The sequence below is a fragment of the Bradyrhizobium rifense genome, from assembly GCF_008123425.1.
In the GTDB taxonomy this organism is placed as follows: domain Bacteria; phylum Pseudomonadota; class Alphaproteobacteria; order Rhizobiales; family Xanthobacteraceae; genus Bradyrhizobium; species Bradyrhizobium rifense.
Window position 1 is genome coordinate 1 of record NZ_VSSS01000077.1, and the last position, 53,901, is coordinate 53,901.

Consider the following 53,901-nt stretch of genomic DNA (forward strand, 5'->3'; position numbering starts at 1 on the left):
AGATGTGTATAAGAGACAGGGACCACAGCCTGTCAAAAATATTCGCTCAAATCCCAGTGCACGACAGGTCCGGAGCGACGGATTCCAAGATGGGAGCATGAGCATCTGCTCGAAGCTGTGCAGCAGCGCCTTGATGCAAACGCACAAGCTATGCGCGTGCGTCGCGAGACGGTCGAGCATCCGTTTGGCACCATGAAGGCCCGCATGGGCGCGACACACTTCCTCACCAAAACCCTTCCAAAAGTAGCCGCCGAGATGGCTCTCTCGGTCCTGGCCTATAACCTGACACGGGCCATGAACATCGTCGGGATCAAGCCGCTGATCGCTGCGATCGCGGCCTGAGACCGAACCGTCCTCGCTTCTCACCGCCCTCCCGCGGAAGGTGTTTTTACACGACCAAGACCCGGAACGGACATTCTGAGTGTTGAAAGTCGCGCTCCAAAGGTTTCACTAACTCGACGGTTGCTGGTATCAGCGCTGACGATGGCAATCGGTCACAGTGTCTTCGTTCCATTAAATGGAACCATCGGCATTCTTCGAAGGTACGCGAAACATTTTCGCATCCCTGAAGCTTAAGTTAATCGTGGGGCCTAATCGAAAGGCCGCGATATGGAACCGACCAATCGAATATCGGACCACATCGATCATAAGACTGCCCGCTCGATTTGTGACGAGGTGGGTGACAGATTGCAACAGAACTTATCTCGCGAAGCCTCGCCTCTGCCGCCCTACCTCGAACGTCTAGTCGATGAATTGCGCAAACAGGAGCGTCATCCAATTGATGGCGTCGCAGCGCCCGCTAACCGTTTCCTTCATGCGACGCGGCGAGTAGTCGCGTCCGTCTGAGCGCGTAAAGAAGAAGCCGTCGCCGTTCCAAACCGGCAGCGGCTTTCCGCTAATCTTGTCGCTTGAGGCATTGCCGCCGCCGGACGCCATGAGGACGTGCTTGTTCAAGCCGCCCTGTTTCCCCGTTGGCCCGTGTGAGACATGCCGGGGCGGTCCGACGATGTCCGTTCACAGGGGCAGACCGGAAGTTTGCATCCGAGCGCCAAACCGACGCAATTGACCCATCTGCGACATGGGCAGGTTCAGCCGACCAGCTGGCAGTGCCCGCTGATGAAAGTACCGTCGCGTTTATGCGCCTTAAACGTGCCGTCGACGCGGTTGATGAAACCTTGCCAGACAGCGGTCGGGTCGAACAGATGTTGCCAAATGTTGCCGAGCGTAAGCGCCGTCTCAAAGAACAAGTGCGTATCCGTGACGTGGACGGCCAAATTGCTTCCGAATGTCCGAGATTGCATCGTCCCCTCGTCCAGATTAACGGTGACCTGTTCCCCGTTTATGTAGACCGAGTTGCGCTCGCTACCCGTAAGGCCCCGCGCCCAGCATTTCAGATCGATCGTCTCGGCATGTGCAGCCGTTGCAGCTAGCAGCGCTGCGACGATGATGGTTGCTTTCAGCTTCACAGTTATCTCGTCGCTTTGTGACGGCCCTGCCGGGGGTTCGGACAAGGCAGGACATTCGATGACTTTGCCGAAATTTCGGTGTCGACTTCGAGGGAAGTGCAGAGGACTCAGTCGTTCAGAGATTAGCACGCGGCAATAGCCATCCCATGATCTTCTGATACGGATCGAGACGACTGCGGACGAATGCGTCCTCGTTCTGCTGAGCGGCGCTCCTGGCGAATTCAGAAATCCCCTGCACAGACTGCCGTTTATCCTTCGGAAGCTTCGCCCATTGGCGGATGATCTTCCGGCGGGCTTCGCGTTGCTTTTCCCTTACATCAGGCATCGGGACGCTCCTTGAAGAGGATTATTCCGGTCGACCTAGTATTGTTTGGGCTCGCTAGAACTTCAACGTTCAATCAAGAACTTTTAGCCCCTCTGATCGTGCAGCGCTATACACGAGTCTCATATTGGCTTTGCAGGCCGGCCGCCCTAGAATTGCGGCGATCGCAGGACTGGCGAAATGCAGTATGTTTGCGACGCGCCGAAGGGCAAGACCTGGTTCCGTATCGAGACGGAAGGTGAAGCGATGCATGAGTCGCGCCTGATGGGCCACACAGTTGAGAAATATTTCCGCCGCGAGCGGGAGAAGGCAGTCCAGTCCTGGCGTCCCGAGCGGCCCAACGCGATCGAGCGCGACATCGGCCTCGAGGCCCATGTACAGCGAGAGATGCCGCTTTTCCTCACGCTGCGCGACAGGGAGGGCAATGCACTAACTACAGCGATGCTGCCACCGGGTGGCAAGGATCGCGGCGGGTTCCGGATCATCATCGTTGCCGCATCCAATGCCGATCCTTATCCTCAGCAGGACGCGGCCATCGCTGCACTGGGAGCGCATTTCGGTCTCACACTCGATCGCAACCGCTGCTTCCCCTACGGCCGCTAAGGAGCCGGACAAGTTTCGCCGCTTGATTGGAGCGATGTCGGCTCATGGCCCTTCGGCGAAGTGGCAGCATCGCTCCACGAGGTCCGTTTATTGAGGCATGGCGGACAAGATTTGCTCAGGTTGAGTTCTTCGCATTTTGATCCCAACCGGACATTTGCATCACACCGAGCGCTCGCTATCGCAACGGCTTCGCAGGCATTGGCTTCTTGGCATACCGGGAGTCCGGCAGTCAGGTTAGCGGCAGCGGAAAGTCAATATCAGTTGACTTGGTTCACCTTTGGCACAGGATGATACTTCACCAAAAAAGGAGGTAATCATGCCCCGCCGATTGATCGCTTTGGCTTTCGTCTTGGCAGGTGCGAGCGCGGCCATTGCCGATGATATGAAAATGCCAGTCAACTCTGGTGACCTCAAATGGGGACCAGCACCTCCCACGTTGCCGAAGGGAGCGGAAATCGCGGTTCTTTCAGGAGACCCCTCCAAAGATGGTCCCTTCGTTATTCGCCTAAAAATGCCGAGCGGTTATAAATTTCCCGCGCATAATCATCCAACGGATGAATACGTTACGGTCATATCAGGCAACTTTCACGTCGGAATGGGCGACAAACTCGATGAGAAAAAAGCAATCGAGCTGACGGCGGGCGGATACGTCGAAGCACCTGCCAAAATGAACCACTACGGTTGGGTAAGCAGTCCCTCCGTCGTTCAAATTCAGGCGCAAGGGCCATTCGGGATAACTTACGTTAATCCAGCCGATGACCCAAGCAAGATGTAGCATTCTTGAATAGCACAAAAAGTGAAACCCGAGTCGGCTTCGGCCGGCTCGGGTTCACCAGCCCGTAGGGCGGAATAGCGAGGCGTATTCCGCCAATTCACGTACGCGGTAGGGCATCAACCTCAAAACCGTTAAGGCGATGGATCTCACCATTGCGCCGACCCTTCTCGCCCGTGCCGACGAGGTGATCGAATAGAGGTACTGTTCGCGGCGGTGCATGAGTCCGTTTGTGGCCCAAAGCAGTCATCGGCGGTGCTTCTCGCGATGTCCGCTAGTGACCCTGGCTGTGTAAAAACTCGAAAATCGAAACGCGACGAAGAATGATATTTTTCAGTTCGATCCCTAAGTTGAATTCGCTTGCGCGTTGAGCGACTAAAACAGTCTTGAACGAATAACTTCTTCTATCACGATTGAGCGTCTTCACGTTTTCACACAGCCAAGACTCAAAGCCGACGTAGGGCAGGAACGCGCTGAAGTCGGCCTCTGACCGGAAGCGCCCATCACCCTTCCGGCACGCCAGCGAGGCGAAAGCCTTCACACGTGCGCTTGAGCCCGGCAAGAAAAGCCGGGTTGTCACTTTGTTGAGCAGCGACAAAACGACGGATGGTGAAACCTGAGTTGAGCGCAAGTCCCGTTCTCGCAGCAGTTCGCGCCTCATCGAGCGCGCCGGTCAGGCCCAACGCTGCGGCGAGCGACAAATGAGCGATAGGAAAGTTGCGGTTCGCCTCAGTGCTTTGTCGTAGCCAATTGACGGCTTCGACGTCCAAACCAAGCTGTAGCTTCGCCACGCCCACAAAACACGTCCACTGGTAAGCTTCAACGTCGCGAGGGGAGAGACGTAAAGCCTCGCGTATATGGCCTTCGGTCTCGGCAGCGCGACCCAAATAGAATTTGGCAAAACCAAGGGCGGCATGAGAGTTGGCCCTATTCGAATCCAGCGCCAACGCATGCTCGAATTCACGGATGCCTTGGGCGGCCCGGTTCGTAAAGATCTGGACCCAACCCCGAGCCGAGTGGGCTGAAGTATAGTTCGGCCTGATCGACAATGCCTTATTCACCATCGCCTCAGCCGCTGCAAACCGCGCAGGCCCATCATCCGTGGTAAAGCTGGACCCAATTGCCGTATCAACAGTTGCCAGGCCAATCATTGCTTCGACGTTGCCGGGGTCGAACTCCAGAGCGCGTTCGAAGAAGCTCCGCGCCTGCGTTACGTCTTCAGGGCTAAACCCCTTCATCAACCAGGCCCGGCCCTGGAAGTACAAGTCCATCGCATCGGGATGCAGCGTACGCTCGGCTCGTCGCGCCTCAGCCACGATGAGCTGCGCACCTAATGTATTGGCGAGCCTCGATACGATTTCGTCCTGCATGTCGAACAGGTCGACGACAGGCTTCTCGAAGCGCTCGGCCCAAAGATGCTGGCCGCTCCTGGCATCGATCAACTGCACGTTCATCCGAAGCCGCTTGCCGCTGCGTTGCACTGAGCCTTCGAGCACGTAGCGAACGTTTAATTCGCGGCCGACTTGCCGTAGATCGACTGCTCTGCCCTTGTATGAGACGGCGCTGTTCCCTGCGATGACAAATGAACCAGCGATGCGCGACAAGTCCGTGGTCAAACTCTCGGTTACACCATCCACGAAATAGTCCTGCTCGCGATCCCCGCTCAGGTTCGCGAAGGGTAGCACGACGATGGATAGGCGCGGCGTTGAAAGCCGGGCCCGACTTGCGCGTTCAACCTGTGTCTCGGAGCTAGGCCCATCCCGGACCGCTGCATAGGTCCGGACCGGAAGGGCGATGTTCTTGAGGTTCTGCTCGCCCAGATCAGCGAACTCGATGCCCACTTTACCTCTGACGTGGTCATACGCGGAAGACGAGATGCAGATACCGCCTGGTTCTGCGATGCTTTCGAGCCGCGCCGCAATGTTTACGCCGTCCCCAAAAATGTCATGCGGTTCGACAATCACGTCGCCTATATTGATGCCCACCCGAAAGGCAATGTGATTGTCTTCCGGCTCATCGATCGTAAGTTCGTGAGTCCGGGTCTGGAACTGCATCGCGGCCCGAACCGCCTCTACCGCGCTGGCAAACTCCGCCAAAAACCCATCGCCTGTGTTTTTCACGACGCGGCCACCGTGCTCGGCGATCGCGGGGTAGACGGCCTCCATGAGGAGCGTCGTCAGTTTGGCATGCGTAGCCTCCTCGTCATGGTGCATCAGCCGCGAATAGCCCGCCACGTCGGCGGCCAATATCGCCGACAATCTGCGTTCGATCCGGGACGGCCGCTCTTGCGCCATGACCTGCAGACCTTTTTGACCTGCACATTCTACGATAAATCCGGCTGCCGTGCCACGACCACTCAAGCGGGACGGCAAAGTGGGCGTAATCGCCCGAAGATGACCATGGTGACGGCTGCATCAATCGGAATGGCCTCCAATCGGTTCCCCGTTCAACCCCAAAAATCAGGCGCTCGCCTGGGAAAGCTTCGTCCATTGCTCGGCCGTCGCAGATGAGATGATGTCGCCTTCTGGCCCAATTCGGACCTAGGGTGAACGCGCCAATGCGCCGCTATCAGAGGCACAGCGGACCTCATACGAAGTGCAGCGCGGGTTTATGAGTACACGTCCTACTCGCCCGAGCGATCCGACAGCCGCGCGCGGATGTCCGGCTTCAGCACCTTGCCGACCTTGGAGCGCGGCAGATCGTCCCAGACTTCGATCTGCTTCGGTGTCTTGACGCTGCCGATCCGCTGCTTGACGAAGGCAGCCAGCGCCGTCGCATCGACGCTCTGGCCGGCGCGGGCCTGGACCACGGCGACGATCCGCTCACCCCATTTCTCGTCCGGAAGCCCGATCACGGCGCAATCCTGCACCGCTTCATGCGCCCGCAGCGCGTTCTCGACCTCGATCGAGTAGACGTTGAACCCGCCGGTGATGATGATGTCCTTGGCGCGATCGACGATATAGAGGTAGCCGCAATCGTCGATGTAGCCGACGTCGCCGGTGTGGTGCCAGCCATGCGCGGAGGCCTCCGCCGTGGCCTCGGGATTTTTGTAGTAGCCCTCCATCACCAGCGAGCCGCGGACCACGATCTCACCGCGTGCGCCGGTCGGCAGCAGATTGCCGTCGCCATCCATGATGCCGGCCTGCACCAGCGGACTGATCCGCCCGGCCGAGGCCAGGCGCTCCATCGCGATCGTGCCGTCGGCATTGTAATGCTGGTCCGGCGCCATCATCGAGATCATCATCGGCGCTTCGGTCTGACCGAACAACTGCGCCATCGGCCCGATACGCTGGAGCGCCTCCGCAAGCCGCGCGGCCGAGATCGGCGCCGCGCCATACCAGAAGCATTGCAGAGACCCGAGCTTCGCGGAGTCGAGTCTGGGATGATCGAGCAGCATGTAGATCACGGTCGGCGGCAGGAAGGTGTGCGTGACGCGATAGCGCTCGATCAGATCGAGGAATTCGGCGATGTCGGGATGATGCATGATCACGATGCGGCCGCCGAGCGCCATGATCGGGAAACACAGCACGCCGGCCGCGTGGGTCAGCGGCGCGAGCGCGAGATAGATCGGGCGGCCCTTGAAGGGATAGCCCATCAGCGTCAGTGCCGTCATCGCCTCGATGTTGCGGCCCGACAGCATGACCCCCTTCGGCTTGCCCGTGGTGCCGCCGGTGCCGGGAATCATCGCGAGATCGTCGATCGTCTCGCATTGATAGTGGTCGTCGGCGAGGCCGGCGAGCCAGCTGTCGAACGAGGGCGCGAAGGGTAACTCGGCATCGAGGCAGACGACGGCACGCAGCTTTGGCAGCTCTGCACGCACCGCCTCGACCATGGGCGCGAAGCTCGAATGAAACAGCAGCAGGCTGCAGTCGAATTGGTCGAGGATGAGCCGATTTTCGGCCGCCTCGTTGCGCGGATTGATCGGACACCAGACCGCACCGCCGCGGGAAATGCCGAACACGCAAGCAAACGCGACAGGATCGTTGCCGGAGAGGATTGCGACCTTCTCGCCGGCAGCAATACCCGATCGCGCGAGCCCGCGCGCGACACGGTAGCTCAGCCGCTGCACCTCGCCATAGCTGAGGTCGCGTCCATCCATGGTGAGGCACGGCGCGTCGGCGCCGAGCGAGGCACCTTTGTCCAGGTAATCGATGAAGCGCATGATCAACACCCGAAGCGGCAGCGGGTGACGCGGAGGTCCGCGCCACCCGCGATTGACCTAATCGTGCACGGTCAGAACAGGCTTGCTGACGAGCCCGAAGCTGCGCAATTGCCCGAGCAACTCGTGATGGCCGAACGCCTGGCAGCCGGAGGCGAACCCTACGCGCTTCGGTGGCTGCTGCAACAGGTGCGCCGCGGCATAGGCCTGCAACATGCCGGTCTGCTTGTAGTTGCTGTTGCCATTGATGACGCAGTGCGCGCGCCCCAACGGGCCGGAGGCATGCACCGAATCCAGCGACTTGTTGACGCGCGGGTTCTCGCGCGGCGGCATGGTGTTCATCACGCCGGCGGCGGTCTGCGCCAACGCGGCGTAACGGTCGTCGGGCTTCATGTCCTTGGTCGCGTCCAGCGCGGCTTTGACGATCTGCGGCACAGCCAGCATCAGCCCGCGGTTGAACACGCCGCCCAGCACCTTCACGTTGGCCACGCGCGGATCGCGCTTGAACCACACCGGGTGCGAAGTACCGCCCCAGGGCAGCGCCAGCGCCAGCTCGTGCTGGCCGGGGATGGCGAGGTTGTAGAGGCCGGCATCGGGCTGGTGCTCGACGTACTTGTTCTGCTCCAAATAGTAGGCCTTGGCCATCGCGGCGTTGACCAGGATGGTCTGTGTCGATGCGATGGTCGGGCTGCCACCCCAGAACACGGCGATATCAAGCGTGTCGAGGCCGGGCGTCTCCAGGCACAGCTGCGCGGCGATCTCGCCGGTGGTGTACATCTGCGCGATGCCCGGCGCCAGCAGCAGCCCGGCATTGGCGAACTTCGTGCCCCACTCCTGCTCGAGCGTGATCAGCCAGTCCTGCTCACCGGTCGTGTCGGTGTAGTGACACTTGGAAGCGAGGCAAGCCTGCACCACTTCGCCGCCGAACTTGGCGAAGGGCCCCACGGTGTTGAGCACCACCGAGGCGCCCTTGAACAATTCAGTCAGCGCGGCCACGCTGTGCGGCACCTTGACCACCTCGTAGTCGGCGGTCTCGATGCCCGCCACGTTCGACTTCATCGCGGCGTTGAGCTTCTCATTGCTGCGGCCGGCGGCGATGAAGGGGATGTTGTATTCGCGTAAGTATTCACAGACCAGCCGGCCGGTATAGCCGGAAGCGCCATAGACGATGACGGGCTTCTTCTCGCTCATTGCGTTCCTCCGAAATACTTGTTGTCGGCTTTGTTGTTACATGCCCATGCCGCCATCGACCGGCAGTCCGATGCCGGTGATGAAGCGCGCCTCGTTCGAGCACAGGAATACCGCGGCATCGCCGATGTCCGTGACCTCGGCGAGGCGGCCGAGCGGGGTTTGCTCCACCACCGAGCCGACTGCGGCGTTGACGTCAGCCGCGAGTCCTACCTTGACGATGTCGTTGGCGAGCTGCATGCCCATGTCGGTCGGGATCAGGCCCGGATAGATGCAGTTCACGCGCACGCCGAAGCCGAGCTTGCCGGCTTCCATCGCTCCGACCCGCGTCATGCGGTCGACCGCGGATTTGGTGCCCGAATAGACCGCGATGCCGGGAAAGGCGATCGTCGCCGCAACCGAGGCGATGTTGACGACGGCGCCGCCCTTGCCGGCCGGCCCGCCCGGGCGCATGGCACGGAAGGCGTGCTTCATGCCGAGCACGGTGCCGACGATATTGACGTCGCACATCCGCCGCGCGTCCTCGGCCTTGACCTCGGAGATCAGCGACGTGATCTCGATGCCGGCATTGTTGATCAGGATGTCGTAGCCGCCGAGGGTTGAGACCGTCGCGGCAACCGCCCGCTCCCATTGAGCGTCGTCGATGACGTCGAGTTGGACGAAGCCCGTCGCGACGTCTTCCTTCGCGATCGCGGCTGCGCTGGCGCGGCCGGTCTCTTCCAGGATGTCGGCGATCATGATCGAGGCGCCGGCCCGCGCCAACGCCTGCGCGATGGCCGCGCCGATTCCGCGGGCACCGCCGGTGACCAGGGCTTTCCTGCCTGCAAGGCTCTTCCCACTCATGACGCACTCCTCCGTTGCTGGTGATTGATTCGTGCTGCGCCAATCGGCGCGCACCAGGTCGATGGGCGCAGGCCTTTTGGGCTGCACCCAGCGAAGCGTTCCTCCATGGTCGGACGTCTTGACGACTGTCCAAATTCTTGGTGCGAACCTCCGCCAGAATCTTGACACTTGTCAAGAACGAATTTGACAGTTGTCAAAGGAAGTGGTTGTGAGGGGATGGAGCATTCCGCGGTCGACGCGGTATAAGTCCTTGAAAGAACGGGACTGAGGATAAGGACAAGATGGCGCGGCAGGTGACGGGAGCGGCCCGGCGTGTGGCTGATGCGGCCGAGGTGCTGCGCGACGAGAAGTTCAACGCGCGGCGCGTCGAATTGGCCGAGGCCGCGCTCGAAACGCTTGGAGAGCTCGGCTTCGCACGCACCAGCCTGCGCGAAATCGCGCAGAACTCGGCATTCACGCACGGCGTGTTCCACTATTATTTCAGCGACAAGCTCGACCTGATTTGCTGCTGCGTCCGCCACTACAAGGCGAAGTGCGTGACGCGATATGACGAGGTCGTCGCGACAGCAACGAGCCGCGACGAATTGACGGAAGGTTTCCTCGCCAAGCTCGCGGCAACGCTGCAGAACGAAGCCCGCATGCACCGGCTTTGGTACGATTTGCGCTCGCAGGCGATGTTCGAGGCGGCGTTTCGCAAGGATGTGCTCGAGATCGACAAGAGCCTGGAAGCGATGATCTGGCGCATCGCCTCCCGCTATGCCGAGTTCGGCGGCAAGCGGCCGGCGTCGTCGCCGGCTGCGCTCTATGCGCTGTTCGACGGTCTATTCCAGAGTGCGCTGCTCAAGCACCTCGCGGGTGACAAGACGGCGATTCCCGAACTGCTCGACGAAGTGCGGCGCCTGCTGCCGACGGTCTGCTGAAGCGCACGCGCGGCGCAGCGGAGGTCATAGAGTTTTGAGCGGGCATGCTTTCGCACGAAGGCATGCCCGTTTTTATTTCGAGGGATGATGTTTCCGCGTCGTCATGGCGAGCGAAGCGAAGCAATGACGATCAGGCCGCAGTCGAAACATCTTCAACGTTCGGCCCTCGCCGACAAATATTCAATCATCCACTGTCCGGCGGGACCTAGCTGCTGATCGGCGCGATAGGCGCCACCCATGACGAGTCGGGTGGCACGGGCATCGAACGCAACCGGACGAATCATTTTCAACCGTCCTCGCGCGATATCGTCCTCGACCAGATGCGCGGGCATGTTGCCCCATCCGAGGCCGGCCAACAGCATCGAATGTTTGGCGCCGAGATCGGCGAGCCGCCAGGTCTGACCGGACAGGACGCCGTAATCGCGGCCAGCGGTCATGGCCGATCGATCCGTCAATACGAGCTGAACATGTCGTTGCAGGACATGCGTCTCGATAGGACCATCGAGCGCAGCCAGCGGATGATGCGGGGCGACCACCGGGATCAGGTCGACGGTCAGCAAGTGGAAGCGCCTCAGGACGGGAAGGTCGGTGAAAATGAATTGCAGAAGCCCGATCATGCAGGTCCCGTCGAGCAGCAGCTCCGTCGCAGCCCCGAGCGGCTGCACGTAGACGCGGGGAGGAACGGTCGGAAACCTCTCCGTAAATGCCTTCAGCGCATCGACGACCGCTTGCATCGGAAACATCGAATCCAGCACGATGGTCAATTCGGCTTCGAGCCCGCTGGCGAGACTTTTCGCGGAATCGCGGAAGGCGTTTGTCTCTTCGGCGATCCGCCGCGCCCGGAGCAGGAGCGTGCGCCCCGCCTCGGTGAGAGTTGGGCGGTAAGCGGTGCGATCGAACAGCGGCATGTCGATCTGCGCTTCCAGCTTTTGAATTCCGTAGGTCACCGCCGATTGCGCGCGGTTCAACTTCCTTGCTGCCTTCGAGAAACTGCCCTCATCAACGACAGCGAGGAAGATCTGGATCTGATCGAGGGTGAGCGCGTCCATATTCTGATTTATAGATCAAGATGAACTAAACTTCATCAATTTCTTCGAAGGCGGCAATCATCTACCGAGTCCTCGACGCGACCGATGGCGCGCCGTGAAGTCCAACCCATACATCGAGGATCGACCAGATGACCCATGTCTTGACGACCCATGTCTTGAAGTTGCTATCCAGCCCGCGCGGCGCAGCCTCGCTTTCGGCGCGGCTCGCGACCGCACTCGTTCTCATGCTCGTCGCGGCGACATCCCCAGCCCGTTCCGACGACATCATCACGACGCACAGGCTATCGGCGGCTCTGGCAGCGGAGGCCGCAACCGAGGCGGTCGCGAGTTGCGCAAAGCAGGGTTTTCGCGTGAGCGCGGCCATTGTCGATGTCGATGGCTTGACGCAAGCGATGTTGCGCGGTGACGGGGCTCACGCGGCCTCGTTCGATCTGGCCAGCGACAAGGCGTATACCGTGGTCACCATCGGCGCGACGCACAATGACGATAGCATCAGCGCCATGGTGAAGCGGATGGGCGCCAATCCGACGGCCTTTTGGGGCCTGGCCAATGCCGGGGGCCTGGGCAAGCTGCCGCGCGTCTCGCTCATTGTCGGCGGTCTTCGCATCAAGATCGGCAATGAGGTTGTTGGCGGCATCGGCGTCTCGGGCGGGCCCGGCATCGATGACGACGAAGCTTGCGCCAAAGCCGGCATCGACAAGATCAGCGCGCACCTCAAGTAAGTCGGCAGCATGTTTCAGCGTCGTCATTGCGAGGAGCTCGCGACAAAATTGCAAAGCAATTTTGCGCTGATGCGACGAAGCAATCCAGAATCCTTCCGCGGAGGGACTCTCGATTGCTTCGCTGCGCTCGCAATGACGGCGTTGAGAGAGCTACGCTCGAACTAACGATTACGCCGCAGTCGCTGGCGGCAGCGCGAGCACCGAATAGATCGCCTGGGCATCGCGCGAGGCGCGGAGCTTCTTGGCGATGTCCTGGTCGCGCAGCAGGCGGGCGATGCGGGCCAGCGCCTTCAGATGATCGGCACCGGCGCCTTCGGGGGCGAGCAGCAGGAAGACCAGATCGACCGGCTGGCCGTCCATCGCCTCGAAATCGATCGGGCGATCGAGCCGGGCGAACAGGCCGAAGATCTTCTCAAGCTTGGGCAGCTTGCCGTGGGGAATGGCGACGCCGTAGCCGACCGCGGTGGTGCCGAGCTTCTCGCGCTGGAGCAGCACCTCGAACACCGCGCGCTCGTTCTGGCCGGTCAGCTCGGCGGCCTTGGCCGCGAGTTCCTGGAGCGCCTGCTTCTTGCTGTTGACCTTCAATGCCGGAAGAATCGCCTCCGGGGCGACCAGATCGGTAATCGGCATGGAAGTGTTCCGAGGTGAATTAAACCGTCAGGTTCCGAATTGGCCGGCTCGATCAGATCGAACCCGGCCGGCGTCAAGAAGGTGAAGCAGGAGGCGGACTTAGCCCCGATCCTGATGTGGGGCGCTTCTACTCCAACGCAATCCCGGTGCCAACTCCCGCGTGCGGCTTTGCCCCGGTCATTGTTAAGACCTGTGGTTGATACGGGCTCCCGGACACGAGCCTAGCCACCCGATTTGGCGCCCGGGGGGTCGATCCAGCCGACATTGCCGTCGGCGCGGCGGTAGATGATGTTCACCCGGCCCGAGGAACCGTGCTGGAATACCAGGCAGGGTGCTCCGCTGAGGTCGAGTTCCATGACGGCCTCGCTGACCGACATCTGTTTCAGCGACGTCGTGGCCTCGGCGATGATCACCGGACTGTAGCCGGTGACCTCGTCCTCGTCGTCGCCCTCGCCGGGGGCCTCGAGCACGTAAGCAGTGGCGTCCATGGCGGCCAGCGCCGCAGAGGCGACGTGGGCCTTGCGGGCCGAACGGTCCTTGAGCCGGCTCTTGTATCGCTTGAGCCGCTTCTCGATCATCACGAGCGCCTGGTCGGCGCTGGCATAAGCGTCATGCGCATTCGAATCGGCTTCGAGCGTAATGCCGGAATCAAGATGCAGCGAACAGTCGGTGCGGAAACCGAGGCCGTCCTTGCTCAGCGTGATGTGGCCGGAGTAGTTGCCGTCGAAATATTTACGGAGGACCTCTTCGGTCCGGTCGGTCACGCGACCGCGAAGGGCCTCGCCAACGCTAACGCTCTTGCCCGAAATCCGAAGAGTCATGTGATGCCTCGCTTGGTTTGCACCCAGTGACGATGACGCGTCATCGCAGCTGGGATTATTCCCTGCGCATGATCTTCCCGGAAAACCGCTACGCACTTTTCCGGATCATGCGCGTGCTTGGATCGGTCGCGATAGGGGGGACGAGAGTAGCGCGATTTCGCGCCAGCGCAATCAGGCCGGTTCGACGTTGCGCGAGCGATCGGACATTGCAGTGGAAAGGACGTTACCAAGAGCGCTCTGCTTGTCACGACGGCGTTGCACCGAGGACGGAATGCGCATGGCTTCGCGGTACTTCGCGACCGTGCGGCGGGCAATATCAATGCCCGAAGCGCGCAAGCGTTCCACGATGGTATCATCCGACAGGATCGCGGCCGGTGCTTCCGAATCGATCAGCTGCTTGATGTGGTGACGCACGGCTTCGGCCGAGTGCGCCTCGCCGCCGTCGGCCGAGGCGATCGACGCGGTGAAGAAATATTTCAACTCGAATGTGCCGCGATTTGTCGCCATGTATTTGTTGGCGGTGACGCGCGACACCGTGGATTCATGCATCTGGATGGCGTCGGCGACCGCCTTCAGATTCAGCGGCCGCAGATGCGCGACGCCATGGGTGAAGAAGCCGTCCTGTTGCCGCACGATCTCGGTCGCAACTTTCAGGATGGTACGGGCGCGCTGGTCGAGCGCGCGCACCAGCCAGGTCGCGTTCTGCAGCGCGTCGGTAAAATACGACTTGTCGCCGTCCTTGCCCTTCTTCTTCGAGAGCTCGGAATAGTAGGTCTGGTTGACCAGCACGCGCGGCAAGGTGTCGCTGTTGAGCTCGACATGCCAGCCACCGTCCGGACCCGGGCGAACATAAACGTCCGGCACCATGGTCTGCAGCCGCGCCGAGCCGAACTTCATGCCGGGCTTGGGATTGAGGCGGCGAATCTCGCCGATCATGTCGGCGATGTCCTCGTCATCGACGCCGCAGACCTTGCGCAGGCCCGCGATGTCGCGCTTGGCGAGGAGATCGAGGTGCTCGACGAGGGCCTGCATCGCCGGATCGTAGCGATCGAGCTCGCGGAGCTGGATCGCCAGGCATTCGCTTAAGTTACGTGCACAGACGCCGGGCGGATCGAATTTTTGCAGCACGGCAAGAACGTCATCGACGTCCTTTTGCGTCGCCCCAAGCCGCTCGGCGGCCTGGCCGAGATCGGGCGGCAGATAGCCGGCCTCGTCGACGAGGTCGATCAGGTACTGCCCGATCATGCGCTGCGCCGCGCCGGTGAAGGCGACCGAGAGCTGCTCGGCAAGATGGTCGCCGAGCGTGGTTTCCGCCGCGACGAAGGCTTCGAGATTGTAGTCCTCGTCACCGGAGGCACCGCCGCCCCATTCCGTGTAGGTGGTCGGCGCGACGTCCTGGGCGTTGCGCGCCGCCGCCTCGGCGGGCTCCTCGGAGAAGACGTTGTCCAGGCCTGTGTCCAAGGTCTGCTCGATCTCGGCGCGGGTGCCGAGATCCTTGCTCATCCATTCTTCCTGGCCGGGCTCGAAGGCGTTGCCGCTGCCGCCAAAGCCGTCATCGGCACCCTGACTGCCTGAATCATCGCCATCATGGTCGCTGAACTGGCCGGCCTCGGCCGGGGCCTCGCCGCCGGGGGCCTCATCATTGGCCCGCTCCAGCAGGGGATTACGCTCGAGTTCCTCCTCCACGAAGGTCGTGAGATCGAGATTGGACAATTGCAGCAGCTTGATCGCCTGCATCAGCTGCGGCGTCATGACCAGCGACTGCGATTGCCGGAACTCTAATCTCTGCGTAAGCGCCATCTAACAAGAACCGTTCCCGAAAATTGGTCCGATTCTTGCTTATCTTAGTCCTGGCCTGATGTACACGCCTTGACGAAAAGGAAAAAAGGGCTACAGGCGGAATTCCTCGCCAAGGTAAAGGCGGCGAACATCCGGATCAGCGACGATCTCGTCCGGGCTCCCCTCAGTCAAGATCTCACCGGCGTAGACGATATAGGCGCGGTCGGTGAGACCGAGCGTCTCGCGCACATTGTGGTCGGTGATCAGCACGCCGATGCCGCGATTGGTGAGATGGCGAACCAGGTCCTGAATGTCGCCGACCGCAATCGGATCGATGCCGGCAAACGGCTCGTCGAGCAGCATGTAGTTCGGACGCGTTGCGAGCGCGCGCGCGATCTCGACGCGACGGCGCTCACCGCCGGACAGCGCAATCGACGGCGATTTCCGCAGGCGCGTGATGTTGAATTCGTCGAGCAGGGAGTCGAGCTGCTGCTCCCGCTTCTTGCGCGAGGGCTCGACCACTTCGAGCACGGCGCGAATGTTCTGCTCGACGGTGAGGCCGCGGAAGATCGAGGCTTCCTGCGGCAGATAGCCGATACCGAGCCGCGCGCGCTGATACATCGGCAGCTTGGTGACGTCGTGACCGTCGAGCTCGATCGCGCCGCGATCGGCCTTGATCAGGCCGGTGATCATGTAGAACACGGTGGTCTTGCCGGCACCGTTCGGGCCGAGCAGACCGACGGCTTCGCCGCGGCGCACATAGATGCTGACACCGCGCACGACCTGGCGGCTGCCAAAACTCTTTTCCACGCTATGCACAGCCAGGAAGCCCGGCCGCTTCAGGAGTTGTGGCCCGCCCGAGCCGTTGGACTTGGCAGCGGGCCTGGCTTTGGGCGGTTGAGCCGCCGCCGGCCGCTGCCGCGGCGGGGCCTCGACGCCATAGGGGTCCGACGCCTGCACGGGCTGGTCACGGGCAATCGGCGGCGCGTCCCGCACCGGGCTCGCCACCAGGCCGCCGACGCTGTCACCGAGCGCGGTGATGTCCTGACGGGCAAATCCTGGCCGGCCGCGCTTGGCGGGGCGCCGACGGAACATGCTGAACAGATCGACCATCCCCGCCTTCTAGCCTGCTACGGATCCTGCGCGGTAGCCGCGCGGTGTGCCGCGCCGGCTTCTTGCTTCGCCGACGCAGCATGAATGTAGGGATGTCTCATGCCCAGTGAAACACGCCCGAAAAGCGGCGGACCCCGCTTCGAAAGCCCTGCGCTAGATACAGTCTCGCCGGGCAAGCTTCAACCTCGGATCGGCCGCATCTGAGCCAAGCTATTGAATTTACTTCTGTTTACCTGAACCGGGCAATTGCAAAGGCGAGCCCGCGCCCGCGCCCGGGGCTACCGGCGTTCCGCATTTGCCGTTCGCGCCGCCCTGGGTCTGGATGAACAGGCCCTGCACCTTGCCGCTGTCGGATTCCACCCGGGAGACGCCGGTGGTCATGTCGACCATGAGGCGGTCGCCGCGCAGCACGTTCTGGCACTGCGTCAGCACCACGCCGCCGAGCATGGTGATGAGGTTGGTCTTGGTGTCGAACACCGCGGTCTCGCCGGTCACCACCTGGTCCTTCTGGGTGACGACGACACTGCCGCGCGCTTCCAGCCGCTTGATCGAGGAGGCGCCGCCCGGGCCCGGTGTCGCCGACTGTATCGGCGCGCCCTTCTGGCCTTTTGCAGCAGCGGATTGGGCCGGCGCAGCCTGCGGCGCGGCCGCCTTGTCGCTACTGGATTCGTAGAACACCACCAGCGTCTTCGAGGTCATGGTGGTGTCGCCCTGCACCACCTTCACATTGCCGGAGAAGGTCGCTTCCTTCTTCTTGTCGCGCATCTCGAGCGAGGCGGCCTCGATCTGGATCGGCTGATCGCGGTTCTGCGAAAAGCCCTGCATCGCATTGGGCACGCCTTGCATCGTGCTTTGCGCGACGGCGGCACCGGTCGCAATCAGCGCCGCGCCGCCAAGCGCGATCGCTGCGACGATGGCGCGACGCTTGCTGTCGTTGCGCGGAAAAAAATGAGCCATGAAAATCACTTTGAGTTCGTAGATTTGTTCTTGGACTTCGCAGGCGGCGGCGCGGGCGCGGGCTGCTCGACCGGCACGGGCGCAGCGTCATCCGTGCTGATCTTGTCCAGATGCATCACGACATTGCCTTCGAAGCGGATGACGTCGCCGCCTTCGGTGATGCGCAAGCGGTCGGCGGTCAGCGTACCGTTGGTCAGCTTGACGTCGACATGGTCATCGGAGGAGACCGTGCCCTTGGCCATGTCGACGAAGGCTGAGTTCAGCCGCGCCTCATAGCCGGTCGAGGTGCGCAGGAAGATGTCCTTGTGCAGATCGAGCTGCTGCTGCTTGTTGTCGAAGCGGCCGGTGCGGGCATCGAGGAACATGGTCGACTGGTCTTCCATCAGCACCTTCGCGCGCAGATCGGCGAGATCGACGTGATCGGGATCGGTGATGTCCTGCGTTGCGGTCTTGGCCCAGAGCTCGTAGGGCCGCTGGTCCGGCGTGAAGCCGGACATGTGCGGCGATTCCATCGTGATCTTGGTGCCGGAGACCACGAGGTTTCCGGAATCGACCTTCACGGGGATCATGGAGAAGGGGTTGAGGAAGGTCGAGACCGCGACGATCGAGGCCATGGAGAGAACCACGGTCACCGGCACCGCGATGCGCAGAATCCGCACCAGGCGGCTGTGGCGCGCCGCGGTGGCAAACTTCGCCGCAAGCGCGGCGTCGTAGGTCGAAAACTGGGCCGAGTTCACCGCTGCTCCGGGGGCATCGCTTGCCTGGTCAGAAGGCTCCAATCGAGGGCGCCCCATTGTACCCGCGACCTCAGGAATATGCAGCCTTGAGCATATCAGCTTTGGACAGGCCGTTACGAAAGTGTCCGAAACGGGGCGATCGCCTCTCCCTCTCCCGCTTGCGGGAGAGGGCTGGGGAGAGGGTGTCGCCGCAATGGGACAATCCCCTAGAGGAGAAAACCCTCACCCGCGCCTTCGGCATAGCCGAGGCTCCGCCTCGGCGTCTCTTAAGAACGGCCGCCGAAGGCGGCCTGCGCTCTCCCGCAAGCGGGAGAGGTTAAGCACCCCCTCAGGAATGCGCGAAAATGTCCTCTTCCTCCCAGCCCTGGAGGTCGAGCAGGGCGCGGGTCGGCAGGAAATCGAAACAGGCCTTGGCCAGCTGGGTGCGGCCTTCCCGGACCAGCATCGCATCGAGCCGCTCACGCAGGGCGTGCAGGTGCAGCACGTCGGAGGCGGCGTAGGCGAGCTGCGGCTCGGTCAGGCTGTCGGAACCCCAGTCGCTGGATTGCTGCTGCTTGGAGAGGTCGACGTTGAGCACCTCGCGCACGAGGTCCTTGAGACCATGGCGGTCGGTATAGGTGCGGGTCAGGCGGGAGGCGATCTTGGTGCAGTAGATCGGCCCGGTCATCACGCCGAAGCTCTGGTACAGCACCGCGACGTCGAACCGCGCAAAATGGAAGATTTTCGTGATGGCGGGATTGGCGAGCAGGGCCTTCAGGTTCGGCGCGTCGGTGTGGCCCTTGGGGATCTGCACCACGTCGGCACTGCCGTCGCCGGGCGAGAGCTGAACCACGCAGAGCCGGTCGCGGTGCGGGTTCAGCCCCATGGTCTCGGTGTCGATCGCCACCGCGCCGGTGTAGCGGGTGAGGTCAGGCAGATCGCCGCGATGCAGGCGTACGGTCATGGCGTTTCAAACCCTCAATCGAATCGGCGCTGGATCAAATTAATGCCTGAAGCGGCAACTGGCGAGGGCCGGCCGGGTCGAAGATCCGCCAGCAGCCTTGCGCGCCGCGATGTAGCTGCTGGCCACGGCCGGCGCAAGCATCGGGGCCGTATTTCAACCGGCCGGCGCGCGTTCGGCGGCCGAGACGCAGAGCCGTCTGGTCCGGAACACCACGTCACGCTGCGAGGACAATGTCTCGCAGCGATCGACGACGTAACCGATGCCGTGCCCCGCGGCATAGGCCAATCGTGCGGCGTGGGACTCCAGCGCCTCCGTCTCGGTCATGCGCTCGTGCCAGATCCGGTAGTAGGACGGCGTCCACATCGCGGCGGCGCCGCGCTTGTAGTCGACCCAGATGCGGCGATGCGCCACAAATTCGAAGATGGTCGCCCGTGCGAGCGCGAGGTCCGCGGGATCCGCCGTCGTGGTTTCCGGGCGATGGGGTGGCGGCAGGAAGATCGCATCGGTCCGTGTCGCAGCGCTCGCCCAATTGCCGACGTCCTTCCACTCACCGACCGCATCGTTGAAGAGGCGGTTGAGGGCGACGTCCTGCCGGACCGCAAGCGGCCATAGCACCAGACCCGCCAGCGCCAACGCCGCATAGCCGAACCGGCGATGCGAGGCGGGCGCGTCGTCCGTCACGGATCGCTTCGAGCCCGTGGCCAGGACCACGACCACGACCAGCGGAACGACGAGCGCGATTGCGATACCGTTGATGCCAAGGCAAAGCACCATCAGGCATCCCGGGAGGAAGGCGATCGCACGGTCGCGGCTCAGCCAGTTGGTCGCGAGCGCCGCTACGGCAAGTCCGGCCAACAGATAGATCTGCGTCCCCGAGCGCAGCAGCTGAAGATTGAGAACAAGATTCGCGCCGGAGACGAATGGAATGACGATACCGGCCGCATAGACCAGGATCGCGCCGAGATAGGCCGCCTGCAACGCGCGCGCCCGGGCGCCGAACCACGCAAACGCGGCGGCGCCGGCAGCGATCACCGCGACCATCACGAGGATGTTGTCGAGATCGACCGCCGTGATCAGCGAATGGCCGGCATAATATTCACGGAGATAGGCCGGATAGTCGAAGCCGGGCGGTTTGCCGAACTCGGGATTGCCGAGCACGGCATGCAGGACCGGATAGGCAATGGGGAGCGAGATCACGAGCCCGGCGAGGGTCCGCCAACAGACCGTCCGCAGCGTCGTCTCGCCTCGAAGCATCGAGGTGGCGGCGACGAGAACCAGCAGCGGCGCCAGCCAGACGGCAACGAAGGCATTGACGAAGAAGGTGACACCGCAGGCAATGGCCGCCGACATGAACCATCGTCGCGCCGCGAAATAGATTGCGAGCAGGACGGTGCCGTTGGCGATCTCGGAATGCGTGAAATAGTTCACGAACAGTCCGCCCATGCCGCCGGCCCGGCTGTAACCGTCGAGGAACGCGATCGCGCACAGGATCAGGCTGAAGACGATCTTGTCCCGCCGCGTGACGACGCCGAGCAGCGAGGCGCAGCACAGGAAGCCGACGAAGGACAACAGGCGCGACAGATAATTCAGGACGAAGAACAGCACTTCGGTCCGCCCCAAATCCTTCTGCGTGTCGTTCAGCAGGATCCAGACGCCGGAGGCGAAATAGCGCAGCGACTGGATGAAGGCGTCATCGTGAAACTGCGGCTCGTTGCCGAGACCGGCGACGATCGGAAAATGGAACAGGTTGTTCTCGATGCCGAAGACGAAGCCGGTGCGCAGCAGGGACACCACGGCCGCGAACGCCGCAATCACCAGCGTATCGACGATCGCAGGCGAGAGCGCCAGCAAGCTCTTCCGGCTCGCCGCACCCAGGCTCGACGTCGCCAGGCTCATCAGATCGCCGCCAGCATGATGCAGACCATCGCCGCCACGGTGGTGCGGCTGGCGCCGTCCCGGAAGGCGTAGATGATGGGATCGTCGGGCATCTCGCGGCGATGCGCGATCATCAGGGCGCGGCCAAACCAATACAGCAGCAGGGGCGCGAGCAGCCAGAGCATCCAGGGACGGCTGTAGAGCGGCGTCACCGCGGAGGACGAGACGTAGAGCGCGAACACGGTCACCGCGTTCATGGCGCTCGCGGCCGCCATCGCCGCGATGATTTGCAGATCGGTGATGCGGTAGTCGCGGTTGGACGGATCAGAGAGCCCTGCGCCCTCGCGCATGCTGAGCTCGCTAAAACGCTTGATCAGCGCGAGCGATGTGAACACGAACAGCGAGAACACCATCAGCCATTCCGACAGCATGACGCCGGCCGCGACCGCGCCGGCGCCGATGCGCAAGGAGTAGAGCCCGGCGAGCGTGACGACATCGACCAGCATCTTGCGCTTGAGCACCAGCGAATAGGCGATGGTGGTGGCGAGATAGGCGGCGAGCACGCCGAGGAAGGTCAAGGAGATGCAGAGGCTGGCGGCAAGAGCGAACAGCCACAGCGCAGGGATCGCCGATAGCGCCGACGAGATCGGCAAGTCGCCCGCCGCAAGCGCGCGATGGCGCTTGGTCGGATGCTGGCGATCGGCGGCGAGGTCGAGCAGATCGTTCATCAGATAGGCGCCCGACGCACAGGCCGAGAACGCCAGGAACGCCAGCAGCGTCGTGCCCAGCGTCGCAAGATTCATCTGATGCGCGGTGATGACCGGCACGAACACCAGCGTGTTCTTGGCATATTGATAGACCCGAAGCGCCTTCGCCCAGGTCCTGAGGCTCGCGCGGGCGCGGCTTCGGGGCTCGATGAGTTCAATCGCAGCGCGATCGAACGGCAGATTGTCGCCCGCAGCAAGATCGGCAGGCCCCACGACGCCGTCAAAGCCGAGATGGGCGGCGATGCCGGCGGCATGATTGGCGAAGCGACCGGCGACCAGAAAGATCTTCGCGCCGCGCGCCCGCGCCACCAGCGCCTGGTTCAGCACATCGGCATCGTAGGGAAGGTGGGCGTAGTCGAGCTCGGCGCGCGCCAGAATATCCGTGAGCGCCGCCATGCCGGCGCGTCCGCCCGCGCCGAAGCGGGCCAGCATGCGCGCAGGGGCAGAGAACAACGCCTCCATCAGCAGCTCCGAGCGCAGCAGCGCGCCTTCGAGATCGATGACGAGGGTACGCCCCGGCGCAGACATGGTCTGCGGCGCGGCCTCACTCCGATCGTACTGCCTGACGGGCTGCTCCATCCGAAAACGCTCTGACTGACCGCGACACGGCCGGCCCAAGGGCTGGGGAGGCCGGGGAGCAGGAAAATGGACGGCCGCGAGCCTAGGGAGCATTCGCTAAGGGCGGCTTAATTCGGCCGGCCCAATGGCGGCTGGGAAGGTCCGCCGCCCGCCTGTTGCAGGGATCCCACAATCCGGCGCGCGCGCGATATACCAGCGGAACTTAAGGCCCGCGCCCGTGGAAATCGCCCACGCCCACCCTATCTGAGCCCAGCTTCTCACCACACATCAGGTGCCATGACAGACCAGACGCTCGCCGCGCCGATCGACGATCAGCAGGAACGCCAGCGCGGCTTTTCGCGCTACCAGTCACTTCTCGTGGCGCTGCTTGCGTTCGCACAGTTCACGATCATCCTCGACTTCATCATCATGTCGCCGCTCGGCGCCATCCTGATGCCCTCGCTCGACATCACGGCCGGGCAATTCGGCGTCGCGGTGTCGGCCTATGCGTTCAGCGCCGGACTATCGGGTATCCTGGCCGCCGGCTTTGCGGATCGTTTCGACCGCAAGCGGCTGCTGCTGTTCTTCTATGTCGGCTTCACGCTCGGAACGTTGCTGTGCGCGCTGGCGCAGAACTACCACGTGCTGCTGCTCGGCCGGATCGTGACCGGATTGTTCGGCGGCGTGATCGGCTCGATCGTGCTGGCCATCGTCACCGATCTGTTTCCGCTGCACTTGCGCGGCCGGGTGATGGGCTTCGTGCAGACTGCGTTCGCCGCGAGCCAGGTGCTGGGTGTCCCGGCCGGACTGTTTCTCGCCAATCACTGGAGCTGGCATGTCTGCTTCTTCGCGATCATCGGCCTGTCGATCCTGGCGATCGCCATCATCGCCTTCGCCATGGAGCCGGTCGACGCGCATCTGAAGCTGAAGCAGGACAAGAACCCGTTCCACCATCTGGTCGCGACTATCGGCGAACCGCGCTACACGCTGGCCTTCGCGGTCACGACATTGCTGGCGACCGGCGGCTACATGCTGATGCCGTATTCCAGCGCCTTCACCGTCAACAATATCGGCATCGACATCGTGCATCTGCCGACGATCTATCTCGTCTCCGGCCTGTTCAGCATCGTCACCGGACCGCTGGTCGGCCGCGCCAGCGACGCCTTCGGCAAATATCCGACCTTCGTGTTCGGCTGCGCGATGACCGTCGTCATGGTGCTGATCTACACTCATCTCGGCCACGTCTCGCTGGTGACTGCGATCATCGTCAACGTGCTGATGTTCGTCGGCATCTTCTCGCGCATGATCCCGTCGCAGGCGCTGATATCGGCGATCCCCGATCAGAGCCAGCGCGGCTCGTTCAGCGCGGTCAGCGCCTCGCTGCAGCAGTTCTCCGGCGGGCTCGGCTCGGTGCTTGCGGCTGCGATCATCTCGCAACAACCGGACGGCTCGCTGCTCCATTTCGAGCGGATCGGCTATGTCGTCGTCACGACCACGATCATCACGCTGGTCGCGATGTATTTTGTGCAGAAAGAGGTGGCGGAGCGGGCGGGGAGAACGGTGGTTTGAGGGATTTTGATCCCATAAGCCATCCCGCGGCGGCGATGCCGGGATCGCCATCCGGCTAGCTCCAGTGATTGGAAGCAGGCCTATTTGGGGACCAAATCCCGCAAAATGGTGCCCAGGAAAGGACTCGAACCTTCACGGCCGTTAAGCCACTGGCACCTGAAGCCAGCGCGTCTACCAATTCCACCACCTGGGCATGCCGTTTGGGGCACGGAGGCGGTTACTACGGTTCGGTGACGCGGTTGTCAATTCATGGTTCGGCTTGCCGATTGCGCATTGCAAACCGGGCCGATACAAGCCTGATAATACGCTACTCTCCTGCAGGATCTGACCCATGGCATCGAATCTGGAAACTCTCGTCACGGTTTTCGGCGGATCGGGGTTTTTGGGCCGGAATGTCGTCCGCGCGCTGTGCCGGCGGGATTACCGGGTCCGGGTCGCGGTGCGGCGGCCGGAACTCGCCGGATACCTCCAGCCGTCCGGCAAGGTCGGCCAGGTCCACACCATCCAGGCCAATCTGCGCTATCCGGCCTCGGTCGAGGCGGCGGTGCGTGATTCGGAGGTCGTGATCAATCTGGTCGGCATCCTCACCGAGGGCCGCGGACAGACCTTCGACGCCGTCCAGGCCAAGGGCGCCGAGACCGTCGCCAAGGCGGCCTCGGCCGTCGGCGCAAGGCTGATCCACGTCTCGGCGATCGGCGCCGATGCCGAATCACCCTCGCGCTATGCCAAGGCCAAGGCGGCCGGCGAGGCGGCCGTGACGGCTGCGATGCCGTCGGCCACGATCTTCCGCCCCTCCGTGATGTTCGGCCCCGAGGACCAGTTCACCAACCGCTTTGCGTCGCTGGCGCGGATGTCGCCGGTGCTGCCGCTGATCGGCGCCGAGACCAAGATGCAGCCGGTCTATGTCGGCGACGTCGCCACCGCGATTGCCGACGCCGTCGACGGCAAGGCCAAGGCGGGCGCGACCTACGAGCTCGGCGGGCCGGAAGTGCTGACCATGCGCGAGATCATCGAGGCCATCGTCACTATTGCCGACCGCAAGCCGACGCTGATCCCGCTGCCGTTCGGCCTCGCCCGCCTCAACGCCAACTTCCTGCAATTCGCGCCGGGCGCGCTGAAGCTGACGCCGGACCAAGTGACGCTGCTCGAGCGCGACAATGTCGTGTCGGATGCGGCCAAGACTGCGGGGCTGACGCTGGAAGGCCTCGGCATCGCCGCCGATTCGCTGGAAGCGATCGCGCCGCAATATCTCTGGCGTTTCCGCCCGCAGGGTCAGTTCCAGCGCAAGAGCGCGTGAGTTGGTTTCACCTCTTGCGGGAGAGGTCGCCGCGTAGCGGCGGGTGAGGGCTTTCTCCTCTAGGGGGTTCTCGCCCGCGGAGATACCCCCACCCCAGCCCTCCCCCGCAAGCCGGAGAGGGAGCGCAACTTCACCGCGGTTGCAGCAGCAACCTTAGAACTTCAGCTTCTTGAACACCGGCTCCGGCAGCGTCTTGATGATCAGCATCACGAGACGCCATTTGCCGCTGACATAAACGACATCCGTCTTCTTTTCGACGGCGTTCAGGATCGCATCACCCACCACCGGTGCGTCGACGGTGAGCGGGCCGATCAGCTTCATGCCTTCCGTCATCTTGGTGCGGACGAAACCGGGTTTCACGGTGACGACATGCACGCCGCCGCGGCTGGCGCGGGCGCGCAGGCCGGACAGGAAGGCGGAGAAGCCCGCTTTCGCCGAGCCATAGACATAGTTCGAGGCCCGGCCGCGATCGCCTGCGACCGACGATACGCCGACAATCGTGCCATTGCCGCGGCCTAAGAATTTTTCGGCGAACAGGCCGAGGATCAGCGACGGTCCCTCGTAGTTCGAGCGCATGATCGTGGTGGCGTGCGCGAGATCGCTCTCGGCGTTCGGCTGCACGCCCAGCAGGCCGATGATCGAGACGACGACGTCGGGCAACGCTGGAAGGCCGGCGACAAAGCCGTCGAACGAAGCCGTGTCGAGCACGTCGAATGTCCACGTGCTCGCTTCGATATTGTAGCGCGCGCGCAGATCCGCCGCGTCAGGCTCCAGCGCGGCGGCATCGCGGCCCGCGAGCCCGATATTGTATCCGGCCTTGGCAAAGGCGCGCGCCGCGGCGCGGCCGATATCGGAGGAGCCACCGAGCACCAGAACGGTCTTGCGTGACGTCACGGTTTAAACCTCATCGAACAGGCGTTGTGAAAGTTTGGAGCGGATGTTTTTGGCGGGATCGAGCGATTTGCGGATCGCGTTGAAGCGCGACAGTGCGGGATAGCCAGCCTCGAACGTCGCGCGCGACTGGCGCGCGTCCTTGGCGAGATAAAGCCGCCCGCCGGCAGCGACGACGAGACGGTCGATCTCGTCGAGGAAATTCAGGATGTCGCCCTTCACCGGGAAATCCAGCGCCAGCGTGTAGCCGGGCAGCGGAAACGACAGCACGCCATCGCCGTGGCCGAGCTTCTTCAGCACCGCGAGAAACGAGGCATCGCCGCGCTTCGCGACACGATCGAGGATGTCGGCGAGCACGTCGCGTGCGCCAGCTTCCGGAATCACGCATTGATGCTGGAGGAAGCCGCGCCGTCCGTAGATGCGATTCCAGTCAGCGATGCTGTCGAGCGGAAAGAAATACGGATAGAGCGAGACCACATGGTCGCCGCCGGCGCGCCGCGCGCCCATGCGGTAATAGAGCTCGTTGAAGGCGCGGATGCTGACACGGTTGAGCGTCATCGACGGCAGGTCGATCGGCACCGCGAGCCCGGGATTCTTGCCGACTGGGAATCGATCGGCGCCCTCAGCAAGCTCGTCGACGCAGGCGTGCTCACCGAGATAGATCAGCGAGCGGCCGAGGTCGCGCCCTCGCGCCGCGCAATCGATCCACGCCACCGAATAGGTCGCGGAATCGCCGGCGTCTAGCGCGCGCATCGCGGCGTCGAGATCGGATGCGGAGATCACGCGCTCGCGGATCCAGCCGGTCTCGACCGGGCGCAGCCGCATCGTGGCCTCGAGGATGATTCCAGTCAGACCCATGCCGCCGACGGTTGCGAAGAACGCATCGGAATTCTGTTCGCGCGAGACCTCGATCGTCTCGCCCTGCCCGGTGCGCAGCAAGATGCTGTCGACATAGCGGCCAAAGCCGCCCTCGCCATGATGGTTCTTGCCATGCACATCGGCCGCGATGGCGCCACCGACCGAGACGAACCGCGTGCCGGGAACCACGAACGGCAGGAAGCCGCGCGGGCCGAAGGTGTCGATCAGGTCGGACAGCAGCACGCCGGCTTCGAGCCGGATGCGGCCAGTTGCCGGATCGAACGACCTGACCCGGTCGAACCCGGTCATCCCGATCGTCCTGACCGCGCCGATCGCGGCATCGCCATAGGCGCGGCCATTGCCCCGGGCGACAGAGCCGGTCACAGCAGCGACAGCCGCAGCCACGGCCTCGAACGACCGCGGCCGCAGCACTTCGCTATCGACGACCGGGAAGCGCCCCCAGCCGCTGACGAGGGTCATCGTTCAGCTCCGCCTGCGGGCCATCCCGCTCCGGACACTGCCTACCGGTCAAAAGCTGATATTGCGTTGAGGCTCGTCAGCAGATTGTCAAAGGTTAATGGCCGAGCGCCAGCGCGATCAGGCCGAGCGTGCCGACGATGACGCGCCACCAGGCGAACACCACGAAGCCGTGGCGGGTGACGTATCCGAGGAACGCCTTCACCACGATGATCGCCGTGATGAACGACACCACGAAGCCGATCGCGACAATGCCCATGTGGTCCATCGTCATCTCGGAGCGGTTCTTGTAGAAATCATAGGCGAACGCACCGATCATGGTGGGGATGGCGAGGAAGAACGAGAACTCAGCCGCCGCCCGCTTGTCGGCACCCAGAAACATCGCGGCAACGATGCTGGCCCCGGAGCGCGACACGCCCGGGATCATCGCAATGCACTGGGCGATGCCGATATAGAGATACATCAGCAGCGGAAATTTGGTGGCGTCGTGCTCGCGCGCCTTGAGATCGAGCCGATCGACCCACAACAGGATGGCGCCACCGACGATCAGCGAGAAGCAGACGACCCAGGGGTTGAACAGCATGCTCTTGATGTATTTGCCGGCGACGAGACCGACGATGACAGCAGGCAGGAACGCCACCAGCACGCCGATCACGAAGCGGCGCGCATAGGCGTCGCCCGTGAACATGCCGATCGCGACGTCCCACAATTTCTTGAAGTAGAGCACGACGATCGCGAGGATCGCGCCAAGCTGGATCAGAACTGTAAACGAATCCCAGAAAGCGCCCTCGCCGAGACCGAAGAAACGCTCCGCTAGCAGCAGGTGGCCGGTCGAGGAGACAGGAAGGAACTCGGTCACACCCTCGATGATGCCGAGGATCACTGCCCGTATTGCATCTGACATATTTACGGTCCATTTCCGCTGGAAAAGCGGGGCTCTTCTCGCCCATTCGCCTCTTTCCCGCAATCGCAAAATGCGGCATCGCACCCTTGCTTCGCGGTTTTGAAAGACTAGTGTGGCGCCGCACAAACATTGATGGATTCTTAAGCACCATCAAATAGTCAAAGGCTTCATGTTTACGCTGTTTCATCATCCGTTCTGTCCGCATTCGCGTTTCGTCCGCCTGATCGCGGGTGAATACGGGCTCGAACTGAAGCTGGCCGAGGAGCGCAGCTGGGAACGGCGCGAGGCATTTCTGCTGCTCAATGCGGCCGGCACGACGCCGGTGCTGGTGGACGACGAACAGCCGCCGATTCCTGGGGCGGCCATCATTGCCGAGTATCTCGATGAGGCCTATGGCGCCGAGATGGGCCCCAAGCGCCTGATGCCGGAGACGATCGCCGAGCGGGTCGAGGTGCGCCGGCTGATGGCCTGGTTCAACGAAAAGTTCTTCGAGGAAGTCTCCCACCCGCTCGTCACCGAGCGCATCTACAAGCGCTTCATGAGCGAGGACAACGGCGGCGGGGCGCCCTCGGCCGACGTGATGCGCGCAGCCAAGGCCAACGTGCGCTATCATCTCGCCTATATCGGCTGGCTGGCGCAGACGCGCAATTTCCTCGCCGGCGACCGGCTCAGTTACGCGGATCTCGCCGCCGCGGCGCATCTCTCGGCGATCGACTATCTGGGCGACGTGCCATGGAGCGAGGACGACGCAGCAAAAGCGTGGTACGCGCGGGTGAAATCCCGCCCGTCGTTCCGTCCGCTGCTGAGCGAATGGCTGGCGGGCGTGCCGGCGTCGCGGACCTACGTGGACCTGGATTTCTGAACTCCGATCCGACTGAACTGAAGGCGGCGCTGGCGCGCGAGGCGCGCGCGCTCGGCTTCGATTGCATCGGGATCACCGAGCCGGGCACGATCGAGAGTGCCGGACAGCATTTCCTCGAATTCATCGCCTCCGGTGGTCATGGCGACATGGACTGGCTCGCGAACCAGCCGGAGCGCCGGGTCGATCCGCGCGGGCTGTGGGCCGACGTGCGCAGCGTGATCATGCTCGGCGTCAATTATGGCCCCGACTCCGATCCGCTCGCGATCCTGCGAGAGCGCACGCGCGCGGCGATCTCGGTCTATGCGCAGGGCGACGACTATCATGACCTCATCAAGAAGCGGCTGAAGGCGCTGGCACGCTGGCTGGTCGCGACCGCGCCGAGCGAAGTGAAAGTGTTCGTCGACACCGCGGCGGTGATGGAGAAGCCGCTCGCACAGGCGGCCCATTTGGGCTGGCAGGGCAAGCACACCAATCTGGTCTCGCGCGAATTCGGCTCGTGGCTGTTTCTCGGCGCGATCTACACCACGCTCGACTTGCCGCGCGACGGCGCCGAGATCGATCATTGCGGCTCATGCCAGGCCTGTCTCGACATCTGCCCGACCGCGGCGTTCCCCGCGCCCTACAAGCTCGATGCGCGACGCTGCATCTCCTATCTCACCATCGAGAACAAGGGGCCGATCCCGCAAGACTTTCGCAAAGCCATCGGCAACCGCATCTATGGCTGCGACGATTGCCTCGCGGCGTGCCCCTGGAACAAGTTTGCGCAGGAGGGCCGCGAGGCCAAGCTCGCCGCGCGCGATGAATTGCGTGCGCCGGGTCTTGCTGAACTGTCACGGCTCGACGACGCGGCGTTCCGCGCGCTGTTCACGAAGTCGCCGGTGAAGCGGATCGGTCGCGATCGCTTTTTGCGGAACGTGCTGATTGCGATCGGAAACTCAGGCGATGTGACGCTGGCGGAGGAAGCGCGGCGATTGCTCGATGATACGAGCCCGCTTGTGCGGGGAGCCGCGGTGTGGGCGCTGGGGCAGTTGGTCGAGCGGGAAGAGTTTGAAGCCGCCAAGTCTGCAGCGCTTGGCGGCGAGCGCGACGAGAGCGTTTGCAAGGAATGGCGGGCTGTTTCCCAGACTTGATTTCCCCACCCGTTCCCGCAAAGTCGCGCGTCATGACAAACATGCCTTTCTTCACCCGCGACGGCGATACATTCCATCCGACGGAAGTGGCCAACGGCCCGTGGGATCCGAAATCGCTGCACGGACGCGTCATCATCGGCCTGCTCGGCTTCGCCATCGAGGAGCGCCATTCCGGGCCTGAATTCGTGCCGGCGCGGTTGACCGTCGACATGTTTCGGCTGCCGACCATCGACAAGCCGATCGAAGTGAAGACGCGGCTGGTGCGCGACGGACTGCGCATCCGCGTGATCGAGGCGGAGTTCTTTTCGGGCGGCGTCAGCATGGCGCGCGCCTCGTGCCAGCTGTTGCGGCGGACGCAGAACCCTGACGGCAATGTCTGGTCGCCGCCGAACTGGGACGTGCCGAAGCCGGACGACATCCCGAAGCCGACCGATCCCAGGCTCGGCATGAACGGCAAATGGACGACACGGCCGATCGTCGGTCATATGGGTTCGCTGGGTGCGCGCCGGCTCTGGATGAGCGAGGTGCGCGAGCTCGTGGCCGGCGTGCCGATGACGCCGTTCGTCCATGTCGCCACCGGCGCCGATTTCGCGAGCCCGTTTGCCAATGCCGGCGACAAGGGGCTCGGCTACATCAACAGCGACGTCACCATCTATCTGCATCGCTTGCCGGTGACGAACTGGATCGGTTTTGATGTAGTCAACCACCAGGCCACCGACGGCGTCGCGATCGGCGAATGCTGGCTCTATGACGAGCAGGGCGCGATCGGCACCGCGACGGTGGCAGCACTTGCGCAACGCAAGCCGATGCCAAAGCCACCGCCGCCGTAGCGCCACGACGTCACGCCAAATGCCGCTTCATCTCCGGCCGCGCCCTCAGCTCCGCGCCCTGCTTGCCGACGATCTTTGCAATCCGCTCCGGCGCGAACTTCAGATCGACGAACGCCGGCGCCGTGTTGGCGACTTCGTGATAGCTGACGATCTTACCGTCGCGCAGCGTCATGATCGCAACGCCCTCGAACATCGCCCGCGCGCCGTTCGCTTCCGGCAGGGTTGATTTGTAGCTGAAGGTGTAGCGCGCATAGAGCGTGGTGCCGTTGCTGACGGGATCATGCATGTCCCAGCGAAAATCGGTCGCCGTGCGATAGAAGAAGTCGTCGACCATCGCTGCGATCTTGTCGCGGCCCGCAAACGCGCCGTAGAATACATCGTGATAGACGCCGTCCTCGGTGAACAGGTCGGCGAAGGCGCGGCCGTTGCGCTGTTCGACCGCGTCGCAGAACGCGCGCAGCATGGCGGTGGTGGTCATTGGATTGCCTCCCGGTGTTTCTTGTTGTGGCCTACTTCACCCGATCTCCGCCACCGCGGCAAGAATGCGCGCGATGTCCTGCGGGCGCGACAGGCGGTGATCGCCGTCCTGGATCATCGTCAGCACGACATCATCGGCCGGCAGGCGATGCGTCAGTGCGAAGGCGTGTTGCCACGGCACGTCGGGATCCTGGGCGCCTTGCAGAATTCGGACGGGGCAGCCGAGATCGATGGCGCTGCCGAGCACGAGATGGTTGCGCCCCTCCTCGATCAGCTTGCGCGTGATCGGATAGGGCGTGCCGTCGCCATATTCCGAGGGTCGCAGCCAAAACCCCTTGGTCTCGATCTCTTTCTTCACCTCGGGCGAAAAGTTCTTCCACATCAGCTCTTCCGTGAAATCGGGCGCCGGCGCGATCAGCACCAGGCCGGCGAGCGAGGCCTTTCCCGAACGCTTCCTGACCTCGCGCGCGAGCAGCAGCGCCATCCAGCCGCCCATGGAGGAACCGATCAGGATCTGCGGACCGGTGCAGAACCGCTCGAACACCGCGACGCTGTCCTCGAGCCAGCTTCCGATGGTTCCGTCGGCGAAATCGCCGCTGGATTCGCCATGGCCCGAATAGTCGAACCGGACCGCGGCGCGGCCATGCTCGCCGGCCCAGCCGTCGAGCGCCACCGCCTTGCCACCCTGCATGTCCGACTTGAAGCCACCGAGCCAGACCAGGCCGGGCCCTTGTCCGGCGCGGCTGCGCACCGCGATCCGGCGCGCTGACGGACCCTCACCCAATTCGACAAAGTTGAGCACGGCATCGGGAATTGCTGGCGTCATGGAACGTTTACTCTGGCTGTGGGGTTTGAGCTGTCCGGGCGTATTCCGCGCAGCAACCCTATATTGGTATTGACCCTTTGGGACGCTTGCGGAACAGGTGCAAGGTGTCTATGTCGAGCACCGTGCCGATGGGCGTGACCAAAATGCCTCGCATTTGAGGGTTTTTCGCTCCCCGCAGGAGCGAGTTGCTTGCCGGCAAACGCTTCTTCCTGCAAAATAGCCGCTTCCTTTCACAACTTTGGAGAACCACCCATTCGCCGTCCCAATAGAGCCCCGGCCCCTGCCGCCAAAGACGGGCCGCGCATCAATGATGATATTCGCAATGCGCAGATCCAGCTGATCGATCAGACCGGTGACAACAAAGGCACCGTCGAGACGATGCTTGCCATCAAGATGGCGCAGGAAGCCGGCATGGATCTGGTCGAGATTTCGCCAAATGTCAGCCCTCCCGTCTGCAAGATCATGGACTACGGGAAGTATAAGTATTCCGCCCAGAAGAAAGCCGCCGAAGCCCGCAAGCGTCAGAAGACCGTCGAGATCAAGGAGATCAAGCTCCGCCCGATGATCGACGATCACGACTATGACGTGAAGATGCGCGCGATGCTGCGCTTCTTCGAAGAGGGCGACAAGGTCAAGATCACCCTGCGCTATCGCGGTCGCGAAATGGCGCACCAGGAGATCGGCACCAAGCTGCTGGACAAGATCAAAACCGACGTCGCCGAGCTCGCCAAGGTCGAGCAGGACGCCAGGTTCGAGGGCCGTCAGGTCGTCATGGTCCTGGCGCCGCGCTGAGCGCAGCTCTTCAGGACTGAAAGTTCAACGGCCCGTCCGGATCTCCGGCGGGCCGTTTTGTTTTCAGGTCCGCGATGCCTGCCAGGTGCCGCTGCACTGGTCGCCGGAAATGATGCCCCGCCAGGAGCCTGCACCCGCCGCACCGCCGAGCCGACCGCCGCCGGCGGCGTGCGAGGCGCCGACCGACACCTGCACCGCGACCGCTCCGCCACGATTGACCGTGCCGGACACCCGGCCGCCGCCGGCGGACGACACCCGGCTGCCCGTGACGGTGAAGGGGACGCTGTAGCCCGAGCTGCAATTGCCGCGGGTGGTGGCGAAAGTGACATTCCAGACCCCGTCATAGCCGCCGATGCGGGCATCGGCAGTCGACGGAACGGCGGTGGCAGCAAGCACGGCGAACAGCGCCAGAGTGCGCGGACGGGCGACAACAGACAAGATCGATTGGGAAAAATGGGCCATTTTGGTCCTGCTCCGGACGGGACGGCGTGAACAATGGGGCGGCAACCCCCAATAGTCGGCGGGCAGGTTCTGGCGGTTCATCGTTGCCAATTGGCTCGTCCTCTGTCATAAGCCCGACCTTCATCGCCCGGCTGATTAAGGGCTGCCGTGGCGGTGTTTCGTGCGGGTTTTTCGCGCTTGTTCGAAAAAACCTGAGCACAATCAACGCTCTAACGAGCATTTTAGACGGCCAGCCGCCTTCGCAGGCGGCATTCTGTTGTGGCCATAGGAGAGCAAAATGCCCAAGCTGAAGACCAAATCGGGCGCTAAAAAGCGCTTCAAGGTGACTGCCACCGGCAAAGTGATGTTCGCTCATCGCAGCAAGCGTCACGGCATGATCAAGCGGACGAAGAAGCAGATCCGTCAGCTTCGCGGCACCGCTGTGCTGTTCAAGACCGACGGCGACAACGTCAAGAAGTACTTCTTGCCGAACGCCTGATCGCGTCCACGATCATTGCCATCCGCGCCGCGTCTTTCGCGGCGATCCTAAACCTAAGTCATCTCTGAAGGATTTTGTCATGTCTCGCGTCAAACGCGGTGTGACCGCTCACGCCAAGCACAAGAAAGTCTACAAGGCCGCCAAGGGCTTCTACGGCCGCCGCAAGAACACCATCCGCGCCGCCAAGCCGGCCGTGGAGAAGGCCCAGCAGTACGCGTTCCGTGACCGCAAGCGCAAGAAGCGCACCTTCCGCGCGCTCTGGATCCAGCGTCTCAACGCTGCCGTTCGTCCGTTCGGCCTGACCTACAGCCGATTTATCGACGGTCTCGCCAAGTCGGGCATCACCGTGGACCGCAAGGTGCTGTCGGATCTCGCGATCCACGAGCCCGCGTCGTTCCAGGCAATCGCCGAGAAGGCCAAAGCCGCGCTGGCCGCCTAAGGCTTGCGCTAGCGGGCCTTCTGGCCCGCAGCCTTCAACACGCGTTGCGAGTAGCGCTGGGCGACCTCCGCCCGGCAGAATGCCGTGAACGAGAGATACATGGTGCCGGACTTGTTCCGGTACTTGCGATCGCATACGCGCATCTCGCGTTTGTAGGCCTGTGTCTGCGCGGCACTCAGGCCGGGCTTGAAGTCCGCCTCGCATTTCTTCTCCACGGCGGCACCGAGCGCGACGTCGCCGCTCGCGGTCAGTTCGCAATCCCTGAAGACCTTCATCGCGCTTTCGCAGCTCTTCTGGGCGCTGATGGTGTCGGCGACCTCGTCCAGTGTCATGGATTTGTCCATGCAGACCATGGCGCGCGCCGGGTGGCCTGCGAGCGACAGAACAATGGCCACTGCGGCCAGACAGCATTTCGAAAGCATCGCAAAGGTCTCCTCGTATCCCCCTTGGTGCCCGGCCCCCGCGCGAGGTTCAACCCAGCTGGTCCTATGCCCGAAATGACCGGCTTTTTGCTTGACGTTACGGCCTTCGGGCGGCGACAACCCAGCCGAATTTAGCAGCAAGGATTTGACTGTGTCCGACCTCGCAACGCTCGAAACTTCCATCCTCGACCAGATCGCCGCCGCCGGCGATGAAGCCGCGCTCGAAGCGGTGCGCGTCGCAGCCCTCGGCAAGAAGGGCTCGATCTCGGCGCTGCTTGCCACGCTCGGCAAGATGTCGCCCGACGAGCGCAAGTCGCAAGGCGCGGCAATCAACCAGGCCAAGGACAAGGTCACCGAAGCGCTCGCCGCACGGCGCGACCTGCTGAAGTCCGCAGCGCTCGATGCGCGACTCGCGTCCGAGACCGTCGACGTGACCTTGCCGCTGCGCGATGCGCCCGCTGAAGCCGGCCGCATCCATCCGCTGAGCCAGGTCTGGGACGAGCTGACCACGATCTTCGCCGACATGGGATTCTCGGTCGCCGAAGGTCCCGACATCGAGACCGACGACTACAACTTCACCAAGCTGAATTTTCCGGAGGGCCATCCGGCGCGCGAAATGCACGACACGTTCTTCTTCCATCCGAAGGAGGACGGCTCGCGCATGCTGTTGCGCACCCACACCTCGCCGGTGCAGGTCCGCACCATGCTCACCCAGAAGCCGCCGATCCGCGTGATCTGCCCGGGCCGCACCTACCGCATCGATTCGGATGCGACCCACACGCCGCAATTCCACCAGGTCGAAGGGCTCGTCATCGACAAGCACTCGCATCTCGGCCACCTCAAATGGATCCTGCACGAGTTCTGCAAGGCGTTCTTCGAGGTCGACCATATCAACATGCGCTTCCGCCCCTCGTTCTTCCCCTTCACCGAGCCGTCGCTGGAAGTCGACATCCAGTGCCGCCGCGACAAGGGTGAGATCCGCTTCGGCGAGGGCGAGGACTGGCTCGAGATTCTCGGCTGCGGCATGGTGCATCCGAACGTGCTGCGCGCCTGCGGCATCGATCCCGACGAGTACCAGGGCTTCGCTTGGGGCATGGGCATCGACCGCATCGCCATGCTGAAATACGGCATCGCCGATCTGCGCCAGCTGTTCGACAGCGACGTCCGCTGGCTCAACCATTACGGCTTCAAGCCGCTCGAAGTCCCGACACTCGCCGGAGGGCTGAGCTCGTGAAATTCACCCTCTCCTGGCTGAAGGATCATCTCGACACCGACGAGTCCCTGGAAAAGCTTGCCGACAAGCTCACCATGATCGGGCTCGAGGTCGAGAACATCGAGGACAAGGCGAAGGCGCTGAAGCCTTTCACCATTGCGAAAGTGATCTCGGCCGAGCAGCATCCCAACGCTGATCGCTTACGCGTCTGCATGGTCGACACCGGTGACGGTGGCGCGCCGGTGCAGGTCGTGTGCGGTGCGCCGAATGCGCGCGCCGGGCTCGTCAGCGTGTTCTCGCCGCCCGGTACCTATATTCCCGGCAAGGACATCACGCTTGGTGTCGGCACCATCCGCGGCGTCGAGAGCCGCGGCATGCTGTGCTCGGCGGCTGAACTGCAGATCTCCAACGACCATGACGGCATCATGGAATTGCCGGCGGATGCGCCGATCGGCGCCGGCTACGCCGAATGGGCAGCCCTCGGCGATCCCGTGATCGAGATCAACCTGACGCCGAACCGGCAGGACTGCACCGGCGTGCACGGCATCGCGCGCGATCTCGCCGCCGCCGACATGGGCAAGTTCAAGGATCCCTCGATCAAGCCGATCAAGGGTGAATTCCCCTGTCCGGTGAAGGTCACGGTCGAGGACGCCGCGCTGTGCCCGGGCTTTGCGTTGCGCCTCGTGCGCGGCGTGAAGAACGGTCCGTCACCGGACTGGCTGCAGAAGCGGCTGACCGCGATCGGCCTGCGTCCGATCAATGCGCTGGTCGACATCACCAACTTCATGACCTACGACCGCGCACGTCCGCTGCACGTGTTCGACGCCAAGAAGGTGGTGGGCAACCTCGTGGTGCGCCGCGCCCGCGACGGCGAAGCGCTGCTCGCGCTCGACGGCCGCGCCTACAATCTCGATCCTTCGATCTGCGTGATCTCGGACCAGCACGGCGTCGAATCGCTCGCCGGCATCATGGGCGGCGAAGCCTCGGGCTGCGATGAGAACACGACCGACGTGCTGATCGAATCGGCGCTGTGGAACGAGATCAACGTCGCCCAGACCGGCCGCAAGCTCGGCATCAATTCCGATGCGCGCTACCGCTTCGAGCGCGGCGTCGACCCGGCCTTCATGGTGCCGGGGCTGGAGCTCGCCACCAAGCTGGTGCTGGAGCTGTGCGGCGGCACGCCGTCGGAGAATTTCGTGGTCGGCAAGACCTTCGGCGACGACCGCGTGATCGATTTCCCGCTCACCGAGGTCAAGCGTCTCTCCGGCATTGAGGTGCCGCAGGTCGAGATGAAGCGCATCCTGTCCCATCTCGGCTTCATGATGGCGGGCCCGGGTCCGGTCGTGAAGGTCGCGGTGCCGTCGTGGCGCTCCGACGTGCATGGCAAGGCCGACATCGTCGAGGAAGTCGTCCGCATCTACGGCGTCGACAAGGTGCCGATGACACCGTTCGAGCGCGGCGAGGACGCGCGCAAATCCGTGCTGACGCCGCTGCAGCTTCGCACCCGCCGCGCCAGGCGCGCGCTCGCGAGCCGCGGTATGGTCGAGGCCGTGACGTGGTCGTTCATCACGAAACCCGCGGCAAAACTGTTCGGTGGGGGCCAGCGCGAGCTCGAAGTGGCCAATCCGATCGCCGCTGATCTTTCGGACATGCGGCCGAGCCTGCTGCCGGGCCTGGTCGCAGCCGCGCAGGCCAATGCCGATCGCGGTTTTGGCGACGTGGTGCTGTTCGAGGTCGGTCAGGTCTTCAAGGGCGATCGCCCGCAGGATCAGTTCATGGCCGCGAGCGGCGTGCGCCGCGGCCTTGCGTCGTCGGACGGATTGGGACGGCACTGGTCGGGCTCGGCGCAGGCCGATGTGTTCGACGCCAAGGCCGACGCGCTCGCGGTGCTGGCAGCCGCCGGCGCGCCGATGCAGGCATTGCAGATCGTCGCCGGCGGTCCTGCCTGGCTGCATCCGGGCCGCTCCGGCACGATCCAGATCGGCCCGCAGAACGTGCTCGGCACCTTCGGCGAGATGCATCCGCGCGCGCTGGAGGCGCTCGGCGCCGACGGCCCGCTGATGGTGTTTGAGGTGACCCTCGACCGCATTCCGGAAGCGAAGAAGAAGCCGACCCGCGCCAAGCCGCTGATCGAGCTCTCGGCGTTCCAGCCGGTGTCGCGCGATTTCGCCTTCATCGTCGACCGTGCCGTGAAAGCTGGCGACATCGTGCGCACCGCGCAAGGTGTCGACAAGAAGCTCATCACCGGCGTCAACGTGTTCGACGTCTATGAAGGCAAGGGCATCGACGACGGCAAGAAGTCGATCGGCATCGCGGTGACGATCCAGCCGCGCGAGAAGACGCTGACCGACCAGGAGATCGAGGCCGTTGCCGCGAAGATCGTGGCGGAGGTCACCAAGAAGACCGGCGGCTCTCTGAGAGCATGACGCCGAAAAGTGTGAAGCGGTTTTCGGACAACGTCATGCTCAAGAGTCATAGAGCATGACCCTCGCCGACTTCCTTCCCAAGGACGTCAGTCTCACCATCGTGATGGCGCTCTGCGCCATCGCTTTCGTTTCGGGCACCGCGCGCGGCTTCTCCGGCTTCGGCTCCGCGCTGATCTTCATGGCCTTGGCGAGCAGTGTGGCAGCGCCGCGGCAGGTCGCGGCATTACTCCTCGTCATCGATTTTGTTGCTGCCGCGCCGCTGCTGCCCGACGCGTGGCGAAAGGCCGACCGCAAGGCGACCGCCGTGATCGTGCTCGGTGCGCTGGTCGGCGTTCCCGTCGGCACCTATTTCCTCAGCGTGCTCGAGCCCGTCACCACGCGCTGGATCATCTCCTGCTTCGTCGCCGCACTGCTTCTGCTGTTGCTGTCAGGCTGGCGCTATCGCGGCAAGGACCACGCCTGGCTCTCGGTCGGAATCGGCGGGCTCTCCGGCTTCTGCAGCGGACTGGCGCAGACCGGCGGGCCGCCGATCGTCGGCTATTGGCTCGGCCGCCCCATTGCTCCCATCGTCGCGCGCGCCAACATCGTGCTGTTCTTCGGCGCGTCCGATTTCTTCTCGATGGTCAGCTATGCCACCACCGGCCTGATCTCGCGCGAATCGCTCGTGCTGTCGCTGATCGTCGGCCCGGTCTACGCGATCGGCGTCGCCTTCGGCGCATCGCTGTTCGGCCGCGCCAGCGAAACGATCTTCCGCAGGATTTGCTACGGGCTGATCGCGCTTGCAGTGATCACCGGACTACCGGTGCTGGACGGGATTTTGCGCTAGCTCGCCTATTGCCTCGGCGCGCGACGCTTTCTCGTCGACTGCGTGGGCACCTCGGCGGGCCCGTCCTTCAGCGCGCCGATCTTGCGGAGGGCGGCGTCCGCGGCGCGCTCGCCGCTGTCCCAGGCGCCGTCGACGGTGCCCCACAGCGTCTCATGCGTGGCTTCGCCGGCGAGGAACATGTTGCCGATCGGCTCGGTCAAAACTTTTCGCGACAACTGGCCGCCGGGCGAGGCCGCCGACATCGCGCCCATGACATAGGGCGAGGCGTTCCAGCGCGTCACAGCGGTCTTCTGTATGTTGGCGGCCACTTCGCTGCCGAACAGCTTTGTGATCCACTCCTCCGCGAAGGCCGCCATCGCCTTCTCGCCCTGCTCGGAGAGATCGCGGCCGAATGAACCGCCGACGTCGATCGAGCACAGCGAGGAGCCGCCGATATTTGCAAACATCAGCGCGGTGCGCGTCGAGTTGCTCTGCTCGATCAGGATATCGTCGCGCGACAGCCCGAGCGGATTGCCCGGCAGCTGCAGCACGATGTGATCGTAGCTGCCAAGACCGAGTTTAGAGGCCGCATCGAGCGTGCGCTTGGGGATATCAGGGGCGAACTTGATCGCCCCGCTCGTGAGCACGTTGGTCGAGACCGTGATGATGGCCGCGCGCGCGGCGATCTTCCCGGCCTGCGTCTCCACGCTGACGTCGCGATTGCTCCAGACGATCCGGCTTGCCGGTGTCGCAAGTGCGACCGGCGCTTGTTCTCCGAGCTTGGCGATCAGCGTGCCCAGACCCTGGCGACAGGCGATCGGGGCGTTGCGATCCTGCGCACGCGCCTTGTCGATCGCCGACAGCTCTTTCAGATCCTTGCCGGCAAAGCTCGCGCCGAGCACGAATTCGGCGGCGCCCGCCCAATCGCCGAGATCCTTTGGCAGGACCGACGCGCAGGACGTATCGAGCTTGCCGCGCGAGGCCTCGTCGATGGAGCGGTTGGCGCGCACCAGCGCCGCCAAAAACTCCTCGGTCTCGCCCGCGCGCGCATTACGGCGGCCGATGCGCATCTTCTGGCCCGACGGTGCCGGGGAGACATCGAGCCCGGCACTGCGCGCCAGCCGGATCATCGGGTTTGTGTCGGGATTGTGCATCCAGCGCGCGCCACGATCGAACGGCACGTCGAAGGTGGTGCTGTCGGTGATGCAGCGCCCTCCGATTTGCGACGCCGCCTCCACCACGACCACCTTGCGATTGGCCGCCATGACGCGCCGCGCTGCAGCGATTCCGGCCGCACCCGCACCGATCACGACAATGTCAGCCTCGCGCGGCAAGGGCGCAGCGGTCGCGCGCAGGACCGGCGCTGCGGCCAAGGCTGCCGACGCCGATAGGAAGCTGCGGCGCGTGATTGTCATGTCATGGTTTCCGGGGACTTGCGGCGAACGGGAACAGCCAGCGAACCTTGCCGTATCTGATGTTGCGCAGCAACCATCATGGTGAATCAATCGTGCTTGAAGTCACAGAGCCATGAACTGAATTGCAACAGGTTTGGACCATGGTACAGATGGAAAAAAAGATGGCCAGAAAGGCCTGGGGGAGTTCATGGGGACGGTTCTAGATTCAGTCGGCAAGTTGATAGCCGCGTACCTCTCGAAAGAGGTGCCGGGCTACGAGCCGTTCACGCCGAGCGACCCGGAGCACCTGCGCGGCGTCATCGAGCCCGGTGACGTGCTGCTGGTCGAGGGCAACAACCGCATCTCCGGCATCATCAAATATCTGACGCAGTCGACCTGGTCGCATGCCGCGCTCTATGTCGGCCCCGTCGAGGGCGCAGTTGAACCCAACGGCGAGCCGCATGTGCTGATCGAGGCCAATATCGGCGAGGGTGTCACCTCCGCGCCGCTGTCGAAATATTTCCCCTACCACACCCGTGTCTGCCGTCCGGTCGGGCTGTCCTATGAGGACCGCACCACGGTGTGCCGCTATGCTATCAACCGCATCGGCTTCGGCTACGACACCAAGAATATCATCGACCTGATGCGCTTCCTGTTTCCGCTGCCGATCCCGCAGCGCTGGCGGCGGCGCATGATCGCGATCGGGTCGGGCGATCCGACCAAGATCATCTGCTCGGCGCTGATCGCGCAGGCCTTCGACGCGGTGCGCTATCCGATCCTGCCGAAGATCACCAAGGCCGGCAGCCGCGCCGCCCGCCGCGAGATCCTGCACATCCGCGATTCCTCGCTCTATATGCCCCGCGACTTCGACATCTCGCCCTATTTCGAAGTGGTCAAACCCACCATCGTGCACGGCTTCGACTACACAGCCTTGCACTGGGCCGACAAGCAAAAGCCGCTCGAGGAGGTAGCGGGCTCATTCGGTGTGTTTCCAGAAACGCTCCGTGCGCCGCCGCTCGTTCCTGAAGCGGCTGACGAAGAAGCGCCGGCTGAGGCTGAGCAAGTGAGCGCACAGCCTGCGGAGATGGGTGTCGCCTTCTCCGAGCACTTTGTGATGCTGAAAGAGCTCGCGACGTATCGCGCGCAGGGGCCGACGCAGGAGATGGCGGCTTAAGGCATCGCTCCCTCCACCGTCATTGCGAGGAGCGAAGCGACGAAGCAATCCAGAATCCTTCCGCAGCGGGATTCTGGATTGCTTCGCTTCGCTCGCAATGACGGGAGCCCTACCGCTCCGCGCGCCCGATCACCGCCATCAACTCCGCGATCTTCTCGCGCTGATCCGACTTGTCCCCGCTCGCAATGGCGTGCTCGACGCAATGGGCGACGTGGTCTTTCAAGACCTCCTCCTCGACCCGGCGCAGCGCGGCGCGCACCGCCGAGATCTGCGTGACGATGTCGATGCAGTAGCGGTCCTCCTCGACCATCTTCGAGAGGCCGCGAACCTGCCCCTCGATCCGGCCGAGGCGTTTTCCGACGGATGCCTTGATGTCCTTGCGCATGCCGCCTATATACCCCCATAGGGTATATGTTGCAAGGCCGGAGCATTAGAATGAACGAGCCCGAACACAGGCATCACCACCATTCGGACGCTGATTCCGGATGCGGTTGTTCCGCTCAGGCCACCCCGCCCGCTGCCAAACCTGCGGCGGCCTCATGCTGCGGCGGGCACGGCGATCATGCCAACCATCATCATGACCATGGCGCAGCCGCGACAAAGGTCCTTGATCCCGTCTGCGGCATGAGCGTCGACCCCGCGACCTCGAAGCATCGGTTTGAGCATCACGGCGAGACCTTCCATTTCTGCTCCGCCGGCTGCCGCACCAAATTCGCTGCCGATCCCGCAAAATATCTCGCGAAAGAAAAGGCGCCCGAGCCGGTGGTGCCGGCGGGCACGATCTACACCTGCCCGATGCATCCAGAGATCCGCCAGGTCGGACCCGGGAGCTGCCCGATCTGCGGCATGGCATTGGAACCCGAGGTCGCGAGCCTGGATAGCGGACCCAATCCGGAGCTCGCCGACATGACGCGGCGGTTCTGGATCGGCGGCGCGCTGGCGCTGCCGCCTGTGGTGCTGGAGATGGGTGGCCATCTCGCAGGTCCGCACAACTGGATCGACCCGACTTGGTCGAACTGGATCCAGCTCGTCTTTGCGACCCCTGTCGTGGTCTGGGCCGGCTGGCCGTTCTTCGTCCGCGGCTGGCAGTCGCTGGTGACGCGCAACCTCAACATGTTCACGCTGATCGCGATGGGCACCGGCGTCGCGTATGTCTACAGCCTGATCGGCACCGTCGCGCCGCAGATTTTCCCCGCCACCTTCCGCGGCCATGAGGGCGCGGTCGCCGTCTATTTCGAAGCCGCCGCGGTCATCACCGTCCTGGTTTTGCTCGGCCAGGTTCTGGAGCTGCGCGCCCGCGACGCGACGTCGGGCGCGATCAAGGCGCTGTTGCAGCTCGCACCAAAAACTGCACGACGCGTCGATGCCGCGGGCGGCGAGCATGAGGTCGAAATCGAATCTCTGCACGCCGGCGATTCCTTGCGCGTGCGCCCCGGCGAAAAAGTGCCGGTCGATGGCGTCATTCTGGAGGGACGTTCCTCGCTCGATGAATCGCTCGTGACCGGCGAATCCATGCCGGTCACCAAGGAAGTCGGCGCAAAAGTCATCGCCGGCACGCTCAACCAGTCGGGCAGCTTCATCATGCGCGCCGACAAGGTTGGGCGCGAGACGCTGCTGTCTCAGATCGTGCAGATGGTCGCGGATGCACAACGCTCGCGCGCGCCGATCCAGCGGCTGGCGGACCGGGTCGCCGGCTGGTTCGTGCCGACCGTCATCGCTGTTGCTGTCATCGCCTTCGCCGCCTGGGCCTGGTTCGGGCCGGAGCCGAGGCTCGCCTTCGGCCTCGTCGCCGCCGTCAGCGTGTTGATCATCGCCTGCCCCTGCGCGCTGGGCCTGGCGACCCCGATGTCGATCATGGTCGGCGTCGGCCGTGGTGCGCAGGCCGGCGTGCTGATCAAGAATGCCGAGGCGCTGGAGCGGATGGAGACAATCGACACGCTGGTAGTCGACAAGACCGGCACGCTGACCGAAGGCAAGCCGAAAGTTGTCGCGATCGTTCCGGTTGCCGGCTTTGCGGAGGATGACATCCTCCGGCTTGCAGCCAGCGTCGAGCGCGCCAGCGAGCACCCGCTCGCCGACGCCATTCTTCGCGCGGCGAAAGAGAAGCAGCTCACGCTTGGCCAGGTCGAAGACTTCGATTCGCCGACGGGCAAGGGCGCGACCGGCAAGGTCGATGGCAAGACTGTGGTCCTCGGCAACGCCAAGTACCTGACATCGATCGGAACCGACACCACCGCGCTTGACGCTGAGGCTGAACGCCTGCGTGGCGACGGCGCCACCGTGATCAACATGGCGATCGACGGCAAGCTCGCCGGACTGTTCGCCATCGCCGATCCGGTCAAGGCTTCGACGCCAGAGGCGCTAAAGGCGCTCGCCGCCGAAGGCATCAAGGTGATCATGCTGACCGGCGATAACCGCACCACCGCGGAAGCCGTGGCACGGCGGCTCGGCATCACCGATGTCGAGGCCGAGGTGCTGCCGGACCAGAAGAGCGCTGTGGTGACAAAGCTGCAAAAAGCCGGCCGCAGCGTCGCGATGGCCGGCGACGGTGTCAACGACGCACCGGCGCTGGCGGCGGCCGAGGTCGGCATCGCCATGGGCACCGGCACGGATGTTGCGATGGAAAGCGCGGGCATCACCCTGCTGAAAGGCGACCTCACCGGCATCGTGCGTGCGCGAAAACTGTCGCAGGCGACGATGAGCAACATCCGGCAAAACCTGTTCTTCGCCTTCATCTACAATGCCGCCGGCATTCCGATTGCCGCCGGCATCCTCTATCCCGCCTTCGGCGTGCTGATGTCGCCGATCATCGCAGCGGCTGCGATGGCGCTATCCTCGGTGAGCGTGGTCGGCAATGCGCTGCGGCTGCGCGCGACGCGGCTGTGAGGGACGCAAAATCCGTGTAGAACAGGTCCATTCGGCGGCACCCGCGGAGAGGACCTGATGCAGCGGATTACGATCACGATCGAGGATGATCTCCTGGCGGAGATCGATGCCGCAGCCGAGGCGCGCGGCTACCAGAACCGCAGCGAGATGATCCGCGATCTCGCCCGCGCCGGGCTGCAGCAATCGAGCGAGGACACCGCGCAGAGCGGCCCCTGCGTCGCCGGCCTCGTCTATGTCTACGACCACGCCGCGCGCGATCTCTCAAAGCGGCTGGTGCAGGAATTCCACGGTCATCACGACCTCGCGCTGGCGACCCTGCACGTCCATCTCGACGACAACAATTGCATGGAGATGACGGCGCTGAAGGGCGATGCTGCCGAGGTCAAGCAGTTTGCTGACCATATCATCGCGGAACGCGGCGTGCGTTATGGGCGTGTGGTGATGATCCCGACGGGAGAAGGCAAGCCTGCCAAGGCGCGGAAGCACGGGCACGGCCATCGGCATAAGTAATTCTTCTCCCTCTCCTCGCCTGCGGGGAGAGGCGAAAGCGCCTCACGCCGCCTTCGCTGCACTCCCACCGGGCAGACCTGCCCGCGCCACTCCGCCGTAGAGCTGCTCGTTCGGCATTTCCTCCCGCAGGATCCTGCGCACCGCGATCAACCTGTCGAGATCGATGCCCGTCGTAAAGCCCTTGCTCTCGCACAGGAACACGAGGTCCTCGAACACGACGTTGCCGGTCGCGCCGGGCGCGAACGGGCAACCGCCGAGGCCGCCGAGCGAGCCGTCGAGGATGCGGACGCCTTCGTCGAGCGCCGCGGCGGCGTTGGCGATGCCCATGCCGCGGGTGTCGTGGAGATGGATGCAGATCGGCTTTGCTCCGGCGAGCTTGACCGCGGCGCGCGACAACTCGCCCACCGGCTTCGGCCCGGCATAGCCGACGGTGTCGGCGATCGCGACAAAATCGACGCCGGCCTCGAGGCACTTGTCGACCAGCCGCAGCACCTCCTTGGGATCGACCGCACCGGTGATCGAGCAGCCGAGTGCCATCGAGATCGCGGCGTTGACGAGCGGCTTGTGGGAACTGGCGTCGCGCATCTCGCAGAGGCGCTTCACATTGGCGATTGCGGACTCGCGCGAACGATGCGCGTTGGCCTGGCTGTGCTCTTCGGTGGCCGAGACCACCGAGGCGATCTCGCCGACGCCGGATTCGAGCGCCTCGTTCACCCCACGCTCATTGAGCGCAAGCGCGATGCCGTGGGCACCGGGCAGGCTGGCCACCGTCGCGATGACATCGCGAACATCGACGAATTGCGGAAAGGTCTTTGCCGGCAGGAATGAGCCGACCTCGAAATGCCGGACGCCAGCGGCGTATTCCTCGCGCACCCAGCGTTGCTTGGCCTCGGTTGATGGAATCTTCTTCACGAGCTGGAGCCCGTCGCGCAGGCCGACCTCGCGCAGGCTGACGCGGTCAGCGGGGTAGATGGTCTCGATCCGGCTCATGCGCGCCTCCCAGCGGCTTTTGACGTGACGTCGTTGTTGTCGATCTCGGCGCGGACCGCCGACGTGTCTGCGCCGAGCGGCGCGACTTTCAGGCCTTCGCCAAAATGACTGCCGTTCCATTCGAGCGGCAGCGTCGGCACGTGGAACGGCTTGCCGTCGGCGGTGAGGTTGGTGACGAGGCCACCCGGCCGCAGCACATGCGGGTCGGTGAGGAGATCTTCCGGCCGGTTGATCGGCGAGAAGCAGATGTTAAGCGCATCGAGCCGTTGCGAGAGCTCCGCCACGTCCCGCTGGCGGATGATCTCGGCGACGCGTGGAAGGATCCGCGGCCGCGCCAGGATGCGATCGGTGGTGGTGCGCAAACTGGGATCATCGAGGAACTCGGTCAGGCCGAACTCGCGGCAGAACGCCTGCCAGTGGCCCTCGGTGACGACCCCGATGAAAATGCGGCCGTCGCCGGCGGCATCGAAAATGTCGTAGATCGGCCAGGCGTGCTCGCGCTCGGGCATCGAGCGCGGCTTGTTGCCGGTCATCTCGTATTCGACCATGTGCTGGGCGACCAGGAACAGGCAGTTCTCGAACAGGCCGATGCGGATATCGGCACCGTCGCGCTTGCCGCCGCGCTTCTGATAGAGCGCCGCCAGGATCGCGATCACGCCAAACATGCCGCCCATGATGTCGTTGGCGGAGGAGCCGACGCGCTGCGGCTTCTCCTTGGTGCCGGTCATGGCAGCGAGCCCCGACATCATCTGCACGACCTCGTCGAGCGCGGGACGATGCTCATAGGGGCCGGACAGAAAGCCCTTATGGCTGGCGATGATCAGATGCGGATGAAGGCGGCGCAGTTCCTCGGCACCTAACCCCTGCTTTTCGAGCAGGCCGTCGCGAAAATTCTCCAGGAACACGTCGGCAGTTTCCAGCAGCCGGTGCATGGTGTCGCGATCCTCAGGCTTCTCGAAGTCCAGCACGACGCTGCGCTTGCCGCGGTTGAACAGCGGGAAGAACGCGGTGCCCATGCCGCCGAGCGAGCGGGTCTTGTCGCCGGCGGGCGGCTCGACCTTGATCACCTCGGCGCCGAGTTGCGCGAGGATCATGCCGCAGGTCGGACCCATCACCATGTGAGTCATCTCGACGACCCGCACGCCTTCGAGCGGCAATCCGGTCTCAGCCATACGTCACTCCCTGTCGGTTCGGCTTGAAGACTAGGCCTTCACAAGCCTTCTTAAAAATATAATCTGTCGAATGGTGTCTTCGCAGTTATAGAACGCTTCACCGACATGGATTCGCGCCAGCTCCGCTATTTCATCGCCGTCTATGAGCAGCGGAACCTGTCGCGCGCGGCCGACCAGGTGAATGTCGCCCAATCCGCGCTCAGCCATCATATCTCGAATCTGGAAGCCGAGTTCGCAACGCCGCTGTTCGAGCGCAAGTCGCGCGGCATGGACCCGACGGCGGCCGGCGAGCGGCTCTACGAGCACGCCCGCATCATCCTGCGCGCGATGGCAGAGGCCGAGACCGAGGTGCGCGAGGGCGCCCGCGTCATCGCCGGCGAGATCTCGATCGGCATGGCCAATTCCGGCGTCAAGGCGATCGGCGTCGAGCTGATGCGCACGGTGCTGGCCAAATATCCCAAGCTCAAGCTGTCGCTGACCGAGAGCCTGTCGGGCGCGACGCTGATGCATCTGATGATCTCCAATGTCGATCTGGCGCTGGTCTACAACCCGCCGTCGGAGAAGGAGCTGATCACGGAGGCCGTGCTCGAAGAGGAGATGTTCCTGGTCGGCATTCCAAAACTGGTCGGCAAGAGCAAAACCCCGATCCGCTTCGAGGAGCTGAGCCGGCTGCCGCTGATCCTGCTGCGTTACGGCCTTGGCCTGTCCTCGCGCGCACTGCTCGACGATCCCGTCCTGCTCAAGCGGCTGGAAGGCAGCGCGATCCTGCACGCCAACTCGATCACGGGCATGACCGGCGCGCTCGTGGAGGGGCTCGGCTGCACCATCGCGACAAAGCTGTTCGCACGCGAGGAACTCGCCGCCGGCCGCCTGGTCGCGCGCGAAGTGATCGCCCCGAAGCTTACCCGCACGCTCTATCTCTGCCGCCTGCGCAATCGCCCGATGACTTACGCGATGGAAGAGATGCGGCGGTTGATGCTGTCGCTGATCGCCGAGCAGGTGCGCGCGGGGGCATGGCAGGCGGAGCTGGTGAAGTAGCTGCCTCTCCAACGACGGTGCGCTCCCTCGCCCCGTTCTTACGGAGAGAGGGTTGGGGTGAGGGGCCTCTCTCAACACGTGAGATCGTCGAGGGACCTGTACCCCCTCACCCGGAATTTGCTGACGCAAATTCCGACCTCTCCCCGCAAGCGGGGCGAGGTCAGAAAACCCCGAGTTCGAAAATCTCGAACGCTCCCATCGATATGTTCTTCTGGATTTCCGTCTTCACCCCGCCAACATGGCGCGGTCCGGCAGAGCTTGCGAAAAACCACAGAGCTGAGCCGCCGGGAAACGCGCGCGATCCGCGCGCCACGGGGAGGACATCATGAGCGTTGTCGGCATCGACACAGGCTTTGAGCTCGGCGCTGCACCATCCGGACCGGACGAGATCTCGCGACGGCTCGAGGCGATGCCGGCCACGGGCTATGTCTGGCGGCTCGTCATCCTGCTCTCGCTCGGCGGCTGTTTCGAGATCTACGATCTGTTCCTGACCGGCTACATCGCGCCGGGGCTGAGCCGCAGCGGATTGCTCTCCACGACGACAACGGCCTTCTTCGGCTTCTCCGGCATCGGCGCCTTCGTCGCCGCGACCTTTGCCGGCCTGTTCGTCGGCACTTTCTTCCTCGGCTTCCTCGCCGACCGTTTTGGCCGCCGCGCGATCTTCACATATGCGCTGCTCGGCTACACCGCGGCATCGGTGATCATGGCTTGCCAGACCTCCTCGGAAGGCCTGCTGCTCTGGCGCTTCCTCGCCGGCATCGGCATTGGCGTCGAGGTCATCACCATCGATGCCTACATCACCGAGCTCGTGTCGAGCCGGATGCGTGGACGCGCGTTTGCGGTGAACCAGTCGATCATGTTCGTCGCCGTGCCAATCGTCGCCTTCCTCGCCTGGTGGCTGGTGCCGCTCGCGCCTTATGGCATCGAGGGCTGGCGCTGGGTGGTGCTGATCGGCGCCGCCGCCAGCATGATCATCTGGGTGCTCAGGCTGTTCCTGCCCGAGAGCCCGCTCTGGCTGGCGCGTCATGGTCGCACCGAGGAGGCGTTCCGGATTCTTGCAGCGCTGGAAGCCAGAGGCGGAGGTGCGACGCCGAGCCCTTCATCTTCGCTCGCGCGGCCAACAGCGCAAACAGCAGCGCGCATCAACTTCACCGATCTGTTCCGGCCGCCTTATCTGTCGCTCGTCGTCCTGTTCATGGTGTTCAACCTCTGTCAGGCCTTCGGCTTCTACGGCTTTGCCAATTGGGTGCCGACGCTGCTGGTGGAGAAGGGCATCACCGTCACCAAGAGCCTGCAATATTCCTTCATCGTCGCCTTCGCCTATCCGATCGCGCCGTTGCTGGCCGCAAGCTTCGCCGACAAATTCGAGCGCCGCTGGATCATCGCCGGCGCCTGCATCGCCATCATCGCCTTCGGCATGGCGTTCGCGCAATTGACCGAGCCCGGACTGCTGATCGTCTGCGGCGTGCTGCTGACGGCCTGCAACACGACGATGTCGTACGCCTATCACGCCTACCAGACCGAGGTGTTTCCGACCCAGATCCGTGCGCAGGCGTCCGGCCTCGTCTATTCCATGAGCCGGCTGAGCGCGACGTTCTCCGGCTTCATCGTCGCCTACATGCTGAAGGAGGCCGGCGTCACCGGCGTGTTCGGCCTGATCACCGTGGCCATGCTGATCGTGGTGATCGCGATGGCACTGTTCGGCCCCAACGTGCGCGGCAAGGCGCTGGATACGATGTAGCTCGGTCGTCATTGCGAGCGTAGCGAAGCAATCCAGTCTGCCTCCGCGGAGAGACTCTGGATTGCTTCGTCGCAAGGGCTCCTCGCAATGACGGAGGAGAGAGCGTCTACAAACTCACGCCGCCAGCAAATTCTGCAGCGCCGCGCCGTTGGGGACACCGAGGCCTGAGCAGGCGTCCCAGCCGGGACCGGCCTTGTACATGCCGTGCAGGGAGCCGGTGATGTCGTTATTGCCGATCGTGATGTCGCGGAACACGCCTTGTGCATGGGAGGCGTAGATCAGCGGGTTGATGAAGCCGACCGTCTTGCCGAATTTCTTGGTCGTCGCCTCGTTGATGCGGGCGATCAATCCGGCCATCAGCGGCGCCACCGCGCTGGTGCCGCCGATCGTGGTCATGACGCCGTTGAGGAAGATCTGATAGCCGGTTGCGGGATCCGCATCGCCGGAAACGTCGGGCACGCCGCGCCCGACCGAATGCGACGGCGATTTCGGCACATGGGCGTGGGCCTGGTATTGCGGCCTGGGGAATACGATGCTGACGCCGCCGCCACCCGCGCCGTCCTGCGGGCCACCGTTCCAGACGACCTCGGTGATCGTGCCGTTCGAGGCCTTCAGATTGGTTCCGCCGCAAGCCAGTGCAAACGGGCTCGAGGCCGGGAAATCGGCGTGCGGCTTGCCGTCCCACCCGTCGGCCATGTCCGCGGAGCCATTGTCGCCGGAGGCGACACAGACGGTGACGCCCATCGCGGCGGCATCGCGGATCGCCTCGTTGAGGCCGTCGACGAATTGCTGTGAGCCGGCCGGATCTTCCGGTCCGCCCCAGCTGATCGAGATCACCGAGGGTTTTCGCGCGGTGTCGTGGACGGCGGCCTTCACCGCATCGATGAAGCCGTTGGTGGTGTTCGGCGCGAAATAGACCACGATCCTGGCACCCGGCGCGATCGCGCCGGCCACCTCGATGTCGAGCACGACCTCGCCATCAGCCTCGGAATGGCCGGGCTTGTTGGCGCCGCCGTCGACGCTTGCGGGCACGATCTGCGGCATTGGGATGCCTGCCTTCTTGAAGAAGGTCTTCAGGTCGGAGGTCTTGTAGCCGGCGCCCGTGGGGTGACCCTCCTGGTCAATGTCGTTGAGCTCGATGATGGCGATGCACTGGCCCGCGCCGGTCTCGCCGCCCGGGAAGTTGTAGAGCTGCGCGATCTGCTCGACCGAGAAGCTGCCGCCGTGCCCCGCACGCGCGGTCGCGCCCTTTTTCGCCAGCTTGCGCCGGAAATGCGGCTGCGCCACAGGCCGGTTGTCCAGGCCGTGCACGCCGACCACGATGCCTTCGAGCTCGGCCGGGATCTGCACATTGCCCTTGCGCATGCGATAGGTCGCGCCGTCGTGCTTGACCTTGTTGAGCTTGACGCCGAAGGCAGCAGACATCGCCTTCACCGTGCCGGTCAGCTTCACCGTGCGGGAGGCCAGGTGCACGCTCTTGACGTTGAGCTCGTTGTGATGCGCGAAATCGTCGATCTTGGCAACGTCGGTGGTATCGGCGCCCATCTGCTCGGCGAACTCGGCGCGGGAAAGATATTCCCGCTCGCGCGGCGGTTGCGCGCCGAGCGCCATCACCAGTTCATCGTCGGCGCGCTTGGCACGCAGGCGAACGCTGATCTCGATTTCCTGCTTGGGATCGGCCGCGCCGACGAGCTTGGCTCCCTTCGGCAATTTCCGGGCGCTGTTCACGAGCGCAACACGCTTGGTCGAGCTTGCCATGACTTCCTCCGTTTGTGATTGGAAGGCGGATTGTTGCACCTCAACTATAGGTGTAATCTCAGCGGCGAATTGGTTCAGATGATTGAGCGTTTTTTTCAAAACCAGTCTTGTTTTACAGAGTCAATTCTCTGCTGCTTCAAATCGGCACGAAATCGGTCAATAGTGCGGACCATTCGCGCCTGCTTTTTCGACCTCAGATTGCAACCGTTGGCTGGTCTGGCCGACCAATGAAGACGCTTGTCAAAAACAATTGGCGGAGACCGCGTGATGCCTGCTGACCGCAAATGGGTTGAGAAGAATCTCGGGTTCGATCCGATCACCACACCGCCGCCGCGCGAGACCTTCGTGGTCAAGCGCGTCGCGGACGCCGCCGTGAAGAAGACCGCCAAGGTCGCGCCCGAGGACTTTCAGCGCGAGATCATCGATTTCGATTCCGAATCGACCGAAGGCCGCGCGTTCTTGGCCTTCTCGACCGCGACCGGGCTGTCGCGCTTCACCGACATTCCCTGGCCCAAGGGCCTTGCGCCGCAGACCGGGCCGAAGCCCGCGGGCAACGGCAAGGGCCCGCTGCCGCGCGCCGACGTGCTGGTCGTGACCTGGACCGTCGACGAGGGCCACGCGCTCAGCCGCGTGCTGACGCCGGGCAAGGACTCGCACAACGACTACATCCCCTACACGCATAATTACGCGACGATCTCGACGAAGATGCGCAACGGCTGCCCGGCCAAGGAGCTGAAACGGCTCGGCGCCTTCTGGACCACGACGATCGGCAAGAAGAAGGTCGTGGTGTTCAAATCCGATTCGCACATGTCGCAGGACGGCCCGCAGCTGCCGAATATCGACGTCTGGCGCCAGATCATCACCGAGGTGCAGCCCACGCTCGTGATCACCACGGGCACGGCTGGCGGCATCGGCAAGCAGGTCGAGGTTGGCGACGTCGTCGTCAGCCCGATCGTGCGCTTCGACTGCCTCTCGAAGTTCAAGAAGCAGCCGTTTGCGCAGGAGCATTTTTCCAGCAAATCGGCCAAGACGACGAAATTCGCAACGGCCAAGACACTGTTCAAGGCCAATGCCGGGCAACTGCCGAAGACCAACACCCGCGCGCCGAAGATATTCGTCGTCGCGCCGAGCGGCCTGTCATCCTCCGTCGTGACCACCGACTTCTTCGGCTTCGACACCTCGGACAATCACTTCGGTCTGCAGGGGCTCGGCGACGTCTCGGAGATGGGCGACGCCATCCTGGGTCTCGTCGCCCAGGAGATGGGCGCCAAGGCGCCGCGCTGGCTCGCGATCCGCAACGTCTCCGATCCGCAGATCAAGGCTGAAGGCACCCTGAAGCAGCAGGAACAGGTCGCCGCCCAGATCTACAAGGGATTTGGCCGCTGGAGCACGGTCTGCAGCGCCATCACCTGCTGGGCGAGCATCGTGGCGGAACCATAGGGCATGATCCGGAAAAGTGTGACGCGGTTTTCCCTCGCGACAAACGCGGAACGCGTTTGCGCGGAGATCATGCCCAAACAATAACGCCGCATCGGCCCAAGGGTCTTGGTCGTGTAAAAACGCCTTCCGCGGGAGGGCGGTGAGAAGCCAGGACGGTTCGGTCTCAGGCCGCGATCGCAGCGATCAGCGGCTTGATCCCGACGATGTTCATGACCCTTGTTAGATTGTAGGCCAGAACCGAAAGAGCCATCTCGGCGGCTACTTTCGGAAGCGTTTTGGTCAGGAAGTGTGTCGCGCCCATGCGGGCCTTCATTGTGCCGAACGGATGCTCGACGGTCTCGCGACGTTGACGCATAGCCATCGGGTTCGCATCAAGGCGCTGCTGCACAGCATCGAGCAGATGTTCATGCTCCCAT

The 53,901-nt window shown here is 63.6% G+C and carries 51 protein-coding genes, 1 tRNA gene and 1 pseudogene; 22 read left to right on the forward strand and 31 right to left on the reverse strand.

What is annotated here, in order from left to right; genetic code table 11:
• Window positions 1-30: 30 nt before the first annotated feature.
• Window positions 31-342 (forward strand): annotated as a pseudogene (locus FXB40_RS48420) (transposase); the annotation flags it as partial.
• 399 nt (window positions 343-741) lie between these two features.
• Here the strand turns inward: FXB40_RS48420 and FXB40_RS48425 are convergent.
• From FXB40_RS48425 to FXB40_RS41040, 3 genes are all read right to left on the reverse strand, one after another.
• Window positions 742-954, reverse strand: coding sequence for a hypothetical protein (locus FXB40_RS48425; RefSeq protein WP_187437490.1), 213 nt, complete (start codon window positions 952-954; stop codon window positions 742-744).
• 134 nt (window positions 955-1,088) lie between these two features.
• Window positions 1,089-1,466: a hypothetical protein gene (locus FXB40_RS41035; RefSeq protein WP_148777966.1), complete on the reverse strand. Its 378-nt coding sequence runs from the start codon at window positions 1,464-1,466 to the stop codon at window positions 1,089-1,091.
• 115 nt (window positions 1,467-1,581) lie between these two features.
• Window positions 1,582-1,791, reverse strand: coding sequence for a hypothetical protein (locus FXB40_RS41040; RefSeq protein ID WP_148777967.1), 210 nt, complete (start codon window positions 1,789-1,791; stop codon window positions 1,582-1,584).
• Between the two features lie 177 nt (window positions 1,792-1,968).
• Between FXB40_RS41040 and FXB40_RS41045 the strand changes: the two genes are divergently transcribed.
• On the forward strand, window positions 1,969-2,391 hold the full coding sequence (locus tag FXB40_RS41045; protein WP_027555008.1) for a hypothetical protein: 423 nt from the start codon (window positions 1,969-1,971) through the stop codon (window positions 2,389-2,391).
• Between the two features lie 316 nt (window positions 2,392-2,707).
• Window positions 2,708-3,166: a cupin domain-containing protein gene (locus tag FXB40_RS41050; protein WP_148777968.1), complete on the forward strand. Its 459-nt coding sequence runs from the start codon at window positions 2,708-2,710 to the stop codon at window positions 3,164-3,166.
• Between the two features lie 500 nt (window positions 3,167-3,666).
• Here FXB40_RS41050 and FXB40_RS41060 read toward each other — a convergent pair whose 3' ends face one another.
• The 4 genes from FXB40_RS41060 to FXB40_RS41075 form a co-directional block, all read right to left on the reverse strand.
• Window positions 3,667-5,457 carry an adenylate/guanylate cyclase domain-containing protein gene (locus FXB40_RS41060; RefSeq protein WP_148777970.1) on the reverse strand — a complete coding sequence of 597 codons (1,791 nt, stop codon included), beginning with the start codon at window positions 5,455-5,457 and terminating at the stop codon, window positions 3,667-3,669.
• A 329-nt stretch (window positions 5,458-5,786) separates the two neighbouring features.
• Window positions 5,787-7,325 (reverse strand): AMP-binding protein, encoded by a 1,539-nt coding sequence (locus FXB40_RS41065; RefSeq protein WP_148777971.1) that lies wholly within the window; start codon window positions 7,323-7,325, stop codon window positions 5,787-5,789.
• Window positions 7,326-7,382: 57 nt separating this feature from the next.
• Window positions 7,383-8,513: a DUF5938 domain-containing protein gene (locus FXB40_RS41070; RefSeq protein ID WP_148777972.1), complete on the reverse strand. Its 1,131-nt coding sequence runs from the start codon at window positions 8,511-8,513 to the stop codon at window positions 7,383-7,385.
• A 36-nt stretch (window positions 8,514-8,549) separates the two neighbouring features.
• Window positions 8,550-9,353 carry an SDR family NAD(P)-dependent oxidoreductase gene (locus FXB40_RS41075; RefSeq protein WP_148777973.1) on the reverse strand — a complete coding sequence of 268 codons (804 nt, stop codon included), beginning with the start codon at window positions 9,351-9,353 and terminating at the stop codon, window positions 8,550-8,552.
• A gap of 281 nt (window positions 9,354-9,634) precedes the next feature.
• Here FXB40_RS41075 and FXB40_RS41080 point away from each other — a divergent pair, with 281 nt between their 5' ends.
• The gene (locus FXB40_RS41080; RefSeq protein WP_148777974.1) at window positions 9,635-10,273 is read left to right on the forward strand and encodes a TetR/AcrR family transcriptional regulator; all 639 of its coding nucleotides are present in this window, start codon (window positions 9,635-9,637) and stop codon (window positions 10,271-10,273) included.
• A gap of 152 nt (window positions 10,274-10,425) precedes the next feature.
• Here FXB40_RS41080 and FXB40_RS41085 read toward each other — a convergent pair whose 3' ends face one another.
• On the reverse strand, window positions 10,426-11,322 hold the full coding sequence (locus FXB40_RS41085; protein WP_148777975.1) for a LysR family transcriptional regulator: 897 nt from the start codon (window positions 11,320-11,322) through the stop codon (window positions 10,426-10,428).
• A 128-nt stretch (window positions 11,323-11,450) separates the two neighbouring features.
• On the opposite strand from FXB40_RS41085, the gene FXB40_RS41090 reads away from it, so the two are divergent.
• The gene (locus FXB40_RS41090) at window positions 11,451-12,044 is read left to right on the forward strand and encodes a GlcG/HbpS family heme-binding protein (RefSeq protein ID WP_148777976.1); all 594 of its coding nucleotides are present in this window, start codon (window positions 11,451-11,453) and stop codon (window positions 12,042-12,044) included.
• A 168-nt stretch (window positions 12,045-12,212) separates the two neighbouring features.
• On the opposite strand, the gene ptsN is transcribed toward FXB40_RS41090, so the two are convergent.
• The 9 genes from ptsN to FXB40_RS41135 all read right to left on the reverse strand — a co-directional run bounded on the left by ptsN (window position 12,213) and on the right by FXB40_RS41135 (window position 22,245).
• Window positions 12,213-12,674, reverse strand: coding sequence for a PTS IIA-like nitrogen regulatory protein PtsN (gene ptsN / locus FXB40_RS41095; protein ID WP_063681444.1), 462 nt, complete (start codon window positions 12,672-12,674; stop codon window positions 12,213-12,215).
• A gap of 221 nt (window positions 12,675-12,895) precedes the next feature.
• Window positions 12,896-13,495: a ribosome hibernation-promoting factor, HPF/YfiA family gene (hpf, locus tag FXB40_RS41100; RefSeq protein WP_148777977.1), complete on the reverse strand. Its 600-nt coding sequence runs from the start codon at window positions 13,493-13,495 to the stop codon at window positions 12,896-12,898.
• Between the two features lie 171 nt (window positions 13,496-13,666).
• On the reverse strand, window positions 13,667-15,295 hold the full coding sequence (gene rpoN, locus FXB40_RS41105) for an RNA polymerase factor sigma-54 (protein ID WP_148777978.1): 1,629 nt from the start codon (window positions 15,293-15,295) through the stop codon (window positions 13,667-13,669).
• 90 nt (window positions 15,296-15,385) lie between these two features.
• Entirely contained in the window at window positions 15,386-16,387 is a 1,002-nt protein-coding gene (gene lptB, locus FXB40_RS41110) for an LPS export ABC transporter ATP-binding protein (protein WP_148777979.1), read from the reverse strand.
• A gap of 219 nt (window positions 16,388-16,606) precedes the next feature.
• On the reverse strand, window positions 16,607-17,344 hold the full coding sequence (locus FXB40_RS41115) for an LptA/OstA family protein (protein ID WP_187437491.1): 738 nt from the start codon (window positions 17,342-17,344) through the stop codon (window positions 16,607-16,609).
• A gap of 5 nt (window positions 17,345-17,349) precedes the next feature.
• Entirely contained in the window at window positions 17,350-18,081 is a 732-nt protein-coding gene (gene lptC / locus FXB40_RS41120) for an LPS export ABC transporter periplasmic protein LptC (RefSeq protein ID WP_148777981.1), read from the reverse strand.
• Between the two features lie 328 nt (window positions 18,082-18,409).
• Complete coding sequence (locus FXB40_RS41125) at window positions 18,410-19,024, reverse strand: ribonuclease D (protein ID WP_148777982.1); 615 nt, start codon at window positions 19,022-19,024, stop codon at window positions 18,410-18,412.
• Window positions 19,025-19,177: 153 nt separating this feature from the next.
• The gene (locus FXB40_RS41130) at window positions 19,178-20,920 is read right to left on the reverse strand and encodes a DUF6798 domain-containing protein (RefSeq protein WP_148777983.1); all 1,743 of its coding nucleotides are present in this window, start codon (window positions 20,918-20,920) and stop codon (window positions 19,178-19,180) included.
• On the reverse strand, window positions 20,920-22,245 hold the full coding sequence (locus FXB40_RS41135; RefSeq protein ID WP_148777984.1) for a UbiA family prenyltransferase: 1,326 nt from the start codon (window positions 22,243-22,245) through the stop codon (window positions 20,920-20,922). The genes FXB40_RS41130 and FXB40_RS41135 overlap by 1 nt, the downstream gene beginning before the upstream one ends.
• A gap of 276 nt (window positions 22,246-22,521) precedes the next feature.
• Between FXB40_RS41135 and FXB40_RS41140 the strand changes: the two genes are divergently transcribed.
• Window positions 22,522-23,793, forward strand: coding sequence for an MFS transporter (locus FXB40_RS41140; protein WP_148777985.1), 1,272 nt, complete (start codon window positions 22,522-22,524; stop codon window positions 23,791-23,793).
• Between the two features lie 106 nt (window positions 23,794-23,899).
• On the opposite strand, the gene FXB40_RS41145 is transcribed toward FXB40_RS41140, so the two are convergent.
• Window positions 23,900-23,986: transfer RNA gene (locus FXB40_RS41145), tRNA-Leu, on the reverse strand.
• Between the two features lie 138 nt (window positions 23,987-24,124).
• Between FXB40_RS41145 and FXB40_RS41150 the strand changes: the two genes are divergently transcribed.
• Window positions 24,125-25,090 carry a complex I NDUFA9 subunit family protein gene (locus FXB40_RS41150; RefSeq protein ID WP_148777986.1) on the forward strand — a complete coding sequence of 322 codons (966 nt, stop codon included), beginning with the start codon at window positions 24,125-24,127 and terminating at the stop codon, window positions 25,088-25,090.
• Between the two features lie 153 nt (window positions 25,091-25,243).
• Here FXB40_RS41150 and FXB40_RS41155 read toward each other — a convergent pair whose 3' ends face one another.
• The 3 genes from FXB40_RS41155 to FXB40_RS41165 all read right to left on the reverse strand — a co-directional run bounded on the left by FXB40_RS41155 (window position 25,244) and on the right by FXB40_RS41165 (window position 28,220).
• The gene (locus FXB40_RS41155; RefSeq protein WP_148777987.1) at window positions 25,244-25,984 is read right to left on the reverse strand and encodes an SDR family oxidoreductase; all 741 of its coding nucleotides are present in this window, start codon (window positions 25,982-25,984) and stop codon (window positions 25,244-25,246) included.
• Between the two features lie 3 nt (window positions 25,985-25,987).
• Window positions 25,988-27,319, reverse strand: coding sequence for an FAD-binding oxidoreductase (locus tag FXB40_RS41160; RefSeq protein ID WP_148777988.1), 1,332 nt, complete (start codon window positions 27,317-27,319; stop codon window positions 25,988-25,990).
• A 94-nt stretch (window positions 27,320-27,413) separates the two neighbouring features.
• Entirely contained in the window at window positions 27,414-28,220 is an 807-nt protein-coding gene (locus FXB40_RS41165; RefSeq protein WP_148777989.1) for an undecaprenyl-diphosphate phosphatase, read from the reverse strand.
• 169 nt (window positions 28,221-28,389) lie between these two features.
• On the opposite strand from FXB40_RS41165, the gene FXB40_RS41170 reads away from it, so the two are divergent.
• The 3 genes from FXB40_RS41170 to FXB40_RS41180 are packed head-to-tail and all read left to right on the forward strand — an operon-like array spanning window position 28,390 to window position 31,042.
• Window positions 28,390-29,082: a glutathione S-transferase family protein gene (locus tag FXB40_RS41170; protein WP_148777990.1), complete on the forward strand. Its 693-nt coding sequence runs from the start codon at window positions 28,390-28,392 to the stop codon at window positions 29,080-29,082.
• Entirely contained in the window at window positions 29,031-30,212 is a 1,182-nt protein-coding gene (gene queG, locus FXB40_RS41175) for a tRNA epoxyqueuosine(34) reductase QueG (protein ID WP_148777991.1), read from the forward strand. Before FXB40_RS41170 ends, queG begins: the two co-directional genes overlap by 52 nt.
• A 32-nt stretch (window positions 30,213-30,244) precedes the next feature.
• On the forward strand, window positions 30,245-31,042 hold the full coding sequence (locus FXB40_RS41180; RefSeq protein ID WP_148777992.1) for an acyl-CoA thioesterase domain-containing protein: 798 nt from the start codon (window positions 30,245-30,247) through the stop codon (window positions 31,040-31,042).
• Window positions 31,043-31,052: 10 nt separating this feature from the next.
• On the opposite strand, the gene FXB40_RS41185 is transcribed toward FXB40_RS41180, so the two are convergent.
• Both FXB40_RS41185 and FXB40_RS41190 read right to left on the reverse strand, forming a co-directional pair.
• A complete protein-coding gene (locus FXB40_RS41185) occupies window positions 31,053-31,520 on the reverse strand; it encodes a nuclear transport factor 2 family protein (protein ID WP_148777993.1) in 468 nt (155 codons plus the stop codon).
• A gap of 36 nt (window positions 31,521-31,556) precedes the next feature.
• Entirely contained in the window at window positions 31,557-32,345 is a 789-nt protein-coding gene (locus FXB40_RS41190) for an alpha/beta hydrolase (protein ID WP_148777994.1), read from the reverse strand.
• A gap of 252 nt (window positions 32,346-32,597) precedes the next feature.
• Between FXB40_RS41190 and infC the strand changes: the two genes are divergently transcribed.
• Window positions 32,598-33,137 (forward strand): translation initiation factor IF-3, encoded by a 540-nt coding sequence (gene infC, locus FXB40_RS41195; protein WP_148778009.1) that lies wholly within the window; start codon window positions 32,598-32,600, stop codon window positions 33,135-33,137.
• 63 nt (window positions 33,138-33,200) lie between these two features.
• On the opposite strand, the gene FXB40_RS41200 is transcribed toward infC, so the two are convergent.
• Complete coding sequence (locus FXB40_RS41200) at window positions 33,201-33,599, reverse strand: hypothetical protein (protein WP_187437492.1); 399 nt, start codon at window positions 33,597-33,599, stop codon at window positions 33,201-33,203.
• Between the two features lie 277 nt (window positions 33,600-33,876).
• Between FXB40_RS41200 and rpmI the strand changes: the two genes are divergently transcribed.
• Together rpmI and rplT are read left to right on the forward strand one after the other, a co-directional pair.
• Window positions 33,877-34,077, forward strand: a complete 201-nt coding sequence (gene rpmI, locus FXB40_RS41205; protein ID WP_007598540.1) for a 50S ribosomal protein L35 — start codon at window positions 33,877-33,879, stop codon at window positions 34,075-34,077.
• A gap of 79 nt (window positions 34,078-34,156) precedes the next feature.
• A complete protein-coding gene (rplT, locus tag FXB40_RS41210; RefSeq protein WP_014490867.1) occupies window positions 34,157-34,516 on the forward strand; it encodes a 50S ribosomal protein L20 in 360 nt (119 codons plus the stop codon).
• An 8-nt stretch (window positions 34,517-34,524) separates the two neighbouring features.
• Here rplT and FXB40_RS41215 read toward each other — a convergent pair whose 3' ends face one another.
• Entirely contained in the window at window positions 34,525-34,938 is a 414-nt protein-coding gene (locus FXB40_RS41215) for a hypothetical protein (RefSeq protein ID WP_148777995.1), read from the reverse strand.
• 151 nt (window positions 34,939-35,089) lie between these two features.
• Here FXB40_RS41215 and pheS point away from each other — a divergent pair, with 151 nt between their 5' ends.
• From pheS to FXB40_RS41230, 3 genes are read left to right on the forward strand one after another with little or no spacing between them, the layout of a single operon-like run.
• On the forward strand, window positions 35,090-36,172 hold the full coding sequence (pheS, locus tag FXB40_RS41220; protein WP_148777996.1) for a phenylalanine--tRNA ligase subunit alpha: 1,083 nt from the start codon (window positions 35,090-35,092) through the stop codon (window positions 36,170-36,172).
• Complete coding sequence (gene pheT / locus FXB40_RS41225; RefSeq protein ID WP_148777997.1) at window positions 36,169-38,577, forward strand: phenylalanine--tRNA ligase subunit beta; 2,409 nt, start codon at window positions 36,169-36,171, stop codon at window positions 38,575-38,577. Before pheS ends, pheT begins: the two co-directional genes overlap by 4 nt.
• A 55-nt stretch (window positions 38,578-38,632) precedes the next feature.
• Window positions 38,633-39,403: a sulfite exporter TauE/SafE family protein gene (locus FXB40_RS41230; protein WP_148777998.1), complete on the forward strand. Its 771-nt coding sequence runs from the start codon at window positions 38,633-38,635 to the stop codon at window positions 39,401-39,403.
• 5 nt (window positions 39,404-39,408) lie between these two features.
• Here the strand turns inward: FXB40_RS41230 and FXB40_RS41235 are convergent, their stop codons facing one another.
• Window positions 39,409-40,797 carry a flavin monoamine oxidase family protein gene (locus FXB40_RS41235; RefSeq protein WP_148777999.1) on the reverse strand — a complete coding sequence of 463 codons (1,389 nt, stop codon included), beginning with the start codon at window positions 40,795-40,797 and terminating at the stop codon, window positions 39,409-39,411.
• A 187-nt stretch (window positions 40,798-40,984) separates the two neighbouring features.
• Between FXB40_RS41235 and FXB40_RS41240 the strand changes: the two genes are divergently transcribed.
• A complete protein-coding gene (locus FXB40_RS41240; protein WP_148778000.1) occupies window positions 40,985-41,950 on the forward strand; it encodes a YiiX/YebB-like N1pC/P60 family cysteine hydrolase in 966 nt (321 codons plus the stop codon).
• 109 nt (window positions 41,951-42,059) lie between these two features.
• On the opposite strand, the gene FXB40_RS41245 is transcribed toward FXB40_RS41240, so the two are convergent.
• Window positions 42,060-42,335, reverse strand: a complete 276-nt coding sequence (locus FXB40_RS41245; protein WP_027535553.1) for a metal-sensitive transcriptional regulator — start codon at window positions 42,333-42,335, stop codon at window positions 42,060-42,062.
• A gap of 50 nt (window positions 42,336-42,385) precedes the next feature.
• On the opposite strand from FXB40_RS41245, the gene FXB40_RS41250 reads away from it, so the two are divergent.
• Both FXB40_RS41250 and nikR read left to right on the forward strand, forming a co-directional pair.
• The gene (locus FXB40_RS41250) at window positions 42,386-44,836 is read left to right on the forward strand and encodes a heavy metal translocating P-type ATPase (RefSeq protein ID WP_187437493.1); all 2,451 of its coding nucleotides are present in this window, start codon (window positions 42,386-42,388) and stop codon (window positions 44,834-44,836) included.
• A gap of 57 nt (window positions 44,837-44,893) precedes the next feature.
• Entirely contained in the window at window positions 44,894-45,346 is a 453-nt protein-coding gene (nikR, locus tag FXB40_RS41255; protein ID WP_148778001.1) for a nickel-responsive transcriptional regulator NikR, read from the forward strand.
• A gap of 42 nt (window positions 45,347-45,388) precedes the next feature.
• Here the strand turns inward: nikR and FXB40_RS41260 are convergent, their stop codons facing one another.
• Together FXB40_RS41260 and FXB40_RS41265 are read right to left on the reverse strand one after the other, a co-directional pair.
• On the reverse strand, window positions 45,389-46,336 hold the full coding sequence (locus FXB40_RS41260) for a hydroxymethylglutaryl-CoA lyase (protein WP_148778002.1): 948 nt from the start codon (window positions 46,334-46,336) through the stop codon (window positions 45,389-45,391).
• The gene (locus FXB40_RS41265) at window positions 46,333-47,508 is read right to left on the reverse strand and encodes a CoA transferase (RefSeq protein WP_148778003.1); all 1,176 of its coding nucleotides are present in this window, start codon (window positions 47,506-47,508) and stop codon (window positions 46,333-46,335) included. Before FXB40_RS41265 ends, FXB40_RS41260 begins: the two co-directional genes overlap by 4 nt.
• Window positions 47,509-47,613: 105 nt before the next feature.
• Between FXB40_RS41265 and FXB40_RS41270 the strand changes: the two genes are divergently transcribed.
• Both FXB40_RS41270 and FXB40_RS41275 read left to right on the forward strand, forming a co-directional pair.
• Complete coding sequence (locus FXB40_RS41270) at window positions 47,614-48,546, forward strand: LysR family transcriptional regulator (RefSeq protein WP_148778004.1); 933 nt, start codon at window positions 47,614-47,616, stop codon at window positions 48,544-48,546.
• Between the two features lie 325 nt (window positions 48,547-48,871).
• Window positions 48,872-50,287, forward strand: a complete 1,416-nt coding sequence (locus tag FXB40_RS41275; protein WP_148778005.1) for an MFS transporter — start codon at window positions 48,872-48,874, stop codon at window positions 50,285-50,287.
• A 114-nt stretch (window positions 50,288-50,401) separates the two neighbouring features.
• Here the strand turns inward: FXB40_RS41275 and FXB40_RS41280 are convergent, their stop codons facing one another.
• Window positions 50,402-52,045 carry a S53 family peptidase gene (locus tag FXB40_RS41280; RefSeq protein WP_148778006.1) on the reverse strand — a complete coding sequence of 548 codons (1,644 nt, stop codon included), beginning with the start codon at window positions 52,043-52,045 and terminating at the stop codon, window positions 50,402-50,404.
• Window positions 52,046-52,312: 267 nt separating this feature from the next.
• Between FXB40_RS41280 and FXB40_RS41285 the strand changes: the two genes are divergently transcribed.
• Window positions 52,313-53,485, forward strand: a complete 1,173-nt coding sequence (locus tag FXB40_RS41285) for a phosphorylase family protein (RefSeq protein WP_148778007.1) — start codon at window positions 52,313-52,315, stop codon at window positions 53,483-53,485.
• 163 nt (window positions 53,486-53,648) lie between these two features.
• Here FXB40_RS41285 and FXB40_RS41290 read toward each other — a convergent pair.
• The coding region (locus tag FXB40_RS41290) for a transposase (protein WP_148778008.1) at window positions 53,649-53,901 on the reverse strand (253 nt) is incomplete at its 5' end.

Excerpts from the sequence above, each read along its gene's own strand:
- FXB40_RS41040 (WP_148777967.1), bottom strand. The coding sequence starts at position 1,791 with ATGCCTGATGTAAGGGAAAAGCAACGCGAAGCCCGCCGGAAGATCATC.
- FXB40_RS41045 (WP_027555008.1), top strand. The coding sequence starts at position 1,969 with ATGCAGTATGTTTGCGACGCGCCGAAGGGCAAGACCTGGTTCCGTATC.
- FXB40_RS41050 (WP_148777968.1), top strand. The coding sequence starts at position 2,708 with ATGCCCCGCCGATTGATCGCTTTGGCTTTCGTCTTGGCAGGTGCGAGC.
- FXB40_RS41060 (WP_148777970.1), bottom strand. The coding sequence starts at position 5,457 with ATGGCGCAAGAGCGGCCGTCCCGGATCGAACGCAGATTGTCGGCGATA.
- FXB40_RS41065 (WP_148777971.1), bottom strand. The coding sequence starts at position 7,325 with ATGCGCTTCATCGATTACCTGGACAAAGGTGCCTCGCTCGGCGCCGAC.
- FXB40_RS41070 (WP_148777972.1), bottom strand. The coding sequence starts at position 8,513 with ATGAGCGAGAAGAAGCCCGTCATCGTCTATGGCGCTTCCGGCTATACC.
- FXB40_RS41075 (WP_148777973.1), bottom strand. The coding sequence starts at position 9,353 with ATGAGTGGGAAGAGCCTTGCAGGCAGGAAAGCCCTGGTCACCGGCGGT.
- FXB40_RS41080 (WP_148777974.1), top strand. The coding sequence starts at position 9,635 with ATGGCGCGGCAGGTGACGGGAGCGGCCCGGCGTGTGGCTGATGCGGCC.
- FXB40_RS41085 (WP_148777975.1), bottom strand. The coding sequence starts at position 11,322 with ATGGACGCGCTCACCCTCGATCAGATCCAGATCTTCCTCGCTGTCGTT.
- FXB40_RS41090 (WP_148777976.1), top strand. The coding sequence starts at position 11,451 with ATGACCCATGTCTTGACGACCCATGTCTTGAAGTTGCTATCCAGCCCG.
- ptsN (WP_063681444.1), bottom strand. The coding sequence starts at position 12,674 with ATGCCGATTACCGATCTGGTCGCCCCGGAGGCGATTCTTCCGGCATTG.
- hpf (WP_148777977.1), bottom strand. The coding sequence starts at position 13,495 with ATGACTCTTCGGATTTCGGGCAAGAGCGTTAGCGTTGGCGAGGCCCTT.
- rpoN (WP_148777978.1), bottom strand. The coding sequence starts at position 15,295 with ATGGCGCTTACGCAGAGATTAGAGTTCCGGCAATCGCAGTCGCTGGTC.
- lptB (WP_148777979.1), bottom strand. The coding sequence starts at position 16,387 with ATGGTCGATCTGTTCAGCATGTTCCGTCGGCGCCCCGCCAAGCGCGGC.
- FXB40_RS41115 (WP_187437491.1), bottom strand. The coding sequence starts at position 17,344 with ATGGCTCATTTTTTTCCGCGCAACGACAGCAAGCGTCGCGCCATCGTC.
- FXB40_RS41125 (WP_148777982.1), bottom strand. The coding sequence starts at position 19,024 with ATGACCGTACGCCTGCATCGCGGCGATCTGCCTGACCTCACCCGCTAC.
- FXB40_RS41130 (WP_148777983.1), bottom strand. The coding sequence starts at position 20,920 with ATGAGCCTGGCGACGTCGAGCCTGGGTGCGGCGAGCCGGAAGAGCTTG.
- FXB40_RS41135 (WP_148777984.1), bottom strand. The coding sequence starts at position 22,245 with ATGGAGCAGCCCGTCAGGCAGTACGATCGGAGTGAGGCCGCGCCGCAG.
- FXB40_RS41140 (WP_148777985.1), top strand. The coding sequence starts at position 22,522 with ATGACAGACCAGACGCTCGCCGCGCCGATCGACGATCAGCAGGAACGC.
- FXB40_RS41150 (WP_148777986.1), top strand. The coding sequence starts at position 24,125 with ATGGCATCGAATCTGGAAACTCTCGTCACGGTTTTCGGCGGATCGGGG.
- FXB40_RS41160 (WP_148777988.1), bottom strand. The coding sequence starts at position 27,319 with ATGACCCTCGTCAGCGGCTGGGGGCGCTTCCCGGTCGTCGATAGCGAA.
- FXB40_RS41165 (WP_148777989.1), bottom strand. The coding sequence starts at position 28,220 with ATGTCAGATGCAATACGGGCAGTGATCCTCGGCATCATCGAGGGTGTG.
- FXB40_RS41170 (WP_148777990.1), top strand. The coding sequence starts at position 28,390 with ATGTTTACGCTGTTTCATCATCCGTTCTGTCCGCATTCGCGTTTCGTC.
- queG (WP_148777991.1), top strand. The coding sequence starts at position 29,031 with ATGGCTGGCGGGCGTGCCGGCGTCGCGGACCTACGTGGACCTGGATTT.
- FXB40_RS41180 (WP_148777992.1), top strand. The coding sequence starts at position 30,245 with ATGACAAACATGCCTTTCTTCACCCGCGACGGCGATACATTCCATCCG.
- FXB40_RS41185 (WP_148777993.1), bottom strand. The coding sequence starts at position 31,520 with ATGACCACCACCGCCATGCTGCGCGCGTTCTGCGACGCGGTCGAACAG.
- FXB40_RS41190 (WP_148777994.1), bottom strand. The coding sequence starts at position 32,345 with ATGACGCCAGCAATTCCCGATGCCGTGCTCAACTTTGTCGAATTGGGT.
- FXB40_RS41200 (WP_187437492.1), bottom strand. The coding sequence starts at position 33,599 with ATGGCCCATTTTTCCCAATCGATCTTGTCTGTTGTCGCCCGTCCGCGC.
- rpmI (WP_007598540.1), top strand. The coding sequence starts at position 33,877 with ATGCCCAAGCTGAAGACCAAATCGGGCGCTAAAAAGCGCTTCAAGGTG.
- rplT (WP_014490867.1), top strand. The coding sequence starts at position 34,157 with ATGTCTCGCGTCAAACGCGGTGTGACCGCTCACGCCAAGCACAAGAAA.
- FXB40_RS41215 (WP_148777995.1), bottom strand. The coding sequence starts at position 34,938 with ATGCTTTCGAAATGCTGTCTGGCCGCAGTGGCCATTGTTCTGTCGCTC.
- FXB40_RS41230 (WP_148777998.1), top strand. The coding sequence starts at position 38,633 with ATGACCCTCGCCGACTTCCTTCCCAAGGACGTCAGTCTCACCATCGTG.
- FXB40_RS41235 (WP_148777999.1), bottom strand. The coding sequence starts at position 40,797 with ATGACAATCACGCGCCGCAGCTTCCTATCGGCGTCGGCAGCCTTGGCC.
- FXB40_RS41240 (WP_148778000.1), top strand. The coding sequence starts at position 40,985 with ATGGGGACGGTTCTAGATTCAGTCGGCAAGTTGATAGCCGCGTACCTC.
- FXB40_RS41245 (WP_027535553.1), bottom strand. The coding sequence starts at position 42,335 with ATGCGCAAGGACATCAAGGCATCCGTCGGAAAACGCCTCGGCCGGATC.
- FXB40_RS41250 (WP_187437493.1), top strand. The coding sequence starts at position 42,386 with ATGAACGAGCCCGAACACAGGCATCACCACCATTCGGACGCTGATTCC.
- nikR (WP_148778001.1), top strand. The coding sequence starts at position 44,894 with ATGCAGCGGATTACGATCACGATCGAGGATGATCTCCTGGCGGAGATC.
- FXB40_RS41260 (WP_148778002.1), bottom strand. The coding sequence starts at position 46,336 with ATGAGCCGGATCGAGACCATCTACCCCGCTGACCGCGTCAGCCTGCGC.
- FXB40_RS41265 (WP_148778003.1), bottom strand. The coding sequence starts at position 47,508 with ATGGCTGAGACCGGATTGCCGCTCGAAGGCGTGCGGGTCGTCGAGATG.
- FXB40_RS41270 (WP_148778004.1), top strand. The coding sequence starts at position 47,614 with ATGGATTCGCGCCAGCTCCGCTATTTCATCGCCGTCTATGAGCAGCGG.
- FXB40_RS41275 (WP_148778005.1), top strand. The coding sequence starts at position 48,872 with ATGAGCGTTGTCGGCATCGACACAGGCTTTGAGCTCGGCGCTGCACCA.
- FXB40_RS41280 (WP_148778006.1), bottom strand. The coding sequence starts at position 52,045 with ATGGCAAGCTCGACCAAGCGTGTTGCGCTCGTGAACAGCGCCCGGAAA.
- FXB40_RS41285 (WP_148778007.1), top strand. The coding sequence starts at position 52,313 with ATGCCTGCTGACCGCAAATGGGTTGAGAAGAATCTCGGGTTCGATCCG.